Annotated in this window: 59 protein-coding genes, 1 other RNA gene and 3 pseudogenes (1 of these 63 only partly in view); 45 read left to right on the forward strand and 18 right to left on the reverse strand. The window is 45.7% G+C overall.

All coding sequences use genetic code 11. From position 1 onward, the window contains the following. The 3 genes from CBI31_RS09845 to CBI31_RS09855 all read left to right on the forward strand — a co-directional run. A partial coding sequence (locus CBI31_RS09845; RefSeq protein WP_206075503.1) for a protein-export chaperone SecB occupies positions 1 to 170 on the forward strand: 170 nt, incomplete at its 5' end. Positions 171 to 211: 41 nt separating this feature from the next. Further along, entirely contained in the window at positions 212 to 445 is a 234-nt protein-coding gene (locus tag CBI31_RS09850; protein WP_338047339.1) for an FAD-dependent oxidoreductase, read from the forward strand. After that, on the forward strand, positions 442 to 1476 hold the full coding sequence (locus CBI31_RS09855; RefSeq protein ID WP_088526236.1) for a phytoene/squalene synthase family protein: 1035 nt from the start codon (positions 442 to 444) through the stop codon (positions 1474 to 1476). The genes CBI31_RS09850 and CBI31_RS09855 overlap by 4 nt, the downstream gene beginning before the upstream one ends. 10 nt (positions 1477 to 1486) lie before the next feature. Here CBI31_RS09855 and CBI31_RS09860 read toward each other — a convergent pair whose 3' ends face one another. From CBI31_RS09860 to CBI31_RS09880, 5 genes are all read right to left on the reverse strand, one after another. Next, a complete protein-coding gene (locus CBI31_RS09860) occupies positions 1487 to 2200 on the reverse strand; it encodes a carotenoid 1,2-hydratase (RefSeq protein ID WP_240553934.1) in 714 nt (237 codons plus the stop codon). A gap of 158 nt (positions 2201 to 2358) precedes the next feature. After that, entirely contained in the window at positions 2359 to 3954 is a 1596-nt protein-coding gene (gene crtD / locus CBI31_RS09865) for a 1-hydroxycarotenoid 3,4-desaturase CrtD (RefSeq protein WP_088526237.1), read from the reverse strand. Next, a complete protein-coding gene (locus tag CBI31_RS09870) occupies positions 3917 to 4603 on the reverse strand; it encodes a spheroidene monooxygenase (protein ID WP_088526238.1) in 687 nt (228 codons plus the stop codon). Before CBI31_RS09870 ends, crtD begins: the two co-directional genes overlap by 38 nt. A 10-nt stretch (positions 4604 to 4613) precedes the next feature. Continuing rightward, positions 4614 to 6026 carry a transcriptional regulator PpsR gene (ppsR, locus tag CBI31_RS09875; RefSeq protein ID WP_088526239.1) on the reverse strand — a complete coding sequence of 471 codons (1413 nt, stop codon included), beginning with the start codon at positions 6024 to 6026 and terminating at the stop codon, positions 4614 to 4616. Between the two features lies 1 nt (position 6027). Continuing rightward, positions 6028 to 6807 carry a cobalamin B12-binding domain-containing protein gene (locus tag CBI31_RS09880; RefSeq protein WP_133062495.1) on the reverse strand — a complete coding sequence of 260 codons (780 nt, stop codon included), beginning with the start codon at positions 6805 to 6807 and terminating at the stop codon, positions 6028 to 6030. A gap of 357 nt (positions 6808 to 7164) precedes the next feature. On the opposite strand from CBI31_RS09880, the gene bchF reads away from it, so the two are divergent. Genes bchF through CBI31_RS10605 form a run of 12 tightly spaced genes read left to right on the forward strand, consistent with a single transcriptional unit; the run spans position 7165 to position 17423 of the window. After that, positions 7165 to 7680, forward strand: a complete 516-nt coding sequence (bchF, locus tag CBI31_RS09885) for a 2-vinyl bacteriochlorophyllide hydratase (protein WP_088526241.1) — start codon at positions 7165 to 7167, stop codon at positions 7678 to 7680. Between the two features lie 23 nt (positions 7681 to 7703). Next, positions 7704 to 8429, forward strand: a complete 726-nt coding sequence (gene bchM / locus CBI31_RS09890; RefSeq protein WP_088526242.1) for a magnesium protoporphyrin IX methyltransferase — start codon at positions 7704 to 7706, stop codon at positions 8427 to 8429. Positions 8430 to 8431: 2 nt separating this feature from the next. Then, complete coding sequence (locus CBI31_RS09895) at positions 8432 to 9880, forward strand: BCD family MFS transporter (RefSeq protein ID WP_276207136.1); 1449 nt, start codon at positions 8432 to 8434, stop codon at positions 9878 to 9880. Positions 9881 to 9937: 57 nt separating this feature from the next. Then, the gene (gene puhA, locus CBI31_RS09900) at positions 9938 to 10708 is read left to right on the forward strand and encodes a photosynthetic reaction center subunit H (protein ID WP_088526243.1); all 771 of its coding nucleotides are present in this window, start codon (positions 9938 to 9940) and stop codon (positions 10706 to 10708) included. A 33-nt stretch (positions 10709 to 10741) separates the two neighbouring features. Beyond that, on the forward strand, positions 10742 to 11401 hold the full coding sequence (gene puhB / locus CBI31_RS09905) for a photosynthetic complex putative assembly protein PuhB (protein ID WP_088526244.1): 660 nt from the start codon (positions 10742 to 10744) through the stop codon (positions 11399 to 11401). After that, positions 11398 to 11862, forward strand: a complete 465-nt coding sequence (gene puhC / locus CBI31_RS09910; protein WP_088526245.1) for a photosynthetic complex assembly protein PuhC — start codon at positions 11398 to 11400, stop codon at positions 11860 to 11862. Before puhB ends, puhC begins: the two co-directional genes overlap by 4 nt. A gap of 19 nt (positions 11863 to 11881) precedes the next feature. Then, positions 11882 to 12976: a magnesium-protoporphyrin IX monomethyl ester (oxidative) cyclase gene (acsF, locus tag CBI31_RS09915; protein WP_240553936.1), complete on the forward strand. Its 1095-nt coding sequence runs from the start codon at positions 11882 to 11884 to the stop codon at positions 12974 to 12976. Further along, complete coding sequence (gene puhE, locus CBI31_RS09920; protein ID WP_088526246.1) at positions 12951 to 13733, forward strand: putative photosynthetic complex assembly protein PuhE; 783 nt, start codon at positions 12951 to 12953, stop codon at positions 13731 to 13733. The genes acsF and puhE overlap by 26 nt, the downstream gene beginning before the upstream one ends. 11 nt (positions 13734 to 13744) lie before the next feature. After that, positions 13745 to 14632, forward strand: coding sequence for a chlorophyll synthase ChlG (chlG, locus tag CBI31_RS09925; RefSeq protein WP_088526247.1), 888 nt, complete (start codon positions 13745 to 13747; stop codon positions 14630 to 14632). Positions 14633 to 14639: 7 nt separating this feature from the next. Further along, positions 14640 to 15992 (forward strand): BCD family MFS transporter, encoded by a 1353-nt coding sequence (locus CBI31_RS09930; protein WP_088526248.1) that lies wholly within the window; start codon positions 14640 to 14642, stop codon positions 15990 to 15992. 50 nt (positions 15993 to 16042) lie between these two features. Further along, entirely contained in the window at positions 16043 to 17245 is a 1203-nt protein-coding gene (locus tag CBI31_RS09935; RefSeq protein WP_088526249.1) for a geranylgeranyl diphosphate reductase, read from the forward strand. 55 nt (positions 17246 to 17300) lie between these two features. Beyond that, positions 17301 to 17423 (forward strand): hypothetical protein, encoded by a 123-nt coding sequence (locus tag CBI31_RS10605; RefSeq protein ID WP_276207137.1) that lies wholly within the window; start codon positions 17301 to 17303, stop codon positions 17421 to 17423. On the opposite strand, the gene CBI31_RS09940 is transcribed toward CBI31_RS10605, so the two are convergent. The 4 genes from CBI31_RS09940 to CBI31_RS09955 are packed head-to-tail and all read right to left on the reverse strand — an operon-like array spanning position 17420 to position 20197. Then, on the reverse strand, positions 17420 to 18001 hold the full coding sequence (locus CBI31_RS09940) for a lipocalin family protein (protein WP_240553938.1): 582 nt from the start codon (positions 17999 to 18001) through the stop codon (positions 17420 to 17422). The two genes, CBI31_RS10605 and CBI31_RS09940, sit on opposite strands and share 4 nt — an antisense overlap. Before the next feature lie 10 nt (positions 18002 to 18011). Next, a complete protein-coding gene (locus tag CBI31_RS09945; protein WP_145958376.1) occupies positions 18012 to 18368 on the reverse strand; it encodes a hypothetical protein in 357 nt (118 codons plus the stop codon). Between the two features lie 23 nt (positions 18369 to 18391). Next, on the reverse strand, positions 18392 to 18976 hold the full coding sequence (locus tag CBI31_RS09950; RefSeq protein WP_088526251.1) for an NnrU family protein: 585 nt from the start codon (positions 18974 to 18976) through the stop codon (positions 18392 to 18394). A 24-nt stretch (positions 18977 to 19000) separates the two neighbouring features. Next, positions 19001 to 20197, reverse strand: a complete 1197-nt coding sequence (locus CBI31_RS09955) for a Coenzyme F420 hydrogenase/dehydrogenase, beta subunit C-terminal domain (RefSeq protein ID WP_088526252.1) — start codon at positions 20195 to 20197, stop codon at positions 19001 to 19003. 149 nt (positions 20198 to 20346) lie between these two features. Between CBI31_RS09955 and CBI31_RS09960 the strand changes: the two genes are divergently transcribed. Then, positions 20347 to 20820, forward strand: coding sequence for a glutathione peroxidase (locus tag CBI31_RS09960; protein WP_088526253.1), 474 nt, complete (start codon positions 20347 to 20349; stop codon positions 20818 to 20820). Between the two features lie 22 nt (positions 20821 to 20842). Here the strand turns inward: CBI31_RS09960 and CBI31_RS10380 are convergent, their stop codons facing one another. The 6 genes from CBI31_RS10380 to pufB all read right to left on the reverse strand — a co-directional run bounded on the left by CBI31_RS10380 (position 20843) and on the right by pufB (position 23281). Beyond that, the gene (locus CBI31_RS10380; protein ID WP_161491204.1) at positions 20843 to 20998 is read right to left on the reverse strand and encodes a hypothetical protein; all 156 of its coding nucleotides are present in this window, start codon (positions 20996 to 20998) and stop codon (positions 20843 to 20845) included. After that, positions 20995 to 21177 (reverse strand): hypothetical protein, encoded by a 183-nt coding sequence (locus tag CBI31_RS09965; protein ID WP_088526254.1) that lies wholly within the window; start codon positions 21175 to 21177, stop codon positions 20995 to 20997. The genes CBI31_RS10380 and CBI31_RS09965 overlap by 4 nt, the downstream gene beginning before the upstream one ends. A gap of 2 nt (positions 21178 to 21179) precedes the next feature. Next, positions 21180 to 21416, reverse strand: a complete 237-nt coding sequence (locus CBI31_RS09970) for a hypothetical protein (RefSeq protein ID WP_088526255.1) — start codon at positions 21414 to 21416, stop codon at positions 21180 to 21182. Next, a complete protein-coding gene (locus CBI31_RS09975; RefSeq protein WP_088526256.1) occupies positions 21417 to 22829 on the reverse strand; it encodes a PucC family protein in 1413 nt (470 codons plus the stop codon). An 89-nt stretch (positions 22830 to 22918) separates the two neighbouring features. Further along, positions 22919 to 23122: a light-harvesting protein gene (locus CBI31_RS09980; RefSeq protein ID WP_088526257.1), complete on the reverse strand. Its 204-nt coding sequence runs from the start codon at positions 23120 to 23122 to the stop codon at positions 22919 to 22921. 15 nt (positions 23123 to 23137) lie between these two features. Continuing rightward, the gene (gene pufB / locus CBI31_RS09985; RefSeq protein WP_088526258.1) at positions 23138 to 23281 is read right to left on the reverse strand and encodes a light-harvesting antenna LH1, beta subunit; all 144 of its coding nucleotides are present in this window, start codon (positions 23279 to 23281) and stop codon (positions 23138 to 23140) included. A 247-nt stretch (positions 23282 to 23528) separates the two neighbouring features. Here pufB and CBI31_RS09990 point away from each other — a divergent pair, with 247 nt between their 5' ends. The 5 genes from CBI31_RS09990 (at position 23529) to CBI31_RS10010 (ending at position 28033) form a co-directional block, all read left to right on the forward strand. Next, the gene (locus tag CBI31_RS09990; RefSeq protein ID WP_088526259.1) at positions 23529 to 23741 is read left to right on the forward strand and encodes a hypothetical protein; all 213 of its coding nucleotides are present in this window, start codon (positions 23529 to 23531) and stop codon (positions 23739 to 23741) included. Positions 23742 to 23777: 36 nt separating this feature from the next. Beyond that, positions 23778 to 24014 carry a hypothetical protein gene (locus tag CBI31_RS09995; RefSeq protein ID WP_088526260.1) on the forward strand — a complete coding sequence of 79 codons (237 nt, stop codon included), beginning with the start codon at positions 23778 to 23780 and terminating at the stop codon, positions 24012 to 24014. 139 nt (positions 24015 to 24153) lie between these two features. After that, on the forward strand, positions 24154 to 25455 hold the full coding sequence (gene hemA, locus CBI31_RS10000; RefSeq protein ID WP_088526261.1) for a glutamyl-tRNA reductase: 1302 nt from the start codon (positions 24154 to 24156) through the stop codon (positions 25453 to 25455). Between the two features lie 14 nt (positions 25456 to 25469). After that, a complete protein-coding gene (gene dxs, locus CBI31_RS10005; RefSeq protein ID WP_088526262.1) occupies positions 25470 to 27356 on the forward strand; it encodes a 1-deoxy-D-xylulose-5-phosphate synthase in 1887 nt (628 codons plus the stop codon). Positions 27357 to 27559: 203 nt separating this feature from the next. Further along, positions 27560 to 28033 (forward strand): TspO/MBR family protein, encoded by a 474-nt coding sequence (locus CBI31_RS10010; RefSeq protein ID WP_088526263.1) that lies wholly within the window; start codon positions 27560 to 27562, stop codon positions 28031 to 28033. 15 nt (positions 28034 to 28048) lie between these two features. On the opposite strand, the gene CBI31_RS10015 is transcribed toward CBI31_RS10010, so the two are convergent. After that, a complete protein-coding gene (locus tag CBI31_RS10015) occupies positions 28049 to 28228 on the reverse strand; it encodes a hypothetical protein (protein WP_133062497.1) in 180 nt (59 codons plus the stop codon). A 248-nt stretch (positions 28229 to 28476) separates the two neighbouring features. Beyond that, positions 28477 to 28575, reverse strand: an RNA gene (ffs, locus tag CBI31_RS10020) — signal recognition particle sRNA small type. 32 nt (positions 28576 to 28607) lie between these two features. On the opposite strand from ffs, the pseudogene dnaX reads away from it, so the two are divergent. The 13 genes and pseudogenes from dnaX to rlmD all read left to right on the forward strand — a co-directional run bounded on the left by dnaX (position 28608) and on the right by rlmD (position 44565). Continuing rightward, positions 28608 to 30258: pseudogene (gene dnaX, locus CBI31_RS10025) on the forward strand (DNA polymerase III subunit gamma/tau). Positions 30259 to 30298: 40 nt separating this feature from the next. Beyond that, positions 30299 to 30622 (forward strand): YbaB/EbfC family nucleoid-associated protein, encoded by a 324-nt coding sequence (locus CBI31_RS10030; protein ID WP_088526265.1) that lies wholly within the window; start codon positions 30299 to 30301, stop codon positions 30620 to 30622. 10 nt (positions 30623 to 30632) lie between these two features. Further along, entirely contained in the window at positions 30633 to 31247 is a 615-nt protein-coding gene (recR, locus tag CBI31_RS10035; protein ID WP_088526266.1) for a recombination mediator RecR, read from the forward strand. Positions 31248 to 31383: 136 nt separating this feature from the next. Further along, on the forward strand, positions 31384 to 32367 hold the full coding sequence (locus CBI31_RS10040; protein WP_088526267.1) for a DUF6282 family protein: 984 nt from the start codon (positions 31384 to 31386) through the stop codon (positions 32365 to 32367). A gap of 190 nt (positions 32368 to 32557) precedes the next feature. Beyond that, positions 32558 to 33973, forward strand: a complete 1416-nt coding sequence (locus CBI31_RS10045; protein WP_088526268.1) for a carbohydrate porin — start codon at positions 32558 to 32560, stop codon at positions 33971 to 33973. Between the two features lie 186 nt (positions 33974 to 34159). Continuing rightward, complete coding sequence (locus CBI31_RS10050; RefSeq protein WP_088526269.1) at positions 34160 to 35677, forward strand: TolC family protein; 1518 nt, start codon at positions 34160 to 34162, stop codon at positions 35675 to 35677. A gap of 9 nt (positions 35678 to 35686) precedes the next feature. Next, the gene (locus CBI31_RS10055; protein WP_088526270.1) at positions 35687 to 36958 is read left to right on the forward strand and encodes an efflux RND transporter periplasmic adaptor subunit; all 1272 of its coding nucleotides are present in this window, start codon (positions 35687 to 35689) and stop codon (positions 36956 to 36958) included. Further along, the gene (locus CBI31_RS10060) at positions 36959 to 40036 is read left to right on the forward strand and encodes an efflux RND transporter permease subunit (protein WP_088526271.1); all 3078 of its coding nucleotides are present in this window, start codon (positions 36959 to 36961) and stop codon (positions 40034 to 40036) included. It abuts the gene before it with no gap. 22 nt (positions 40037 to 40058) lie between these two features. Next, entirely contained in the window at positions 40059 to 40847 is a 789-nt protein-coding gene (gene surE / locus CBI31_RS10065) for a 5'/3'-nucleotidase SurE (RefSeq protein ID WP_088526272.1), read from the forward strand. 29 nt (positions 40848 to 40876) lie between these two features. After that, positions 40877 to 41500: pseudogene (locus tag CBI31_RS10070) on the forward strand (protein-L-isoaspartate(D-aspartate) O-methyltransferase); the annotation flags it as partial. Further along, positions 41497 to 42300 carry a peptidoglycan DD-metalloendopeptidase family protein gene (locus tag CBI31_RS10075; RefSeq protein ID WP_206075502.1) on the forward strand — a complete coding sequence of 268 codons (804 nt, stop codon included), beginning with the start codon at positions 41497 to 41499 and terminating at the stop codon, positions 42298 to 42300. The pseudogene CBI31_RS10070 and the gene CBI31_RS10075, both read left to right, overlap by 4 nt. A 14-nt stretch (positions 42301 to 42314) precedes the next feature. Further along, positions 42315 to 43136, forward strand: coding sequence for a 3'-5' exonuclease (locus CBI31_RS10080; protein ID WP_088526274.1), 822 nt, complete (start codon positions 42315 to 42317; stop codon positions 43134 to 43136). Beyond that, entirely contained in the window at positions 43129 to 44565 is a 1437-nt protein-coding gene (gene rlmD / locus CBI31_RS10085) for a 23S rRNA (uracil(1939)-C(5))-methyltransferase RlmD (protein WP_088526275.1), read from the forward strand. The genes CBI31_RS10080 and rlmD overlap by 8 nt, the downstream gene beginning before the upstream one ends. Before the next feature lie 299 nt (positions 44566 to 44864). Here rlmD and CBI31_RS10090 read toward each other — a convergent pair whose 3' ends face one another. Then, complete coding sequence (locus tag CBI31_RS10090; RefSeq protein WP_088526276.1) at positions 44865 to 45566, reverse strand: Bax inhibitor-1 family protein; 702 nt, start codon at positions 45564 to 45566, stop codon at positions 44865 to 44867. Between the two features lie 269 nt (positions 45567 to 45835). Here CBI31_RS10090 and ndk point away from each other — a divergent pair, with 269 nt between their 5' ends. The 11 genes and pseudogenes from ndk to hflC all read left to right on the forward strand — a co-directional run. Continuing rightward, on the forward strand, positions 45836 to 46261 hold the full coding sequence (ndk, locus tag CBI31_RS10095; RefSeq protein WP_088526277.1) for a nucleoside-diphosphate kinase: 426 nt from the start codon (positions 45836 to 45838) through the stop codon (positions 46259 to 46261). Positions 46262 to 46337: 76 nt separating this feature from the next. Further along, positions 46338 to 47481, forward strand: a pseudogene (gene rlmN / locus CBI31_RS10100) (dual-specificity RNA methyltransferase RlmN). Between the two features lie 12 nt (positions 47482 to 47493). Beyond that, entirely contained in the window at positions 47494 to 48774 is a 1281-nt protein-coding gene (gene ispG, locus CBI31_RS10105; RefSeq protein ID WP_088526278.1) for a flavodoxin-dependent (E)-4-hydroxy-3-methylbut-2-enyl-diphosphate synthase, read from the forward strand. A 30-nt stretch (positions 48775 to 48804) separates the two neighbouring features. After that, positions 48805 to 50124: a histidine--tRNA ligase gene (gene hisS, locus CBI31_RS10110; RefSeq protein ID WP_088526279.1), complete on the forward strand. Its 1320-nt coding sequence runs from the start codon at positions 48805 to 48807 to the stop codon at positions 50122 to 50124. A 60-nt stretch (positions 50125 to 50184) separates the two neighbouring features. Further along, positions 50185 to 50844 carry a YfgM family protein gene (locus tag CBI31_RS10115; protein ID WP_088526280.1) on the forward strand — a complete coding sequence of 220 codons (660 nt, stop codon included), beginning with the start codon at positions 50185 to 50187 and terminating at the stop codon, positions 50842 to 50844. Beyond that, on the forward strand, positions 50841 to 51986 hold the full coding sequence (gene bamB, locus CBI31_RS10120; RefSeq protein ID WP_240553941.1) for an outer membrane protein assembly factor BamB: 1146 nt from the start codon (positions 50841 to 50843) through the stop codon (positions 51984 to 51986). Before CBI31_RS10115 ends, bamB begins: the two co-directional genes overlap by 4 nt. Then, positions 51983 to 53347, forward strand: coding sequence for a ribosome biogenesis GTPase Der (der, locus tag CBI31_RS10125; RefSeq protein ID WP_088526282.1), 1365 nt, complete (start codon positions 51983 to 51985; stop codon positions 53345 to 53347). Before bamB ends, der begins: the two co-directional genes overlap by 4 nt. 122 nt (positions 53348 to 53469) lie before the next feature. Next, complete coding sequence (hfq, locus tag CBI31_RS10130) at positions 53470 to 53712, forward strand: RNA chaperone Hfq (RefSeq protein ID WP_088526283.1); 243 nt, start codon at positions 53470 to 53472, stop codon at positions 53710 to 53712. Beyond that, entirely contained in the window at positions 53705 to 54946 is a 1242-nt protein-coding gene (hflX, locus tag CBI31_RS10135; RefSeq protein ID WP_169709872.1) for a GTPase HflX, read from the forward strand. The genes hfq and hflX overlap by 8 nt, the downstream gene beginning before the upstream one ends. Further along, on the forward strand, positions 54936 to 56438 hold the full coding sequence (gene hflK, locus CBI31_RS10140; RefSeq protein ID WP_088526285.1) for an FtsH protease activity modulator HflK: 1503 nt from the start codon (positions 54936 to 54938) through the stop codon (positions 56436 to 56438). Before hflX ends, hflK begins: the two co-directional genes overlap by 11 nt. Next, positions 56438 to 56556 carry the beginning of a protease modulator HflC gene (gene hflC, locus CBI31_RS10145; protein WP_088526286.1) on the forward strand. Its footprint extends 751 nt past the window's final position, so only the first 119 of its 870 coding nucleotides appear in the window; its start codon is at positions 56438 to 56440; its stop codon lies beyond the right edge, outside the window. Before hflK ends, hflC begins: the two co-directional genes overlap by 1 nt.

Raw genomic sequence — 56556 nt, forward strand, 5'->3', positions numbered from 1 at the left:
ATCTTCGTTCAAATATTGCCGACATTATTAGTCGCGCAGGCTTCCAGCCGATTCATCTAAATGAAATCAATTTCCAAGGTATGTATGAGCACCGCCTCATGCAAGCTCAACAGGCAGCTGGCGAAGAAAGCGAAGCTACTGATGAGAGCAAAATAATTCTTCCTCATTAGACCTAAACAGCGAGCACACAGATCATGAAAGATCCTTTCTCATGACTCCTCAAGATTTTCAGGATCGTCTTTTGTCAGTCAAAGGTGCCGCCTTTGGTTTTGAACCGCTCTTGCTTCAAAGTGCTTGGTTTAGACCGCACAATCGTAGTGAGGATATTCAAGGGCTTTATATGGTGGGGGCTGGAACCCACCCAGGTGCAGGCATCCCCGGTGTTTTATCTTCAGCAAAAGCGTTGATGTCAGTAGTAGCCGAACCTAAAAAAGTCTTAGCATGACCCAAAGTATGAAAGACCTTCAAGAGTGCGTCGCAACCATGCGAGATGGCTCAAAGTCTTTCTTTGCTGCCTCCAGAATTTTGCCGCAGAGAGTGAGAGACCCAGCAACTGCGCTTTATGCATTCTGTCGAATTACCGATGATGTCGCTGATGCAGTAGACGCAGAACCAGATGCGATACCAAAATTGCGTGAACGGCTTGACCGAATCTACCAAGGTACGCCAGATGATATTGCTGCTGATCGGGCTTTATCGATTGTGGTTAAAGAGTTTGATTTACCTATCAGCTTGCCGCTCGCACTGATAGAGGGTTACGAGTGGGATACCCAGTTTAAAACTTACGATAGCTTAGAAGACCTACTAGATTACTGTGCACGCGTTGCGGGTACAGTGGGCGCCATGATGTGTGTGATCATGGATCGCAGAGAGTCTGAGACTTTAGCAAGAGCTTGCGAGCTTGGTCTTGCAATGCAACTCACCAACATTGCGCGCGATGTGGGTGAGGATGCTGCAAATGGCAGGATCTATTTACCCCTTAATTGGCTTAGAGAGGCAGGACTCGATCCACAAGTCTGGTTACAAAAACCCGAGTTCAATGATCAAGTTGCTAGTGTGATTGCACGCCTTTTAAAGCATGCTGATACTTTGTATTCTCGTGCAGAGGATGGTATTTCGGATTTACCGTGGGATTGCCGTCCAGCCATTCAGGCGGCGAGGCTGATCTATGCTGAGATTGGTCGAGAAGTTGAAAAGTTGAATCTAGATTCAATCTCTACAAGAGCGTATGTGCCTTCAAAGAGAAAAGTAGTTCTTTTGGCAGAAGCCTTTACAGCGATCTCTAAAATATTTTCTAAGCAGCATCAGGTTGATGCTGATAAAGCGATTCAGTATTTAGTAGATGCTGTGATTGAGATTCCCCATGACAAGCGGTTTGATGGAACAACACACGATCATTTGCTCTGGTTCGTTGATCTGATGGAGCGACAAGAGCGACGCCGCAATACTCCTACTCATGGCAGAGCCCTACAGTAACTAGAGCTAGTCACCACGTAATACGCGGCATTCTCCAGGGCAGCATGAATTGGGTCGCAGTTGATGTGAGTTTGGGCACATTTAAGGTCTCATGAAAAGAGACGACTTTCTCGCCTAAGAGTTCTGAATTCAAAACAGAGCGCGTATAAAAAGGTGTATTTTCTAGCATCTGAATGACTTTTAAGCCCTCAGAGCCTTGATTGCGCATATGCCCTTGAATACCCCAGATGGTTTTTGGGAGAGCTTGTCTTGGCGGCGCTTCAAAATGATCAATCGTGCCATTCGGATTAAAGGTCAGTGCTAAGATTTTTTCTTGAGCATTCTTTTCGCGCACATCATAAATAACCGAAGTTCTGCCACCACTCATTTCCGCTCTAGACCAGTCCCATTCATGAAAAGATTTGCTGATAGGTTCATCACCTTCATTGGAATCTAAATAGGCATTCCCTTCCCATTTTAAATCGGGAGAATTTAAGTTCACTTTGACGCGTGCTGAAGGAGCAAGCGGGCCCCAGCGGTGTTTGCCTGCGGCATCTAAGGGCGTACTAAAGTTAAAGAGGGTATTGGGATAAAGTTCAACCGTGCCTGAAACCTTTTGCCCAAAGGGCACGGCGCGCTCCTCAATATTGACAATTAACTTATTGCCATCCCAGCGTAGATTACTTGGACCAATCACAAATTCAGTAGAACTGCGGGAGACTTGCTTTTCACCACGCTCGGTCATCGCCCAGCGATTTTTGCCTTTGCTATAAATAGCAACGTTGAGTGAGCAATGATTTTCAGGGTTAACAGAGGCTCCACCTCTTCTAGCCCAGGCATAGTAGGGTGAAAATACGCTACCAACAAAGGCGATTAAGACAACGCCATGTTGCCCATCATCACTTAGAGCGTCGATGTACCACCAGAGATAAGCGTTCTTCCCGACAGCTTGGTCAAACCGAGGTGTCCCATCAGGGTTGCGGCCGCCATGCGTCCCGATAGGGCTGCCATTGGAACTCCCGGTCCCGGATGCACGCTGCCCCCCGTCAGAAGTAGTCCCGGAATTGGACTCTGCGCTGAAGCTCGCCCAAAAGTTTCCATCCATCCATGGTTGGCTTGGCCATAGAGGGCTCCGCCCGTCGCCGGAAAGAGCTGGTTGAAAATAGCGGGTGTCGTACGGTGACATATTGCGCTGTCCAAATCGATGTTCAAACCACATTGTTGCAGAAGACCAAAGGTTTCGTGTTCGCATTGTTCGATTTCCTGGGCATTAAATTCAGATTGATCGCCTTTGGCCGGGGCATTCACCAGACAGAGGAGTCTTTGTAAGTCAGGTTTAGCTTGGTAGCTATCCCCTTGATCTTGGGCGCAGACATAGACGGTGGGTTTACGGGGGAGGCGACCCCGATTAAAGATGTCATCAAACTCAGCTTGATAGTCTTGATTAAAGAACACATTGTGACGCACCAGTGGAAAGCCATCTGCTTTGGCATTGATTGACCAAGTAATCGCAGAAAGCGATCTCTTGGCAGGTGAGGGCGGAGCCATCTTTGTATTGAATGCTTTGATTCCCTCTGCATTGAGGAGGCCAGTTTGTAGCGCCGCAAGATCACCATTGAAAATAACGTGCTCTGAATAAAGCAGAGTGCCATCTGCTAATCGAACGCCACTGACCTTACCATTTTTGAGCAGAATTTCTTCACAAGCTTTACCAGTCAAAAATTGCACACCTTGATCTTGCGCTAACTTACGAATGGCCGCAACGAGGCTATACATGCCGCCTTCGAGCGCCCATACTCCTTGGGTCTCAACATCGGCAATCAGCATCAGGGTAGCAGGGGCTTCGTATGGGGATGAGCCACAGTAGGTAGCGTAACGACCAAACAATTGATGCAATCTAGGATCATGGAAATAATTGCCTAAGGATTTCCAGAGAGTATTAAATAAGCCAATGTCATATAAGACCTTGGAGCCAGCAATTCCTAAGTCGGCAATCATGCCGCTAAAGTTTGGCTTGGCTGAAAGCATATAAGGCTTTTCAAGCGCCTTATAAAGATCTCGACATTGGGCAGAAAATTGGAGAAACCGTTTTGCCTCTGCAGGAGAAGAAAACTCTGCAATCGCTTGCGCTGATTGATCTATATCTGAAAATAAATCCAATCTCTCATCTTTACTCCAGGCGTGTCTCGCGAGGATATTGAGTTTCTCTAACCTTAACTCTGACTCTAAAGTGGTGCCAGCCTTTTCAAAGAGCGCATCAAAGACCCAGCGCATCGTAAAGACGGTAGGGCCAGAGTCAATGGGCGCAGGGGCTAGAGGATCATCAGAGCAATTGATTTGACGAATCTTGCCACCAAGCTGAGCTTCTTTTTCGACCAGGATGACTTCAACTCCAGAGGAGGCCAGATCGAGTGCGCAAGTAAGTCCAGCAATGCCGCCACCAATAATAATGACGGGAGCTTTAGCCAAGAGTGCGACCCTTCCAGCTACCGAACGCATCAAAAGGTTGGTAACGTGAGAACATCGATTCAGAAAAGTAACTGCCGTTCATCGATGCACGGATGGCTTCTTGATGCGCGCCTTGCCTTGCATATTGATCCATTGCTGCTTGAGATTCCCAGATTGTAAAAGTAGCCTGGCGGAAAAAAGGTGCTTCTCCAATACCAGCAGCAATAATGCAGCCAGCAGTTTTCTCTAGCGAGATTTCTGCAGCCGGCTCTTTACTCCAGAATTCTAGACAATTGAGCGGTTTAATTGAGGCTCTGGTAATTGAAACGATCGGACCTGATGTCGGTGTATCAGCAGTAATTTGTGGAATAAACCCTGACCACTGACCTTTGATTGAATAGGTCTTGAGCTTTACTGAAAAAAATTCATTAGCATGTGCTCTGTACCACTGGATCAGTTTTGAGGATGCACAAAATTTTTCAGCGCTACTGAGATCTTTAAAGATGCAATAAAGGGCTTGATGGGTGCCACTGGGGCGGAATGAGAATCCACCATTTTTTCCTGAGCCCATATGTTTGAAGAACTCAAGACCGGGCGTGGACCAAAGCCATAGCCTTGCAAACATGAGCCTTAAAATGCCACTGATTTTTGCTGATGACTGGATATCTACAAGGACCATCAGTGCAACTTGACTGCTCATCACTGACTTTCTAATCAATATCCTTATTGAGGTCTACGAGACCATACTTTCTGAGTTTGATGTACAGACTTTGTCTAGATAGCCCCAAGATTTCTGAAGCAGAAACGCGATTATCTTGAGTCAGGTCTAAGGCAGCTTTGATGCAGAGCTGCTCAATTAAGTCAGTTGTTTCAGCGAGGATATCTTTTAAGGGGACTTTTCCAACCAACATTGAAAGCTCTTGGGAGCTGCGCACGAGTTTTTTGTCGATGCGCGCACCTTTATTTTGTCTCGAATCTACTTGGCGAAAGATCATGCCAATACACGCGCGTGGTTGGGCTACGGATACTGCGGAAATATCGACTAACTTAATGCTACTCGTGGCGTTAGTGATCGAAGAGACACAAGATTGTGAGCTAGCCTTGCCTTGTAAGGATTGCATCATTTGATCAAAATCGGTTCTCTCTGGCCCTAAATAATTTCGTATATTGGTACCAATGAGTTCTTGCTCACCCTTGGTGGCGCTGAGTTTATTGAAGGCTTTATTTGCCTTCAGAATCAGACCTTCTGGGGTACAAACGACAAAACCGTAGGCATTATTTTCAATCGCCTTAACGGTTAACGAGTCAGCATCTAATAGGCTAGATGCTTTCGCCAAATCCTGCGGCTTCAGATTCAGCAGTAAGTAGGTAACCCCACTGTTATTAAAGGAAGATGCGCTAATTTGAGTTGCTTCACCATTGCTCAATACTGTTATTAGGACGCTAGGCTCATCTGTATCTTGAACGCCTTTCAGAAAATGCGTAGCCTTGCTTAGCTCGCCAGCCGGGAAGAGGGACAGAAGTGATTTTCCAATGCAATTATTTTTAGCAAGAAGCAGTTGCTTTATGGCATTTCTGTTCATCTCGATGATCGGGTATGCATCATCTGCTTTAACGATGACGATAGACTCTGTGCCAATTTCAAAGATAGATTGAAACCGCTCTTCCAGCTGACTTATTTGTAGATAATTTTGACTAATCTCTTTTTGGGCCGACACTAAATTTTGCTGCAAGCGAGAGACCTCTGTGATGTCTCGGCCGATAACGATAATCTTTTGATTCGACGATGTTTTGATGGAAGCGCACATCATTGGCAACGCCACGTTTCGCTCATTGCCAATCATATTAATTTGTCTAAACTTAGAAATAGTGTCTGAGCTAGCATCATCTAGTAAGCTCTGCACTTTTTTTCTGCTATCAGGCTCTACTACTTCTGACCATTTTTTCCCAATCAGATCTTCTGAAATTTGCTTGGCTAAATTTTTATTATCAGAGTAGATGCTTTGTATCGATCCTAAGTCATCCAAAACAAAAGAAATATCTGCAGATGCTCGCGCTATCTGGCTGAGCTCTTTCCCGCTTAATTCTGAAAAGAGTTTGTCTGGATGATGTGAGATGGACATATTAATTTAAGGCGGATTTTTGTGCTATTAAGTCTGCAACTTTTTTAATGGCATCTTCGGCAGTGAGCTCGCAAACATCTGCAGAACACTCTTGAATGAGTTCCGGTTTGAAATCAAATAACGGGCCACCCGCCATTGTCAGTATTCCTTTGTTTTTTGAGTTCTTTTTTACTTCATTAAGCAATGTTTCCATGGTACTCCATTGATCCTCGCAGGAGATAGAAATTGCCAATAAATCATATGCTTGTAAACGAATGCGTTCCTTGAGATCGGCGCTAGTCGTTTCAATTTCAACCGTTGCATTCCAGCCGTTTAATTTGAAAAATTCACCCATGATCAGGATGCCTAAGGTGTGTTGGGATCCTGGAGCATTGATCAGCAGGGCATTTCCCTGGAACTCAGAGAGTTTGGCTTGGCTCATAAAGGCAGGACTTAGCTGATGGATCAGGTTCTGGGCTCTACCCAGGGCCAAAGTCACCTCTGTAAAGCTATTTTCGTCGGTTTCCCAGAGCTGTTGCAAGCGCCTAGTCGATGCTGGAATCAGATTCATATAGAGCGAGACCAGACTGTGCCCCGATTTTTGCATGTGATCGATAAAGGTGAAGCAGTCTGCTATGGGGCCATCGAGCAAAGTCTGACAAAAATCGATAATTTCTGTCTGTTTTACCTCGATATTGCTACTTTGGGCGTCAGCTATATTGTTGGCTGATTCCAGCTTATGCCCCATCAGTAAGCGGGGGATGATTTCTGACTCTATTGTTTTATTGAGCCATTGCATCATTTCAGCATTATCTAATTCGCCTAAACTGGATTGGAATGTTTTTTTCAGCGAGTCCGACAAAGCCAATCTCCTAGTGATGCATTAATCGAGACAAATTAGGGGCGCTAAACTTAATGCGGTCATAAAAATGCTGCACCGCAAAAAATTAATCACCTTTTCCCCCAAAAAGGGGCTATTTGCTTACAAACCCATTTGGCATTCTTTTTGCATAAATAGCCATAGGGAAACTACCAGTAATAGGGTTAGCCCGAGGGGTATATTTTACTAAATAACGTAAACTTTGATTGACACTTTTAGACTTTAAAAGTTTAGCTACGATTGTTTTAATGATGTTTTAGAAAAACTAGCAGACTGTAAATGGAAAAAACCTATAGACCACTTTATACCCCAGAAGAGAGGGTAAGAAGAGATGAGACTAAATGGACTCTGGTTCAGGGAATTTTAGCGCCTATTCAGTTTGTGGTTTTCCTAGTGAGTCTGTATCTCGTGCTGCGTTTTTTGTTCACTGGAGAGGGTGAGAGTGCAGCGAATGTTTCAGTAGTAGTTAAAACACTCACGCTTTACACCATCATGATTACCGGATGCATTTGGGAAAAAGTTGTTTTCAATTGCTACTTATTTGCCCCAGCATTTTTCTGGGAAGACGTATTCAGTATGTTGGTATTGCTATTGCATACCTTGTATCTGGTGGCACTAGGAACGGGATATTTAGATCAAACCGAACTGATGTTGCTCGCTTTAGCTGCTTATGCAACCTATGTTGTGAATGCAGGCCAATTTATTTGGAAGTTGCGGATGGCGCGTTTGGATGAGGCTAAAAAAAAGTTGGCAACTACCACTCTCAATCCCTCAATGGCAAGCCCCCATGGTTGAAATAATTAATAGGCGATGATTTGATGCTTGAAAATTCTTACACCCAAAAGCGCAGTCAGCTGCAAGAGTATTTCGATCGTACTGCGGTAGACGCTTGGGCTAAGCTCACCTCCACTGCCAAGGTAAGCGGTATACGTGCCAAGGTTCGTGCTGGGCGCGAAGAGATGCGCCATGTGTTACTCAGTTATTTACCGAGTGATTTGACTGGTCAGCGTATTTTAGATGCTGGTTGTGGAACGGGAGTCTTGGCAGCTGATCTAGCAAAGCGGGGGGCTAATGTGGTCGCGATTGATCTATCGCCAACTTTAGTCGATTTAGCGCGCGAAAGAATTGGTAATGATGTCGGCTCTGGCTCGATTGAGTTTCGCTCTGGCGATATGTTAGATCCATCCCTTGGTGAGTTTGATCACGTGGTTTGTATGGATTCGATGATTCACTATCACCATTTAGATATTGCGGATGCAATGGCTAAGCTTGCTGATCGGACTAGGGCCAATATTGCCTTTACCTTTGCGCCTAACAATGCGGCATTGAGTACTTTATTGACCATCGGTAGCTTATTTCCGAGAAGCGATCGATCACCCTTTATTCAACCGATTTCGATTGACTCCCTTACGAGGACCTTTAGCAAGCATGATGGTTTAGTAGATTGGGCACCAGTGAGTACACAAAAAGTGCAACGCGCATTTTATTTTTCACAGGCTATGCGTTTAAGCAAAAAGCCATCTGATCAGAATAAAGCGCAATAACCATGAAAATGTTTACTCTGACCTGGCGTGGCAAAGAGCTTTTTGAAAATTGGAAGAGAGTGAGTCCAAGGTTCTTACCTTTTGCCGATATCGCCACCAAAGAGTTGCCATTAAGTCGTCTCTTAAGGCTGTCACTATTTCAGGTCTCTGTCGGTATGGCGATGGTGATGCTAATTGGTACTCTCAATCGAGTCATGATTGTTGAGTTGCAAGTGAGCGCTGCTTTAGTTTCCATTATGGTGGCCTTGCCGCTGCTTTTTGCTCCCTTTAGAGCATTGATTGGATTTAAGAGTGATAGTCATAAGTCATTTCTAGGATGGCGCAGAGTCCCCTACATCTGGATTGGCTCTTGGTTGCAATTTGGTGGCTTTGCAATCATGCCTTTTGCACTCATTCTCCTATCCGGTGATACCACTTGGCCCGCTTGGTTTGCACAAGCTGCAACTGGACTTGCCTTCTTATTGGTAGGTGCTGGCATGCAGACTACTCAAACCGCTGGCCTCGCTTTAGCATCGGACTTAGCCCAGCCAGAGGCTAGACCAAGAGTAGTTGCGATGATGTACATGATGCTCTTAGTTGGCATGGCAGTCAGTAGCGCCATCTTTGGCTATTTGCTGATTGATATCACACCGATTCTGTTGATACGGGTAGTGCAGGGCGTTGCAGCAACGACCTTGATACTGAATTTAATTGCCGCCTGGAAGCAAGAACCTCGTCAACCTCATTTAACAGCGCACTCCATTCCAACGCCAAGCTTTAAAGCAACTTGGGCCACTTTTTCCCAGCAGGGCAAAGTGATGCGTTTCTTGCTAGCCTTAGGTTTAGGTACTGCCGCATTTAGTATGCAAGACATTATTTTGGAGCCTTATGGTGCTGAAGTATTAGGCCTATCAGTCAGCGCTACGACAGTATTAACCAGCCTGACTTCCTTAGGTGCGCTGCTGGCATTTGCGGTGGCTGCGCGTTATTTAAATCGCACCATTGATCCCTATCGTCTTGCCTCCATTGGTGCCTTGTTTGGCATTGTGGCATTTAGCTGCGTGATTTTTTCCGAACCACTACTCTCTCCTTTGCTATTTCGTTGTGGCGCATTTTTAATTGGCTTTGGAGGTGGATTATTTGCTGTCAGTACATTAACTGCCGCAATGAGTTTTGAGTCAGGCGGAATGAATGGTTTAGTCCTGGGTGCTTGGGGCGCCGTACACGCTACTGCATCTGGTGTTGCGATTGCAGCTGGTGGAGTGATACGGGATGTGATTTCTGGTCTAGCGACTAGCGGTCTCTTAGGAGATGGCCTGATTTCTACTGCTACAGGTTATAGCTTTGTGTATCACATTGAATTTTATTTACTGTTTGCTACATTGATTGCCATTGGGCCTTTAGTGGTGATAAATAAGCACGCGGTAATGAATGTTTCGAAGAAGTTTGGTTTAGATGAATTACCAAGTTAACTAGTAGTAAAGTATGTTTTTTTCTCAATAAGCGTTTTTGTTAAAAGGGAGAGCAAGATGGCAACCGGAGCAATTACAGAATATATAGATATTGCGCAATTGGTTCTATATGCATTTTGGGTATTTTTTTTCGGTCTAGTGTATTACCTCACCTTAGAGGGTAAGCGTGAAGGTTTTCCGCTAGAGTACGACATTCGTGGAGAAACGCGACGAGCGATCGGAATAATCGGAATGCCGGCACCAAAGACTTTTCATACGGAGTATTTTGGTGATGTGACCCAGCCAAAAGATGAGCCCCTTGAAAAAGTGGCTGCCAGGCCCTCAAGCTATTTAAATGGCGCCCCCTTAGTGCCAACAGGCAATCCCATGCTTGATGGAGTGGGGCCAGGTGCCTTTACGAAGCGCGCAGATATTCCTGATATGACATCAGAAGGTCAAAAGCGCATTCTGCCAGGGCGTTTACTCGGTCAATTTAGTGTCGCCAAACAAGATCGAAATCCGATTGGTATGCAGGTCATGGGTGACGATGGTGTGGTAGCTGGCACCGTGAAAGAGCTCTGGATTGATCAGGCTGAAGTGGTGATTCGCTATTTTGAAATTGAAACCTTGACAGAGTTTGGCGGTAGAAGAGTATTGCTACCGATCAATTTTTCTAGAGTTGGCAAAGAGGCTATCAAGGTGAAATCAATTCTGGGTAATCAATTTGCTTCGGTACCAGGTTTAAAGAGTCAAGATCAAATCACCCTGTTAGAAGAAGAGAAGATCATGGCTTACTACGGCGGAGGCACTTTGTATGCAACCCCTGAGCGTCAAGAACCTTTAATTTAAATCGCTGTAAATTGAAAGTAGAAAGTATTTTTTGTGAGTCAACAACCTTATCAATCAGCAGAGTATGAGTTTGAAGCGGCCTTAGGGTTGCCCGAACCATTGCCACAAGATGAAATCATCTTGTGGCAGGGAGCTCCCAATTGGATCTCCATGGCAAAGCATGTATTTCGTTTGCAATGGCTCGGCTTGTACTTTGCTGTAATTGTGATTTGGCAAATGATTACTGTAGCCGGTAGTGAGGGTGGCTTAGCCGCTGGATGGAGTAGCGTAGCACTTGCCTTTGCTCTAGCTATAATCGGGTTGATATTGGTTGGTCTAATGGCTTATTGGTCTGCCACTGAAGCTCTGTACACCCTAACGAACCGTCGTATCGTGATGCGAGTCGGTATTGTTTTGACTGTGACATTTAATCTCCCGTATAAAACCCTGGGCAGTGCTGGTCTCAAGTTATACAAAGACGGCACAGGTGACATTCCAATGCAAATTGCCACCGAGGATAAGATTGCCTACTTTCATTTATGGCCTCATGCACGTCCATGGCGCTTAGCCACCCCAGAGCCAATGATGCGTTGTGTTCCAGAGGCAAAAAAAGTAGCAGCCATCCTGACAGAAGCCTGGGCTGCATCAACTGGCTTGAGCAAAAAAGTAGCACAAGAAATTCAAGTTGAGCAAGCGGGAGTTCAGACGGTATGAGCATTCCAGAAAACAAAGATTTTTTATCGCCTGTGGCCAAGATACTGGTGGCTGCTGGCATTAGCATTGTGCTGCTATTGGTATTTATTAATAGTCGCGACCTGAGTACAGTGCGTGAGCCCGACGCATCCCCAGTAAAAGTGTTACAGCTGAGTTTTGAGGATCGTCCTGATGGGTCGATTGCAGTCATTGATTACAAAACAGGCAAGCAAATTGATACCGTGCAAGGTGAAGCAGGCTTTGTAAGAGGTACCTTGCGTGGTCTTGCGCAAGAAAGAAAACGCAGAGGCTTAGATGGTGGGCCTCCATTTGAGCTCATTTATCGTGCCGATGGCCGCTTAACCCTATCAGACACTGCAACCGGTCGTCTGGTGGATTTGGAGTCTTTTGGACCCACCAATGCGAGTACATTTTTTAAGTTATTGAATGAGTCAAAAGTAGTGGCAGTTAGTAAGTCATAAATCTTTATTGGAGCTGGAAATGAATTTAGATAGCGCAGAAACCATGTTGCAAAGTCAGATCCCTGCAAAGGGTTCAATTAATGAGTCCACCAAGATGGCATTAGAAGATGCGGTATTAAGCCCGCGCTTTTATACGACCGATTTTAAAGAGATGGATCGCATTAGTATTGATTCCTTGCGTCCAGAATGGGATGCATTGATGGCAGAGTATGAGGGCGACAATAATGCGGATCACTTCCAGCGACCTGCGGATATGGACAAGAATTATTCCAACCTCCATCCCGCCTTATATGATGAGTTCGTTGAATTCTTAATTAGTTCGATTACCTCCGAGTTTTCGGGTTGCATTTTGTATGCTGAGATTAAGCGCAAGGTCACCAATCCCGATATGCGTAACTTGTTCGGCTACATGGCTAGAGATGAAAGTCGACATGCTGGCTTTATTAACCAGTGGCTCAAGGACTTTAATATTGGTATTGATTTAGGCTTTTTAGCGAAAGCCAAGAAATACACTTACTTCAAGCCAAAGTTTATTTTTTACGCTACCTATCTCTCCGAGAAGATTGGCTATGCGCGTTACATCACCATCTTTAGGGAACTTGAAAGTCGCCCTGAAACACGCTTTCATCCGATCTTCTTGTGGTTTGAGCGCTGGTGCAATGACGAGTTCCGCCATGGCGAATCCTTTGCGTTAATCATGCGTGCTAATCCGAAGTTACTCCAAGGTGTCAATAAGTTATGGATTCGCTTCTTTATTCTTGCGGTATACGCCACGATGTATGTTCGTGACCATACTCGGATTGAGCTTTACAAAGCGATGCAGATTTCTCCAACGGATTACGACAAGAAAGTATTGTTCATCACCAACGAAATTATTAAGCAGGTATTCCCAATTTCTGTGAATTTGGATGACTCCCGTTTCTATCGCTATCTTGAAGAGATGAGGGCGCTGTTTGAGAAGATGGATGCCTATAAGAAAGAGGGTGGTCTGACCAATAAAGTGAAGTCTGCTGTTTTGGGTGCTCGTGCTGGTTTAGTGTTCGTAAAACTGTACTTCCTACCAGTCCAAGACAACACTTTGCCTGCCAATGTTCGTATGGTTCCTACCTGGTAATGTGATGAGCATTGTTTGGCCTATCCTCTACGCGATTTTTATATGGTGGTTTAGCACCGGGATCATTCTTTTGCTAAACCAGCGTGATCCTTCGACCTATAAAAATACCTTTTGGGTGAGTGGTATGGTTTTGGCTTTAGCTTTAGTGGGATTAAAAACGAGCGCCAACTTAAGTACAGTAGCGGGTGCTTATTGTGGTTTCACCTGCGCTATTTTAGTTTGGGGTTGGCAAGAAATCGGCTTCTTGTTTGGCTATGTGACTGGTCCTCGTCGAGAGCCATGCCCAGAAAACTGCCGGGGTATGCAGAAGATGTACTTTGCATTTCAGACGATTCAGCATCATGAGATTGCTTTAGTTGTGTTGGCATTGGCAGTAACAGTCATGACTTGGGGTGGCTCAAATCAAACAGGCTTTTGGACTTTTATCATCCTCTGGTTAATGCGTCAGAGCGCTAAGCTCAACGTCTTCTTGGGTGTTGCAAATCTCAATGAGCGTTTCCTGCCAAATCATCTCAAGTACATGTTTACTTATTTCACTTGTAAGCCAATGAATCCTTTGCTGCCGCTATCGGTTATTGGTGGTGTTCTCTGCGCAGTTCCTTTGTGGTTAGCCGCAGTCAACCCTAGTTCAAATGATTTTCAGGTTGCTTCAATGTCATTGACTGGCGCTATTTTGTCGCTAGCAGTCTTAGAGCATATTTTGATGGTGTTACCTTTCTCTAGCGAGCGCCTTTGGAAGTGGGGAATGCGATCATAAATACACTCACTATGCGCCGCTTCCCCGCGCCATCCGCCATCCTAGAATTACTTAAGCCCATTACTTGGTTTCCGCCAATGTGGGCTTTTGCCTGCGGGGTGATTGCTACTGGCGTTTCCTTTGAAGGACGTTGGCACTTGTTAGTTGCGGGTGTGATTCTGGCAGGCCCCATGGTGTGCGCTGCCAGTCAGGCAGTCAATGATTGGTTTGATCGCGAGGTAGATGCGATTAACGAACCACAACGTCCCATTCCTTCGGGCCGTATGCCAGGTACTTGGGGTCTGTATGTTGCCTGTATCTGGACTGGCCTCTCACTCTTATTGGGCTGGTTGATTAGTCCTTGGGCATTTGCAGCAACTTTGTTAGGGCTCTTACTAGCTTGGCTTTACAGCATGCCGCCACTCCGCTTTAAACAAAACGGCTGGTACGGTAATGCTGCTTGCGGAATTTCTTATGAAGGATTGGCTTGGTTTACAGGATCAGCAGTGATGATGGGGGACTTGCTTCCTTCTACTCCATCGATTCTTCTAGCGATTCTGTATAGCATTGGCGCACACGGCATCATGACCTTAAATGATTTCAAGGCAATTGAAGGCGATCGCAAGATGGGCGTACTCTCTTTGCCAGTCCAGCTCGGTATCGCAGGTGCCGCCCAGAATGCATGCCTCATGATGTTAGCGCCTCAGTTTGGCGTTATTGGGCTCTTATTGGTATGGGGCGCTTATTGGCAAGCGCTCGTGATTTTGCTGCTCATCGCCGGTCAAATCAAAATGATGCATTATTTTTTACAGGATCCAGTCAAGCGCGCATTATTTTTGAGTGGCTTTGGAGTGCCATTATTTGTTGCAGGAATGATGGTCAGTGCATTTGCAGTGGCAGGACGTTTCTCGGTAAATTAATAAAACTATGAGCGCACCTGAAACCACCTATCTCACTTGGCCCCAAATTGCCAGACTAGGTTTAGTCCAGGCATCTTTAGGATCGATTGTGGTGTTAACGACCTCACTCTTAAATCGAGTGATGGTGATTGAGTTAGCTCTGCCAGCAATTTTGCCCGGCGCATTAGTAGCAATACATTATTTTATTCAGTTAATCCGCCCCCGCATGGGTTTTGGTTCCGATCAAACGCGCAGAGCCAGCCCATGGATACGTGGAGGAATATTGGTATTAGCTAGTGGCGGCGTATTAGCGGCCGCCTCCACAATCCTGTTAAGTCACTCGGTTGTTTTAGGCATTGCACTGGCAACCGTTGCCTTTTTAATGATTGGCATTGGCGTGAGTTCTAGTGGCACTGCATTACTGGTGCTGCTAGCAAAACGAGTAGAGCCTAAAAAGAAGGCTGCAGCAGCTACTTGCGTTTGGTTGATGATGATTTTTGGGTTTGCTTTTACAGCTAGTGTTAGTGGCAAGTTCCTCACCCCATTTTCATTTGAGCGTTTACTCATGGTTTCATCGACCGTATCGGTGATTGCAGTGATAGTCACATTCTTGGCGATCTGGGGCATGGAAGCGCCAGTTACTAAAAACCAGCAGCTAGCAACTAAGGCAGATGGAGTCGAATCAGAGGGTCCAAGCAAAGCCAGTTTTCGTGAAGCCTTTGCTGAGGTCTGGAAAGAAAGTAGGGTGCGTTCGTTTACCTGGTTTGTCTTTGTATCGATGTTGGCTTATAGCTCACAAGATTTGATCTTAGAACCTTTTGCTGCCGTTGCCTTTGGGTTCTCACCCGCAGAGACAACCACTTTATCTGGCTTGCAAAACGGTGGCGTACTCATTGGAATGCTCTTTTTAGCCTTTATTACGAGCAAGGCTAAATCTCAGACATTAACGTCATTGAGTACTTGGACGATTGGCGGATGCCTGGCTTCAGCCTTAGCGATGTTAGGTCTGGTTTTATCAGGTCCGATTGCCAATGTGATTTTCTTTCAAGTAGCTGTTTTCCTATTGGGCATCTTTAATGGCGCATTTTCGATTGCTGCTGTCGGCTCGATGATGCAATTTGCGAGTATCGGTAGTGCGCGGCGTGAGGGTGTTCGTATGGGAATTTGGGGTGCATCGCAAGCGATGGCCTTTGGTTTAGGTGGAATTATTGGAACGGGTTTAAGCGATATTGCCAGAATCATTTTGGGTGACCCCGCTTCTGCCTATGCCTTTGTCTTTTTATTAGAAGCTGTTTTATTTGTGGTGGCTGCGTACTTGTCTTATCAGACCAGAACGCAAAAACAAACAAGCAAGATGTCGAGTCATTTAGTGGGTGTGTAGTAAATCAATCAATTAACTGAATCATTTAACTGAGTATGATGGAGATGAACATGAGTGCCCTAGAAACTTTTGAAGTCGTTGTGGTTGGCGGTGGCCCTACTGGAGCTACAGCTGCAAGTGATCTCGCAAAGAAAGGTCGAAAAGTCCTCTTACTAGATCGCATGGGCCGTATTAAGCCTTGCGGTGGCGCTATACCTCCTCGCTTAATTAAAGATTTTGAAATCCCCGATGAGCTTCTAGTAGCCAAGGCCAATTGCGCCAGAATGATTGCCCCTTCAGATAAGGCAGTCGATATGCATATTGAGGGCGGCTTTGTAGGCATGGTCGATCGCGATAAGTTTGATGAATTCTTGCGTGTTCGTGCTGCCAATGATGGTGCCGAAAGAAGAACTGGCGTCTTTGAAAAACTCACTAGAGATTCAGATGGAGTCTCAGTTGTGCATTATGTCGTGCGAGGTAAGCATGGTGCACCTGATGAAACCGTAGCCGTTCGCGCCAAGGCAGTGATTGGTGCTGATGGCGCAAAATCAGGAGTGGGCCGTCAGGCGATTCCAGGGGCTAAAGATGTGGAGTATGTCTTCGCCTATCACGAGATCGTTAAGGTTCCTGAAAACCCACCAGAGGGTTTTGATGGCTCACGCTGCGATGTGTTTTATCAGGGCGCTTTATCCCCAGACTTTTATGGCTGGATATTCCCTCATGGCACCACCATGAGTATCGGCACAGGCACTGCTGATAAAGGCTTTTCTTTAAGAAGTGCAGTAGAAACTCTCAAAAAACAAACTGGCCTAGAGAATGCTGAAATGCTCAGGCATGAGGGCGCACCGCTACCCATGAAGCCATTAAAGAAATGGGATAACGGTAGAGATGTGGTGTTGGCTGGTGATGCTGCTGGTGTGGTGGCGCCTGCTTCCGGTGAGGGAATTTACTACGGTATGTATGGTGGCCGTGTGGCTGCAGAAGCGGTAGAAGAGCTCCTAGTGACCGGCAAGGGTAAGTCCTTGGCAAAAGCCCGTAAAAAGTTTATGAAAGAACATGGCACGGTATTTTTGGTACTTGGAATCATGCAGCGTTTTTGGTACACCAACGATAAACGTCGTGAGCGCTTTGTCAAAATGTGTGAAGATAAAGACGTTCAGCGCTTAACATTTGAATCGTATATGAATAAGAAACTCGTTCGCCGTGACCCTCTGGCGCACTTGAAGATTTTCTTAAAAGATACCGCCCATTTATTGGGTTTTGCGAAAGTTTAAGAGTTAGTCAATCAACAGCTTTAAATTAGTCCTAAAACTGAAGGGAAGTGGAATCATGAAAGATAACAGCGCAGCAACCTTGAAGAACAAAACTGGCAAGATGTACCTGATTGGAATCATTGCATTCTCAGGCTTGATTATCGGAATTACCTTTATTAAATTCTTATTCTCAGTTTAATTTTGTGGTGTCAGGCTCAGCTGCTCAAGACTGAAGCCATTATTATTTACTAGGCGACCCAGTAGCGCCTGGTATTTGCTGGGCTCTACTGCCTTAGAGCGGGAGAGTATCCAGAGATATTTTCTGCCGGGGTCGCTCACTGCAGCCAATTGGTATTCGGGATCGATATCGATTACCCAGTAATCACCCCAGACCATCGGTAGAAAAGCCAGCCAATCTGGCGCAAAGCGTACCTCCAGAATTGGGGAAGTTGAAGCACCAATTTGCCTTGCGGTACCCATGGCTTCGCCTTTACCCCCACCCTCAAATGTGCAGCGATTCGTGACGCTCACATTGCCATCTTCTTTGATCTTGTAGGTGGCATTGGTATCGGCAATGCATTTTCTCTGAAACCAATTGGGAAACTTCGCAATCTCATACCAAGTGCCCTGATAGCGGGCAACATCTAATGAGGCAATCGTCTTGATAGGCGCTACTGGCTTTGGATCTGCCTGAGTCCCTTGTGCCGATTGAGCCATGGCCCAATTTTGTGAGCAGCAGAAAAGAAGCAAGCCAATAATGTAGTGATTTTTTCTCATGATGTTTGTCCTATGATTTTTTTAATTCTGCCACACAAGTAGCGACTTGTTCATTGCCAGCTTTGACTTGAGTCAACTCATTACCCATCTTATTCATTTTGAGTTGCCCAATTTGTGGGTCAAAGCGCATCAATATCTGATAAAAATCTTTTACTTCTAAGAGATTCACCTTAATCTCTTTGCCCTCATAAAGTACGCTTGCGTCGAGAGAGCCCTTAGTAATGAATATCTGAATGGGACTGCCGTTGAGAGAGCATGACAATGTCTTGCTTTGACTATCTATAGCTTCCACTTTGGGGGCTTGAGCATCGCATCCCCATAAAGCTAGCGTCAAGAGGAGGCTGACTAAGGCCCCCTGAGTACGCATACTGGCTGATTTCAAAAGAGTGCTCAAGACAACTGGGCGAGAGGAGAAACTCCAATGAGGTATTGGTGTAATCCAAATATAAAGACTACCCAAAGGATGACGCCAGCAGCAATCGTAATCACTGTTGCTTTAGTACTGACTTGAGCCTGTTCAGGGAGATGAACAGGACGCTTTCTGGCTGAACGAAAATCTAATACAGCCCAGATTAAAAAGGCACCAAAGAGGATCAGATTGACTAAAGTGCCATTAGAAAGAAGATGCGCTAGTGCCCATACTTTGACGCCCAAAATCATTGGGTGCTTCAGTTTGAGGCGAATCGCATTGTTCGATGGCGAACTTCCTGCAAGGAAGATAAAGGCCACTAGATTTAAGACTAGGGCAATATAGATGAGAGCAATATTGGGTTGCCACAACACCACTGTACTTTGCCTTGCTTGACCATAGCCAATCACCATGATGACAAATCCAATTAAGGAAACGATGGTGTACAAACCTTTCCATTTCACTTCACCGATACGATCAATCATCTGGTTGCGCCATGACTCAGCAAAGATGCGACACGAGTGGCTAGCAAGAAAAATAATAAGACCAATCAGAAATAAAGCCATGGAATACTCCAAAGGAAAATAGGTTTAGGGTTTATGAATTTCTTGTTCGCTAGGCTTGATGCCATAGGGCTCTACTAGAGGCCAGATATGGTTCGGAACCATGGAAGCCATTTTTGCAGGCTGCTCTCTGCGCAGGTGAAGTACTGTTTCAATCGCTTTCATCTCAACGCGAGTACGAGCAAATTCCAGACCACGAGGGCCTACCTTGGGCATTAGCCAACCCACAATGGGTCTTAACCAGTTCGGCATTTTTCTCAAGGGGAGGCCCCCAGCAGCGCGCTCCACGTTTTTCATAAAGCCAACAACGGCTGAGTGACGTTTACCAGCAGTTCCCGGTGCCGAGGCGCGAACTTCATCGCCCAAAAGATTTAATAACTCTTCACCACGTTCATTGCGAATAATGAGCCATTGCTCGCCTTGTCCGCCCATATAACCAACCGTGATGTCTGATAGCACATTGGTGTAATCAACACAGGTACGGCAGGTTAGTGGAAAGAAGTCATTGGGCAAAGTGGAGAGTGGTAATTGAAGAAACGGAATCTCTTTCTTTTTCCCATTCTTAAAGCGGACCTCTACGTGGTAATCCGCTCTAAATTCAAGATAGTTAATCTCATCAGGCTCTGAGCTAACCAGCGACAGGAAATGATGAAAATTCTCGGTAGTAGTATTGTCAGAGCATGGCGTACCAATGACATAAAGTTTTTCTAGGCCAAGCTCTTTCTCTAGAGCCCTTAAGGCATATACCTGGCAGGGTATGCCGATGACAGCCATCCTTTTGTACCCTTTAGCAATCGCTGGCTCCAAGAGGGAGAGAAGCGGGGCGTAGCCCATTCTCATGCCACGACACTTGGCCATATCAGATGCTTTATCAATAATGATCGGCAAAGGCTTCCAGCGATCATTGGGATCCTCAGTCATGGTCAAAATCGCATCGACCGCACCAGTTTCTAAGAGACGCTCACCAATCCGAGTGGTAATTCCGGTCCACTGTGCACCGGTACTCGGATTTTTAAGTCCTGCTCTGAGCATTTTGATAAAGGGGCCAAAATGCAATTCGTCAGGACGACTCAGATCTCTTGCCCTGCCGTGAACCTGAGTTTCTAACTCTGGGTACTTGGGCTTGATAAATTGACAAGCCTCACCGCAGCGTTTTGGGTTATCAGTTCGAGAAATTCCGCAGTCGGTGCATAAGCTCCGATAGGGTGCATCAGCAGTATTCATCAGCAGTATTCATTAGCAGGATTTACTCAGTCCTTTAGACATGATGATTTATGGGGTAGCGGAGCAAAAAGCAAAGTAAACATAATCCATTTATTATGGCCTGAATACGAAATATTTGCAGACCAATTTTATGAATATGGAGAGTAAACATGTTGCCCAATATCCCCCTCAAAAGACTTAATGGATCCTCAGAAAACTTGCAGGATTATGCGGGCAAGACACTCTTAATCGTGAATGTCGCAAGTAACTGCGGCTTTACTTCTCAATATCGTGACTTACAGAATCTGTACACTGCAAATCAAGCTAAGGGCCTAGAGATATTAGGATTCCCATGTAATCAATTTGGCGCTCAAGAGCCCGGCTCTGCAGAGCAAATTCAAAACTTTTGCAGTACTAACTATGGCGTGACTTTTCCAATGTTTGAAAAAATTGATGTGAATGGGGATAGTACTCATCCCTTGTATATCTATTTAAAGGATCAAGCGCCTGGCATCTTAGGAACCACCGGCATTAAGTGGAACTTCACTAAATTTGTCGTGAGTAAAGATGGCCAATCCATCACACGGCTTGCATCAGCAGATGGCGCAAGCAAGATGGCAGAGGCGATTAGTAAGCTGCTCTAGATTACGAGCAGTTCATCACTAATTACTTCTTTTTCTTCTTATCTGAATCTAGCCACTCATTGACATCAGGGAAGGCATCTTGCACTTCTCCCATAAATTCGCGAACCATGAAATATAGGCCAGCAATTAAGAGGGAAAAAACAAAGACCGATAGAAGGAGTAATGTTGTATTACTCATTTTTTACGATTCAATAATGCAGCGAGTTTGAAATAAATCCCAAAGCAAAATATGGAGGGTACCCATAGCGCTGTAAAGATGGATTGCTCTTTGTCCTGAACTACAAACCATAAATAGGCAGAGGTAAAGAAAGAAATCACCACTGCCATGAGAATGAAGTAATCTGATCTTTTAAACATTTTCACTCCTTCGCTTCGTTATTAAAATAATCTCCAATGCCATAGCCAACAGCGCTCAAAAGGCATCCCATGATAGCGCAGCTGCCCAATACGCGAATACCTGAAGAAAGACCAAAAGAAAACAGATCTGCAGAGATGAAGTCCCACAGACTCAAGGTAATTAATATAAAACTAATTGAGCTAATGAAGAAGCCAAAAATAATGAGCGTCTTTTCGGCAAACTGGGAGATAGTAGTCATTTAAGCAGCAGATTCTACAGGCTTTGTTGGCCATATGAAGTTGGTCATTGCGGCGATGGTAATCAAGAGCAGAATGATTTCTAGTAGATAGACACCACAGTAACCCGTTGCTGGATTATTGAGGTCGGCGCCGAAATAATTTCTGGAGGCCATACCAGCCAAAATATCCCGAAATATTCCTCCGACACCAATGGCAATGCCTGCAGCAGTCGCTTGTACTGCTCCCCATGCACCTAAGGCTAAACCACTTTGATTTTCTGGGGCGTATTTCATGGTGGCAGTTAAAGTCCCATGACTAAATAGCCCATTACCAAATCCAATTAACACGACGCCCACAATAAAAATAAGTGTGCTGTTCAAAGGTGCCGCAATGATGACTAGCATGAATGCCGGAATACCAATTTTGGCACCATTGCTAGCCATCTTAAAGGGGTCGTAACCAGCACTTAATACTTTGGACGCAATGCTAAAGCCAAATAAACAACCAATGGCTAAAGTAGCCGTTAATACCGTGGTGGCGCTTACGCTCATGTTTAATAATTCACCGCCATAGGGTTCTAGCAAAACATCATTCATGCTAAAGGCCATGGTGCCAAAACCGACTGCAACTAAGCGGCGAATTGCTTGGCCACCTGCTTTAAAAGTTTCCCAAGATTGTTTAAAGTTTTGTTCTCTGGCTACTAATGCTCGCGCGCGGGCTTCTTCACGACTTTCCTGCTTCCAAAGTGCAATGGCATTTAAAACGAGCGTGACTACAGCGCAACCTTGAATCACTTGTATTAAGCGACCTGGACTGTACTCTTCTAATAACTGGCCAAAAATGAGGGCGCTACCAATCATGCCGATTAATAGCATCACATACATCAGGCCAACAATATTCGCTTGGGATTTAGGCGGCGCAAGATCACAAGCCAAGGCAAGACCAACTGTTTGTGTCGTGTGAATACCAGCACCCACAAATAAAAATGCCAGTGCTGCAGCTGCTAATCCAATCCATGCTGGCGCTTCACTGGCATTGCCTGCACCAGCTAAGACGAGTAAAGCAAAAGGCATGATGGCAAGCCCGCCAAACTGAACCATGGTTCCCATCCAAATATACGGAACACGACGCCAGCCTAAAGCAGATTTATGAGTATCTGAGCGAAAGCCAATCAAAGCTCTAATGGGAGCAAAAATAATCGGCAAAGAAACCATGATCGATACCAGTGATGCGGGTACTTGTAGCTCAACAATCATCACTCGATTTAAGGTGCCCACTAGTAGCACTAGGGCCATGCCAACCGATACTTGAAATAAGGATAGTCTGAGTAATCTACCGAGGGGTAATTCAGCAGAAGCAGCGTCTGCAAAAGGCAAGAAGCGAGGGCCTAAATTAGCCCAAGTACTGATTATTTTTTGACCAAAACGATTCATGTAAAGCTTAGTTTAAGTGATACATGCGTAAACCAAAAAACATAAGACCTAGATGTTTAGATCTAGGTCTTATATGGGAAAGATAAAACTTATTTTTTTGCTGCTGGTGCCGCGGGTGCCATTGAGGTAGCGGCAGACTTTGTAGATTGACCACCCTCTAAAAAGGCTTTCACCCAAGTTGTATTGTTTAGTAATGCTAAATGCACTGAAAAAGAACCAACTGCTACAGCGCCCAAAAACAGGGGAATGCCAACTGTTGGTCTAACCACTGTCCACATTTTTCCGTAGATCATCTCAATCTCCTTTAATTATTTCAACCAAGGTGAATAGATATAGGCAAGTAAGTGGGCGAGTGCTGCAATCATCCCAAAAAATTGCGTACCTTGAATGAGGTTGCGATGTAACTCTTCCGCTTCCTCAACACTCAGACCTGTAAGAGTGTCATTTGTCATAGCTTTTTTCCTCTCAAATCTAACTGCGTCGTGCTAACCCACACGAGGGTACTGAATTAACCTTCTAACCACAGGGTTAATTTAGTACGAATGTGTAAATAAATCTATACACTTTTCTTAGGAATTTCCCTTATACGTCAAGATGTTGCGTTGCAAAATAACTCATCCGTAACAGTCATTACTTGAGATGCTTTAGGCTATATGGCATATAGAATGAACTCTATCTAATGTCTATTTTGGATATCAATTGAGTAAAACTAGCCAGCGCTTTAGCACCATCAAACTGCTCTTTGAGATAGCCTGCGCTGCAGGTGGCTTTGGTATGGGGCTACTATTTGCCAAGCAGTTGGATTTAGGCGTCGTTCCTGGGGTGTTTATGGGTCTGATGGGGGCGATCTTCACCTTTATCCTTGCCCAGGGCATGACAGCCTTCATTTTTCGTATACTGAGGCGAGATTAATCAGAGGCTCCGCCTCTTCAGTCCTAAGGATAGGTAATGAATAAGCAAGTTGAATCGACCCCAGTAGATCCCAAAGTTAAAAGAACCATGCTGTGGCTCAAATTTGCCATTGTGGTGTTCCCAATAGCCTTAGTTGGTCAGGTCTGGATTCTGTATCAGGATTACTCATTGACCAATCTATTCTTCGTGCTGATCACGGCCTTTGCCCTGTATTCCACGATCAATTCGTATAAAAAATTTAAAGCCTACGAGGCTGCGGCTAAGAATCAGTAATCAGCGAGCATGTGGGTTTTCCCTAGGTAGGGAGGCTTAAATAGGTGTCAATCTTGATTGACAGATTGCCAATCAAGAGGAAGAATCATTCTCATGATTTTTCTAGATCCACACAAAGCTATTTTTAATAGCCCATAGCATGCAACTACTCAATCTTGGTGTGAATCATCACACGGCTCCAATTGATATTCGAGAGAGCGTTGCTATTTCTCCAGCAGATTTACAGGACTCCTTATTAGATCTTCGTAATTATTTAAAAGGCAGCCATTCTGAATTAATGCCAGAGGTTGCGATTTTATCTACGTGTAACCGTATGGAGATTTATTGTGCTGCCAATGATGTTTCTAATCCTGCACATCATCTAGAAGAGCGTGCTTTTGATTGGCTGACCTCTCAAAAGCGTTTGCAGGGCGATGCATTAAAGCCATATATCTATTCCGCGAAAGAGACGGATGCGGTCAAGCATGTGTTTAGAGTCAGCTGTGGAATGGACTCAATGGTATTGGGTGAGACTCAAATACTGGGTCAAATGAAAAAAGCGGTTGAATTCGCTGACCAAGCTGGCACATTAGGAACATACCTCAAGCCTTTATTCAATAAAACTTTTTCAGTTGCAAAAGCGGTCCGAGCAACAACAGATATTGGTACGCATTCAGTCTCCATGGCAGGGGCCTCAGTACGTTTAGCTGAAAGAATCTTTGGCGATCTTAAAGACTCCAAAATTTTGTTCATTGGTGCAGGTGAAATGATTCAATTGTGCGCCTCTCACTTTGCTGGTCGAAAGCCAAAACAGATTGCAATCAGTAATCGTACGGTTGATCGTGGCGATGAGATGGCAAAAGTATTTGCCGAAAAGGGTCTGCAAACAGATTCCTTTCCTTTGCAATCCTTGCCAACGCGCTTGCATGATTTTGACGTGATCGTTTCCTGTACAGCAAGTTCATTGCCCATCATTGGTATGGGCATGATTAAAACTGCCCTGAAGGCCAGAAATAGCAGACCGATTGTGTTGATTGATTTGGCCGTACCGCGGGATATAGAGCCAGAGGTTCGATCTCTGAAAGATGCTTATCTTTATTCCGTCGATGATTTGGGAAGTGTTGTGAATGAGGGTCGTAATATTCGTGAACTTTCGATGGCTGACGCTGAAACTATTATTGATAAAGGCGTGGGTGAATTTTTCCAGACACTGCAAAAAAGAACGCTAGTGCCAATTATTCAATCGCTCCAAAATACCGCAGAGCGACTCAAAGAAATTGAATTAGAAAAAGCGGTGCGGCGCATTAAGCGGGGAGAAGATCCGGTTAAGGTCCTATCGATCATGGCTGAAGCCCTGGCTAATAAATTTATGCATGCACCGATCAATGCCTTGCAAAAATCACCCAATAACGAGATTGAAGATTTCAAGCGAATTCTATCTAGTATTTATTCTCCAAAATAAATTCGGCGTTAACTATGCTCCAGGCAACTAAAGTACTTCACACCATTAACTCCTCACAGGATTTAAAACAGCTTGAGCAATCTGAGCTTGCCCAACTATCGGATGAATTGCGTGAATTCATTTTGCAGTCTGTTGCTAGCACTGGTGGTCACTTATCATCCAATCTAGGTACTGTTGAGCTCTCAATTGCGCTGCATTATGTTTTTGATACGCCAGAAGATCGGATTGTCTGGGATGTAGGACATCAAAGTTACGCCCATAAAATTTTGACAGGGCGCAGAGAAATGATGCCAAGCTTGCGTCAGTTTGGTGGCTTATCTGGATTTCCAAAGCGCGCAGAAAGCCAATACGACGCTTTTGGTACAGCCCATTCCTCTACTAGTATTTCAGCCGCTCTTGGGATGGCAGTAGCTAGCAAGGTGAAGGGCGAAAAGCGCAATGTCATCGCAGTCATTGGCGATGGCTCTATGAGCGCTGGTATGGCCTATGAAGGTTTAAATAATGCAGGGGTTGATAAATCCATTCCCTTAATCGTGATTTTGAACGATAACGAAATGTCGATTTCTCCTGCGGTTGGAGCTCTGAATCGATATCTAGCTAAGCTGATTAGCGGTTCACTCTATGGAGCTACTAAAAAAGGTTTGGATAAGATGCTTTCTTACACCCCTCCCTTAAGAGAGTTTGCGAAGAGACTGGAAGGTCATGCAAAAGGGATGATTGGTCCAGCTACTATTTTCGAAGAATTTGGTTTTGACTACTATGGCCCAATCGATGGTCATAATCTTGAGGATCTCATTATTACTCTTGAGAACCTGAAAAAGATTGCTCAGACTGATGGCCCACAATTTTTGCATATCGTTACAAAAAAAGGCAAAGGCTATGAGAGGGCAGAGTTAAATCCCATTTCTTATCATGGGCCTGGAAAATTTAATCCTAGCGAAGGCCTGAAACCTTCTGCACCAGGTAAAAAAACCTATACCGAAGTCTTTGGCGAATGGCTTTGCGATATGGCCAAAGCAGATCAACGTCTTATTGGTATTACGCCAGCAATGCGTGAGGGCTCTGGCCTAGTTCAGTTTGAAGCTCAGTACCCCGATCGTTACTTTGATGTAGGTATCGCAGAGCAACATGCAGTGACTTTTGCGGCGGGTATTGCTTGTGAGGGTCTCAAGCCAGTAGTAGCGATCTACTCCACTTTTTTACAAAGGGGCTACGATCAACTCATACACGATGTGACCTTGCAGAATTTACCGATTGTCTTCGCTATCGACCGAGCTGGTATGGTTGGTGCAGATGGGCCAACCCATGCAGGTGTATTTGATGTTGCCTTTCTGAGATGCTTGCCGAATGTCGTCTTAATGACGCCATCGAATCAAGAAGACTGCAGAAATATGCTCACGACGGCTTTTAGTTTGAATGGTCCTGCTGTGGTGCGCTACCCCCGCGGTTCTGGAGTAGGCCCAGAGGCATCTCAAAAACTAGAGACCATCCCAGTTGGCAAAGGCGTGATTGTTCGCAAAGTAAAAAATGCACAAGCCCAAGGTAAAAAGATTGCGTTTGTTTGTTTTGGTCCATTGGTCTATAACGCACTAGAGGTCGCAGAGGAGCTTGATGCTACTGTTGCTGATATGCGCTTTGTAAAACCATTAGATGAGCAATTGCTATTAGATCTTGCCAATACTCATGATGCTTTGGTCTTTATTGAAGACAGCGCAACTCAAGGAGGGGCGGGTAGTGCCTGCCTGGAAGCGCTATCAACGCACAAGATTCAGATACCGACTCTGCAGATTGGTTTGCCTGATGAGTATGTAGAGCATGGTGATATCAATGTGCTCTTAGATTTATATGGACTGTCTCCCAAGAAAATCCTAGCCAAAGTGCGGGATCATTTTCAGATATAGGCACCTCATTTATGTTTAAGAAAGAAAAAAATCAGACGCAACTACTGTCAAAAGAGGCAAAGTGGCAATATATCGGTAAACCAGTTCTGATCATCTTTGGCACTCTGAACATATTCATTCTCATTTTTTTCTTTATCTACTATTACATTTAAACGCTCAATTTTCAGAACCCTATACGGCACCGCTACCTTTGAAGGAAATTGATGTTGAATAAAAAAATGGCCATGCCATTAGCCTGGGGTTTAACAGTAGCGATTCTGGGTGGCTTGGCAACGGATTTGGGACCTTGGTATCAAGCCCTAAAAGAACCTTTTTGGAAACCGCCTGACGCAGCATTTGGCCCAATCTGGTCCATCATTTTTATTTTGTCTGGTATGGCTTGGGTGGCCGTAAAGCACTTGGCCTCTAATGCCGCATTTCTTCGTCGTCTAACATTTTTATTTTGGCTTAATGCTTTTCTGAACTTGCTATGGAGTATTTTGTATTTCCGCTTTCAAAGGCCAGACTGGTCTTTGTACGAGGCAGTGCTTTTATGGCTTTCAGTTCTCGCAATCTTTTTGACAATACGCAAAGTTTCTACTAAATATAGTCTTTACATCCTGCCATATCTCATCTGGGTCAGTATTGCGATTGTCTTGAATTGGGATACTGTGCGACTCAATGGGCCCTTCGGATAAAAGGCTCACACGCCCTTAATACTGCTTCCAAATGGCAAAGATAGCGGCAATCAAAATAAGCCCATACAAGCAGGCATAAATTTTGAAATCTTTCAGAATGACTGCAGGGGCTAATTTTTTATATTTCCAGAGGTAGTAGTGAAAAACGATTGGTGAAATCAAAATCACACCAAATTCAACTATCAGCTCGAGCATGACACCTGTCATTTATTGGATGAATTTATTCTTAGAAAATACCAATACGGCTACGCTGACTATGCCTATGAAAAACAAAAGAAGTGCTCCCGTTTTGACAAAAACGATGAATCCCAAGAGTGCAAGACCAAATGCAATTAATCCTAATTTATCTCTAGACATTTATTTCCCTTGATTTAAACAAGCCCTCTGCTAAATAGGGGGTCATCTGTATAAAACTATACCAATGTTTGACTCTGTATTGGGGGGTGGATGAGCCAAACCCCCGGCACTGGCAGAAATTGGGTTTGGCTGCTTCGTTCCCGACCTGACCAGGTTATCCAACCCACCATGCGGGGAGGCCCATCCACTTCCATTTTAGCTTGTTAGAATGTAAGACATGACAGCATTGGCATTAGCCCGTTCGTGGCGCCCTAAAACATTCTCTGAGCTAGTAGGACAGGACCATGTGGTTAAGGCTTTAACCCATGCCTTGGATCAGGGTCGCCTGCATCATGCCTGGCTCTTTACAGGTACTCGTGGGGTAGGTAAGACCACCATTGCACGCATTATGGCCAAAGCCCTCAATTGCACAGGTGCAGATGGTTCAGGCAAGATGACTTCAGAGCCTTGCGGAAAATGCCCAGCCTGCATGGAAATTGATGCTGGTCGTTTTGTTGACTATATAGAGATGGATGCAGCAAGTAATCGCGGGGTTGACGATATTGCTGCTCTATTAGAGAAAGCAGCCTACGCACCAAGCAATGCTCGTTACAAGGTCTACATGATTGACGAGGTGCATATGCTCACCAATCATGCCTTTAATGCCATGCTCAAAACTCTGGAAGAACCTCCAGAACACGTCAAATTTATTCTAGCCACTACTGACCCACAAAAGATCCCCGTCACGATTTTGTCTCGTTGCTTGCAGTTCAACCTCAAGCAAATGCCTGTACCTCTGATCGTTGAGCATTTAGAAAAAGTGCTTGCAGCAGAAAAGGTGGCTTACGAAGTCAACGCATTGCGTGTCTTGGCTAAAGCAGCTCAAGGTTCCATGCGTGATGCTCTGTCATTAACTGATCAAGCGATTGCTTATGCGGCAGGCAAAGTGACTGAAGAATCGATACGCAACATGCTTGGCACATTAGACGATGCTTATCTCATTCGTATTTTAGATTGCTTAATTGCAAAAGACGGCGCCAGCCTGTTAGCAGTTGCAAACGAAATGGGTGAGCGCAGCATGTCTTTCTCATTAGCATTGCAAGATCTCTCTAGTCTGCTACAAAAGATTGCAGCAGCCCAAGTGGTTCCAGAGTCCGTACTAGAGGATTGGCCAGAGGCAAGTGAGATTCGTCGCTTAGCTACCCAACTCACCAAAGAAGAGGCGCAACTCTTCTACCAAATCACCATTACTAGCCGTCCCGATCTATCACTTGCACCGGATGAGCAAACTGGCTTTGCCATGACGCTCTTGCGGATGTTGGCATTTCGTCCAGGGAGCAGTGGGGGTAGTGGGGGGGCAAGCTCCAGCGCCATCAGCCCCACCAGTCGCTGGTGCGCCACGCCCAGCTCCAGCAGCAAAAACAGTAGTGCCCACAGCAGCAGCTGTAGCAACACCAATGGCAACAAAGCCAATTACTGCAGCATCTCCTATAGGTGATGCTGCAAATCCTCCAGACTGGCATAGCTTAATGCGCCAATTGCCCGTGAAGGGCATGGTTCAACAGTTAGCATTTCAGACCGAGCTACAGAACTGGAAAGATTCTGCAGCAGGTGTAAAAGCAACGATCGTGACACCAATGCCACAGCTAGCTTCAGAAGCTTCTGTTGCAAGATTGGCCGATGCACTGACGGCTCACTTTGGTAAGAGTGTCAAGATCGTGATTGAAAAAGGTGAAGTAGAGGGCAAGACTGTTGCTAAGGTTGATGCCCAGATTCATCAAGAGAAAAGAATGAATGCCGAGCAAATGATTGCGGCCGATCCTTTTATTCAGCAATTAGAAAAAGAGTTTGGCGCCAAAGTGGTTGGTGGCTCTGTGAAACCCCATTAATTTAAATTCACTAATAAATAAGCATTAAGGAAAAGAAGCGATGATGAAAGGTGGACTTGCTGGCCTCATGAAACAGGCCCAGCAGATGCAAGAGAAGATGAAGCTAGCGCAAGAGCAGTTGGCTGCGCTAGAGGTCACTGGCCAAGCAGCTGGTGGCCTAGTTAAAGTTACCATCTCTGGCAAATACGAACTCAAGCGTGTGCAAATTGATCCAGGTGCAATGGACGACCGTGAAATGTTGGAGGACTTGGTTGTAACTGCTTACACAGAAGCATTCAAACAAGTAGAAGCAGCCAGCGCACAAATGATGTCTGGTGCTACCGCTGGAATGCCAATGCCTCCAGGCTTTAAGCTTCCTTTCTAAATCATCATTCATGGCACGCATAGAAGCACCTGCTGATGCACTTGGTCGTTTGATCGAGGCATTGCGTGTGCTCCCCGGAGTGGGCCCCAAGTCTGCTCAGCGGATGGCATTCTATCTTTTGCAGCATGATCGCAATGGTGCTGCAGTACTTGCTCAGTCCCTGGGTGAGGCAGTGCAAACGGTGGGGCACTGCGCTCGTTGTAATACTTTTTCTGAAACTCAAATCTGCATCACTTGTGGAGATGAGCGCCGCGATCCATCCTTGTTATGCATCGTAGAAACACCCGCTGATCAAGTGATGGTAGAGCAGACCTTAAGTTTCAAAGGCAATTACTTTGTATTGATGGGCCGTCTTTCGCCACTCGATGGCATGGGCCCCAATGAAATTCATTTTGATCGCTTACTGGCTCGTATTGAGAATCCAGATACTAACGTGCCCATTCGGGAAGTAGTGCTAGCGACAAACTTCACTAGTGAAGGTGAGGCTACTGCCCATTACATCGGCGAAGTACTCAAAGCCAAAGGCATTAAAGTCACACGCATTGCTAGAGGTATTCCAGTAGGCGGGGAGTTAGAGTACGTTGATGCAGGCACGTTAGCTAGAGCCTTGATGGATCGCCGCTAGTCCACACAAGTTCGAAGCTTTAAGCTCTCTCTGCCCCATTTCCTCCACTTATAGGGGAACTACTTAATTACCTGCTGGAATAGATAGGATAGAGTGAACCCATTATAAGAAAGTAGTTCAATCAGGGAGATGGATCATGGGTAAATTTCAATCAAGCAAAATTTTGGTAGCTGGCCTAATGAGTGCTGGCTTAATATTGACTTCCAATATTACCCAGGCACAAGTAGGTTTTCCGCCACCACCTCCTAAAGTGAGTCCTGCAGCTGGCGTGATTGATATGCATGTGCATCCCGATCCAGATGTCTTTGGCCGATCCTTAACGGATTATGAATTAGCCACTATTGCTCGTCGTAAAGGGATGCGCGGTATTGTGATTAAGAATCATGTGGTCACAACGAATGCTCGAGCTGCATTAGTAATGCAACAGGTTCCTGGCATTGAAGTATGGGGAGGAATTGTTCTTAACAAGTCTGTAGGTGGTGTAAATCCTGCAGCTGTAGAGTGGATGCATCGTATGTCTGGCGGTCGCGGAAAAGTAGTTTGGTTGCCGACTTTTGATTCGGATATGCATGTCAAGACTTTGGTAGATAAAAATCAATCAGGAATTGTGGTTGCGCCAAATGGCCAAGTCACACCAGAGTTGGAGCAGGTGCTAAAGATCATTGCTCGCGAAGATTTGATCCTAGCTACCGGCCATATTTCTGCGGATGAAGTAGTTACGGTCGTCAAGCGCGCAAAAGAATTGGGCGTGAAGAATATTTTGATCACGCATGGATTGACTAACATACCAGGCTTATCTTTCGAGCAAGCCAAGCAAGTTACTGCAATGGGCGCATATATTGAAATTTGCTATTTACAATTTATGACTGGTCCTTCAGCGCAGTACAAATGGATGACCCATTGGGAAAAAGTGGATGCAACCGTGGTTGCTAAAGCTGTTAAGGAAATTGGCGCAGACCATTTAGTGCTTTCAACCGATTTAGGTCAACAAGGCATGATGACTCCACCAGATGGTGTTGAGAATCAAATCGCAGCAGTTAAGGCGGCAGGTGTATCGCAAGCTGATATCGATAAGATGATGAAAAAGAACCCAGCCAAATTGTTGGGTCTAAAAGACTAAGGCGCATTTCTTCCCCGAATCATTGCGTTTTTGTCATGTCTACGACATAAAGACTAGGTAAATTCCCCCTTTTTGGGGATAATTTGGGCCTGCACCACCCTTGGGCTTCAATCTCAAGCTGTGTTTGCCTAGTTTTTCCTATCGGCATGTTGCTATTGCATTGCACTGGCATCCCAATTAGAAATTGTGAATGACCCGCAAGTTTTATACCCTCTTCCTGTTAAGCATTGTTTGCACTTTTCTGGGCGCTTCTGCAGTTGCGCAGAAGGCAGGGTCTGGCTCCGATCAAATTGCTAGCTTTGCATCACCAATTCAAGATTTACCAACAGAGGGTGAGTTCTTGGGTTTACCGGTGAACATACACGGTCAGACCACATACATTAACCAGCGCTATAACAATTTCACATCAAGCTACTCAGGCAAGAATAGTCTAGCTGCTCAGAACTCGATGAGTTATACCTGGTCAGGAACATTATTTTTTGGTGCTCGTGTTGCGCCAAATACGGATGTGTATTTCAATCCAGAAGTGGTTTCTGGTGTGCCATTTTCAGGCTTGGTTGGCTTGGGCGGCTTTACCAATGGCGAGGCAACAAAAGCCGGTGGCTTAAACGCTAAATTTTACTCTGCCAGAGCATTTATGCGACACACGATTAATCAAGAGGGCGATAAAGTTGTTCTTGAGAATGAGGCTAATCAAATTACGCAAACGGTGAGTAGTAATCGCGTCGTGGTGACTGCTGGCCAGTTTTCTACTTTAGATATTTTCGATGACAGCCGTTATGCAAAAGACCCCCGCGTCCAGTTCATGAACTGGGGCAATATGACTTATCTAGCTTATGACTACGCTGCCGACGCACGTGGCTACAGCACTGGATTAGCAGGCGAGTGGTACCTCGACCATTGGGTATTGAGAGCTTCTCGTATGCTGGCCCCAAAGAACCCCAATGGCCGTGATCTCAATTGGCAAATTTTTAATACTTATGGCGATCAATTTGAGGTTGAGCGCCAACATCATATCGGCAAACTTCCTGGCAAGGTGAGCGTGCTTGCTTATCGCAACAAAATGATCTTGGCGAGATTTAGTGATGCAACTAATTATGTGCTCACCAATAATGCACAAGGCACACAAGCAATTAATAATGTCCGTACTAATTATCAATACAAAACAGGTGTGGGTGTTCATGGGGAGCAGGCCTTAACTGATGACCTCGGTATCTATGCTCGTGCATTTACCTCCGATGGTCGCACTGAAACCATGTCTTTCACAGAGGCAGATAACTCAGTCTCTGTTGGTATGGGCATGAATGGCACAAGTTGGGCGCGTCCACACGACAGCATTGGCATTTCAATGATGCAAAACGGCCTATCCAGTTATCGCCGCTCATACTTACAAGCTGGAGGGGTGTCTTACTTTATTGGTGACTATGCTGGCCCTGGCCAGACAATTTCTTATCGTCCTGAACGGGTAGGCGAGGTGTATTACAACGCTAACGTTGTTAAGAATGTCCTGGCGGGCTTGAACTTTCAGCACATCAATAATCCCGCTTACAACGCAGCCCGTGGCCCAGTAAACATCATCTCTTTTAGGATTCATGCTGAGTTTTAAAGGCTCTAGTGGTCTAGTTTTTCATTATTATCTTTAGAATCAATAAGATAGAGATTGTCAATAATTAGACTTTTGGCTTTTGTCACCTATAATCGATAAAACCCCCTGAAATGGGTATTTGTAAGATCTCAATCTGCTTCAGGGGCTATAAAAACAGCATTTTATTGATTTAGAGGGCAGCTGAATTTGTTGATTCACGGCAAACGTAAATGGGGCGTAGTCAGTCTCCTCAAAAGCATTGCACCATATGCAATGGCTACTATTGCTATTTCGGCGTTTGCACAAGGATCTGGTAGCAGCACTCCTGCAAGTGTCACAGTGCAATCAGGCAACTCTTCCTTAGCATCGCCACCATCGATTGGTGCGCAGCTGAGCTCTCAAGACCAAAGCCCAAAAGCAGCTGAATTATTTGCTCCTGTCACTAAGGCAAATACTCCCAAGATCTACGTCAAAAGTGCGCCATCAGGCCCAACAGAGATGGATTTGCGCCAGCTTTGGAATGAGCTCAAGACCAATAACCCGCAATTATCTTCATTGCGTGAGTCCTATCTCTCAGCCAAGGCAACCGTTCCACAAATTGCAGCACCCGCAAATCCTCAAGTAGGTTTAGTGTGGTCTGGCATGCCAGTGAATTCACCATTTGCCTTAGGCAGTGCCAACACGCCATCAGCAGCCAACCCTAATGGCATTAGTAGTAATAACTCGATTTCTGTAGCGCAACCGTTTCAGTTCCCTGGCAAGAAAAGCTTGGCTGCAGACATTGCTGATACCAATGCAGAAGCGCTCTTAGCCAGTTCTGAATCCACCTATTTACAATTAGGTGCGCAGCTCTCAACCCTGTATTACGGTGCACTGGCTGCTCAGAAGCAGTTGCAGGTTTTAAAAGAGACAGTCGTACGCTTAGAGATGGTGAAGAATGTTGCTAAAGCACGTTACTCCAATAATGCTGCAGCTTATGTTGAGTTTCTGAATGCGCAAGTCGCACAAAGCGCTGCCCAAGCCGACCAATTCAATGTCGAGCGTCAACTCCAAGTCGCACTCAACAACATCAACACTTTGGTGGGCCGTCACTCTCGCGAAAAATTAGTATTGCGTGGAGATGTGCGCCGTGCAATGAGTGCTGTACCAACCTTGCTTGAGTTAGAGGATTACGCAGAGTCCAGCCATCCCGCTTTAAAGAGTTCAGTTTTGCAATTAGATGCTGCACGTAAGGGCGTAACTCTTGCTAAAAAAGCATACCTACCGGATTTTCAGGTTATTGGTTCTTCTTACACGCCGCGCGGACCGTTTTCATCAAACAATGGCACGATGTTTTATCAGTTTGAGTTGGATCTCATTATTCCGCTGTATTTCTTTACCAAGGAAAAGTACGGGGTAGAGCAGGCACAACGCAATCAAGCTGCTGCTGAAGCCGGCAATATTTCAAATCGCCAGCAAATTGTATTGGCAGTAAATACCGCTTATGCCAATTATGAGCAAGCCAAGACCCAAGCCCAGTTTCTGAGGGATCGCCAAGTCCCACAAGCTGATGCCGCCTATAAGGTGGGTCTGACCCAGTACTCAAATAATGGCCAAGGGTTTAATGATTTATTGACTGCGCAAACTCAATTGCGTAACTTAGAGATTGCTTTGGCACAAGCAGAGAGTAATCTATTGCAAGCGCAAGCAGTATTAATGGTTTCTGCAGGCAAAGAGCCTTTTTAAGGAGTAGTTTTGATCGATAAATTGATTTCGTTTCTAAAGCGTTTGTCTGAAAAGACAAAGCCAATTTTGAATAAGGGTGCTGATCATGGCGCGCATCATGCAAAAGCTGCTGCTGCTGGCTTAGCGGGCTTATATTGGAATCTCTCCCCGACAAATCGCTACCGTGTGCGCTTAGCTGCTTTTGCATTCGCAATTTTATCCTTGGGTATTGTGGTGGGTCGTATTACCAATGTAGATCGCGCTGTCAAAATTGAAAGCTCTGGAAAGGATCTTAAAGTTGAGACCAGTGGTATCTTGGAGTTGAAGTTACCTGGCGTCAAACTTAATCCTGAGATTTATACGTTTCAGTTGGCAGAAAAAATTCCAGTACCAGTGAATATTAAAGTGCCAGGCCGTTTAGCATTCAATGCAGAAAAATCAAAAGTACTCTCAGCGCGTGCTCCAGGTAGAGTAGAGCGCATTTATGCTTTTGATGGCGCCCAAGTAGATATTGGTTCTCCAATCGTAGAGCTTTATAGCCCAGATTTTCTGTCTGCTCAGCAAGAATATTTACTCTCTTCTAAAACCGCAAAGGTATTGGAAGGCAATAAAACGATCAGTGATTTACTCGGTGATGCACTCATTACTCAACAAGCTGCCGCTAATCGCATGAGAAACTTAGGCGCAAGCGAAGGCGACATTAAGAGTATTGAAACTACTGGTAAGACCACTACTAATTTAGTGATGCGTTCACCCTTGAAGGGTGTCGTAGTGAAGCGCAATGTTGAGCCTGGAACTGCAGTGAGCGCTGGTGATGTGATTACTACCTTGGCAGATCCCAAGCATCTCTGGTTTTTAGGTAACGTATTTGAGCAAGACTTTAGGATGATTAAGCAGGGCCAGAAAATGGCTTTACGTCTTGAGGCATACCCTGAGAAAGAGTTTGTCGCTTATGCCAATTACATTGCGCCAACGGTTGACCCACAAACGCGCGCTTTACTCATTCGTGCTGATGTAGAAAACATCGATGGTTTATTGCGCCCCGATATGTATGCTTCGGGCTTGCTCACTACAGGCATGGCAGACGCAGTTGTAGTGCCTCAGACAGCCATTGTCCGGATTCGTGAGAACCGCTTTGCCATTATTAAAGTCGGTGACGAGACGTTCCGGCGTGTACCAGTGAAAGGTTACGATCTCAATAGCAAGGCCTTTGCGATTACCGAGGGCGTTGAGCCCGGATGGAAAGTGCTAACAGAAGGCGCTGTCTTATTAAATGATCGCTTTGCTAAGCAGGAGGACTAATTGAGTATTTTTACCTCCTTTATTCGAGGAGTAATCGAGAAGCGTGTATTAGTCATCTTTGCTTCTATCGCATTGCTTGGGTTAGGTATGCTCAGTTTGAGCAAATTACCAATTCAGCCCTACCCAGGCGTTGCACCACTAACGATTCAGGCTATCTCTCAATGGCCTGGTAGAAGTACTACTGAGGTCGAACAACAGGTCACCATTCCAGTTGAGAATGCTTTAGCTGGTATTCCAGGCTTACAAGCATTCCGCTCTGTATCTTTGTTTGGCTTATCTGTAGTAACACTCAAATTTAATGACACTACTGACCCATTTAAAGCGCGTCAGGTGTTTATTAGCAATTTATCGAATGTGAGTTTTCCGCCAGGCGTAACATCTAGTGTTAGCCCTGACTCCGATGCTACCGGCGAGATCATGCGCTATGAAGTTCGTTCAGAGTACGCAACCTCAACGTTGCTGAAAACATTACAGAACTATGAAATCTATAAAGAGTTGAAGCAAACACCGGGTGTTGCCGATGTTTCTTCATTTGGCGGTAAGGTTCGCCAGTATCAGGTGATTGTGAGCCCTGAGGGTTTGCAGGCCAAAGGGGTTTCAGTTAATCAATTGATCTTGGCGCTCACAAACGCTAACAGTAATATCGGTGGCGGCTTATTACCGAGTGGTGAACAGCAGTTCGTTGTTCGCGGCGTAGGTCTACTGAAGAATATCGACGACATCAAGCAGGTAGTCATTACTATCAATAACGGCGTGCCCATTCGGATTGGGGATGTTGCTAAAGTAGAAATTGGTAATGCGCCACGCCTAGGCATGTTCCAGTTTAATGAAAATCCAGATTCTGTTGAGGGTATTGTTTATTTACGTCGTGGCGAGAATGCTACTGAGGTCTTAGCGCGAGTGCGTAGCACAGTAGATAACATTAACAAGCATGTATTACCGCCTGGTATTGAGGTGAAGCCCTTCTATGACCGCCAAGTACTTTTAGATATTACTATTGGCACGGTTAAACATACCCTGTTCTTTGGTATCTCATTAGTGTTGGCAGTGTTGTTCTTCTTCTTAGGCAACATTCGTGCTGCTGCGGTTGTGGCTGCTGTAATCCCACTTGCTTTGTGTGTCTCGTTTATTCAGATGCATTTATGGAGCGTACCCGCTAACTTGATTTCTTTGGGTGCGATTGACTTTGGTGTGATCGTTGATTCTGCGGTGATTCTGACTGAAAACGTAATGCGTCACCTAGAGCAGGGGGGCAAGCGTTTAAATCAAAGCATCATTTTGGCAACGAGTGAAGTGCAGCGAGCGATGATTTACTCGACTGGCATCATCATCGTTGCTTACTCACCATTGTTCTTTATGGGCGGAGTTGAAGGCATCATCTTTAAGCCGATGGCATTCACGATGGGCTTTGCCTTGATTGCAGCAATGGTGTTGAGTCTCACCTTCTTGCCAGCAATGATTTCTTTAGTCTTTGGCGAGAATCTGCATCACACGCCCCCCTCATTTATGACCAAGATTCTCAATGGCTATAAGCCGTTACTGAGAAGGTGGATGGATCGCCCACTAACAGTTTTCTCGGTAGCAGTTTTTGTATTGGGATTAACGCTGCTCAGTATGACTCGCTTAGGCACTGCATTCTTGCCAACTTTGGAAGAGAATAATATTTGGTTGCGTGTTACCTTGCCAAATACGGTAGATCTTGATTACTCAGTCAAAGTTGCCAATCAATTACGCGAAACCTTTATCGGGCAACCAGAGATTGACAAAGTTGCTGCACAAATTGGTCGTCCTGATGATGGTACTGACTCTACTGGCGTATTTAATCAAGAGTACGGGCTATATTTGAAGAGTCCCGATAAGATGCCGGCAGGTTCTTCTAAGAAAGACCTCATCGCCAATCTAGAGAAGGAGTTAAACCGGATTCCGGGTATCACCTATAGCTTCTCTCAATATATTCAAGATAACGTTAATGAAGCTTTATCTGGCGTGAAGGGTGAGAACTCAGTCAAAATTTACGGCACCGATCTCGAGGTTCTGGATCAAAAGGCCCATGAAGTTATCGATCAACTGAAAAAAGTGCGTGGCGTAGCGGATGAGGGCATCTTGAAAGAGCTTGGTCAGCCTACTTTGAATATTCAGATTGATCGTGAGCGTGCTGCGCGTTACAACATCAATGTAAATGATATTCAGACGGTTGTAGCTAATGCAATCGGTGGCGCTGCTGTAACAAACTTGCTTGAAGATGAAAAAACTTTCGGTATTGCGATTCGCTTAAACGAGGGAAGTCGTAATGACGTAGCTGATATTAGTCATTTATTAGTAGAGTCTCCTGATGGCCCGAAGATACCCCTCTCAATGGTGGCCACTGTGAAATTAACTGATGGACCATTCTTTATTTATCGTGAAGCGGGTAAGCGCTATATCGCCATTAAATTTAGCGTACGTAACCGTGACTTAGGTAGCGCTGTTGAAGATGCACAGTATTTAGTTGAGCAGAACATCACATTACCGCCAAATTATTCTATTAGCTGGGATGGTCAGTTCAATCAAATGAAGCAAGCGCAGAAAAAATTGATGTTGATTGTGCCTTTGGCGCTGATGGGCATTTTCTTATTGCTAGTGAGTGCTTTTGGCAACTTCCGCGATGCTACTATTGTGATGATTAATGTACCTTTTGCTGCCATTGGTGGTGTGCTTGCCTTGCATCTTGCTGGTGAGACACTAAGCATCTCGGCGCTCTTTGGATTCCTATCTCTCTTTGGGATTGCAATTCAGGATGGCGTAATCTTGATCTCGTTTATCAATAAGACAGTTGCAGCTGAGCATGGGCAGATGAAAGATGCCATGGTTGAAGGTGCTTCATTGCGCGTTCGTCCAGTGTTAATGACAGCTATGCTGTCTGGATTAGGCTTGCTACCTGCTGCGCTATCCCATTCAATTGGCTCTGAAGCACAGCGTCCACTAGCCTTAGTGATTGTCGGCGGCATGGTGACAACTACTATATTGACACTGTTAGTACTTCCAGTGATTTATGGCTGGTTCAGAGGCCGTGCATTGACACCTGCCAATAGTATTTAAGTAAAGAAAGCATTTCAGAGCTATGAGCGAACGTCAACCCCATATCTTGGTCTCCAATGACGATGGTTACCTCGCTCCTGGTCTATTGGCCTTGGTAAATGCAGTTCGTTCACTAGGGCGTATTACTGTAATTGCACCTGAGCAAAATCACAGTGGAGCGTCTAACTCTCTGACATTGTCTCGACCACTCTCAATTCATCGAGTTGCTGGTGGTGAGCGTGATGGTTTCTTCTTTATTAACGGTACACCAACAGATTGTGTGCACGTTGCCATGACTGGCTTCTTAGATGAAAAGCCTGATCTTGTGATTTCTGGTATTAATCAGGGTGAGAACATGGGAGAAGACGTACTTTATTCTGGTACGGTTGCCGCAGCAGTTGAAGGGGTAATGTTCGGTGTTCCGGGGATTGCTTTCTCGCAAATTGATCGCGGTTGGAATCGAATTGAGGATGCGGCTAAAGCAGCCCACGACGTTGTAGCGCAAATGCTAGTCTCAACACTTGCCAGAACTGAAGGCACAGCAACTTTACTGAATGTGAATATTCCTAATCGCCCTTATGCCGATTTATATCGCTGGCGCGTGACCCGTTTAGGTAACCGTCATCACTCGCAGCCTGTAGTTGTCCAGGATAGCCCGCGGGGTGACAAGATCTATTGGATCGGTGCTGCAGGAGACGTTAAAGAAGGCTCTGAAGGCACTGATTTTCATGCTATCAATGAAGGCTGTATTTCTATTACGCCAATGCAATTAGATTTAAGTCATCACGCCCGCTTAGCAGCGATGCGTTCTAACGGCTGGGATCGCGGTTGAAGGCTCCCACCGAAAGATTCGCCGCATATCGTCAAGCTCTAGCAGCCAAGGTACATGCTGGTGGTGTGAAACACGGTAAAACCTTAGAAGCAATTGCTACTGTGCCACGCCATGCATTTATTGATGCTGGTTTACATGCCCAAGCTTACGAAGATACAGCGCTTCCGATTGGGCAAGAGCAAACTATTTCTAAGCCTTCAGTAGTGGCGCGCATGATTGAGCTACTTCATAAACCAAGGCATAAGCTTGGTAAGGTTTTGGAGATTGGAACAGGCTGTGGCTATCAAGCGGCAGTGCTCAGTCTACTAGCTGATGAAGTCTATTCCATAGAGCGTATTCGTCCCTTACATGATTTGGCTAGAGCGAAGCTGCGTCCATTTCGGATTAATAATCTGCGCTTAATCTATGGCGACGGTATCTTGGGCTTACCTCAGGCCGCACCCTTTGATGGAATTATTCTAGCCGCTGCGGGTTTGGGTATTCCAGATGCCTTATTAGACCAACTGGCCATTGGAGGGCGCTTAGTTGCCCCAGTCGCCAAAAATGAAAAAGAGCAGCAGCTCATCATGGTCGAAAGAATGAGTTCCCAGCGCTATCAAAGAACTGTGCTGGACGAGGTCTTTTTTGTCCCCTTACAATCAGGGGTAGTATGAGATCTCACCAGAATTTATTATCAATTATGCCTATTAGCTTATCCAAGATACTCCTGATTACACTCATGTCTGCATCCCTGATGTTGACAGTCGGTTGTTCTACGCCGCGCACCAAGCCTGCTAGCGTTACTGATCGAACCAGCGCATCACCCGAATCTACACCTCCTGGCTACTATCGCGTGAAGAAAGGCGACACCTTAGCGCGTATCGCCTTGGATAATGGACAGGCACCACGTGATGTCGCGCAGTGGAATATTGCAGCTAATCCAAGCTTCAACCCAAATGTGATTGAGGTAGGTGATTTAATTTTAATTAGAGCACCTACAGGATTAAAGTCTGCGAAAGTAGCTGACAAAAAACCAGCAGTCGATAAAGCTGATGTTCCAGCCCAAGCCCCGGCAGTAGCACCAGAGGTATCAAAGCCTGAAGTGGTTGCAGAGCCCGGTATTCGTTTGTCTTCTCCTGCTAAGGGAAAGATTACCCAAGAATTTAACGAGACCAATAAAGGTATTGATATCGCTGGCAAGGTTGGCGAACCAGTATTAGCAGCCTCTGAAGGTAAGGTGGTATATGCCGGCAACAGCTTACGCGGTTACGGTAACTTAGTCATTATTAAGCATGACAACACCTATCTCACTGCTTACGCGCACAACAGCAAACTCTTAGTCAAAGAGGGTGATGCAGTTCGTAAAGGACAGAAGATCGCTGAGATGGGTGATACCGATACCACTTCTCCTAAGCTCCATTTTGAATTACGCGTAAACGGTAAGCCAGTTAATCCAATACCGTATCTGCAGTAATAGCCGGGAAACGCATGGCTACTGTTCTTGTCTTTGATATCGAAACGATTCCGGATGTAGCTGGCCTGCGTCGCCTGGAAGACTTGCCTAATTCCATGAGCGATGCTGAAGTAGCAGCTAAAGCCATGGCTGACAAAGCGGCTAAAACGGGGAGTGAGTTTTTGCCACTCTTTTTGCAAAAGATTGTTGCCATTTCTTGTGTGATTCGTAGAAGCACGAAAGAAGGTGCGCCACAAATTAAAGTCGGAACTCTGGGCACTCCACAAGATGATGAGAAGGTTTTGATTCAGGCCTTCTTTGATTTGATTGAGAAGTACACGCCGCAACTAGTATCCTGGAATGGCAGCGGCTTTGATCTGCCAGTGCTGCATTACCGTGCGCTCGCTAGTCACATTCAGGCACCACGTTATTGGGAAATGGGTGAGAGCCAAGAAGCTGATAGCCGAGACTTTAAGTGGAATAACTACATCAGCCGCTACCACATGCGTCATCTCGATATGATGGATCTCTTGGCCAAATTCAATGGCAGAGCTAATGCGCCCCTGGATGGTTTAGCAAAGCTCTGTGGCTTCCCTGGCAAGATGGGCATGGATGGTAGTCAAGTTTGGCCCGCCTATCAGGACGGCAAGATTGATGATATTCGTCGCTATTGCGAGACGGATGTTGTGAATACATATCTGATGTATTGCCGCTTTCAATTGCTGCGTGGCGGTTTTTCCTTGCCTGAATACCAAGAAGAAATTGCGTTTGTAAAAGCCTACCTAGAAAAAGAAGCTAAAGAGCCTAATGGCGCGCAGTGGCATGAGTATCTCCAGGGTTTCGCCCCGGATGCGTAGAGGTGCTAAGCCAGTCAATATTGAAGTGACTGAGCCAGTAAAAGTTGAAGCACTCGATTTAGATGCCCAAGGCATTGCCCGTTTAGCTCCTAATGAAGAAGAGCAAGCTCTTGGCCAAAGTGGCAAGGTGATTTTCATCAAAGGGGCATTGCCAACTGAGTTGGTCGCTTACACCATCACCAGTGATAAGGCTCGCTTTAGTAAAGCGAAGGTACGTGAGATCTTAAAACCAGCCGTATTTCGAGTAGAGCCTCAGTGTGCAGCATTTGGTGTCTGTGGTGGCTGCACCATGCAGCACTTAGATATTCAGGCGCAAGTTGCGATGAAGCAGCGAGTGCTTGAAGATGACTTACAGCATATCGCTAAAGTAAGGCCAGAAGAAATTCTGCGACCGATGGGCGGACCCACCTGGGAGTACCGTCATCGCGCACGCTTAAGTGCAGTCAATCGCTCCATTAAGAAGGGTACGGTTCTCATTGGTTTTCATGAAGGCAAGAGCGGCTATGTGGCCGATATGCTTGCCTGTGAGATTTTGCCAAAGCACGTCTCCAATTTATTGCCAGAGATGCGCAAATTGGTTATGGGCCTATCGATTGTTGATCGCATGCCACAAATTGAAATTGCCGTTGGTGAGCCAGAGGAGCCCCATTCGGATGATCCCCAAAAGAATAGGCCCGTCACGGCATTGGTATTTCGCAACCTCATGCCTTTAACGGCAACTGACGAAAAACTATTGCGAGGATTTGCAGATCAACATCAAGTCTGGATCTGGTTGCAGCCAAAGGGTATTGAGACCGTCGCCCCGTTTTACCCAGAGACTGGCAAGCTTTGCTACCGGCTCCCCGAGTTTGAAATCGAGATGCCATTTAAGCCAACTGATTTCACGCAGGTCAATCATCTGATGAACCGTGCACTCGTGAGTAGGGCAATTCGTTTGCTAGAAGTAAAAGAAACGGATTGCGTACTCGATTTGTTTTGTGGGCTTGGTAATTTCACATTGCCGCTTGCTAGAAAAGCAAAACAAGTCTTGGGCATAGAGGGCCTAGAAACTCTAACAACACGCGCAAAAGAAAATGCAATGCATAACGGCCTTGAAGGTAAGGCCAGCTTCATGAAAAGCGATTTATTTGAAGTGACTCCAGAAACAATCGCATCTTGGAACAAAGCTGAGCGCTGGCTCATGGATCCTCCACGCGAGGGCGCCATGGAAATCTGTAAAGCGCTTGCAGACTTGCATACTCAAAAAAGCGATTTACTGCCGGAGCGCATTGTGTATGTCTCTTGCAATCCTAAAACATTGGCTAGGGATGTGGAGATCTTGTGTCATCACGCAGGCTATACCCTTTCTAGTGCAGGGATTGTTAATATGTTCCCGCATACCTCTCACGTGGAGTCTATGGCGGTCTTTAATCGCTTAAAGCCTCTCTAAATCACCGCTTTAGTGCATTACGCATTTTTGCGGTGCAATCCACCCAAGAGACCATCCCCTTAGAAGAGTAGATTGAAGTTGTGCAGTGAACCATGACTGCTAACAATTTCATCAAACACCGGGAGTGTGTCATGAAAGCCTCAGATAGTTTTGCGATCATCTTAATTCTGATTGCACTGTCTTATGCGGTCAGTATGTTTGTAGCGAGCTAGTAGCTCACTTACAAAAAGCAAAGACAAAACTAAAGGCGCCCGCAGGCGCCTTTAGAGAACATCTCACTAAAAAGTCTTTAGACTCCATTAGTCCTTATTGCCACCAACAATACCTAATAGTGCCAGTAAGTTGGTAAAGACGTTATACACATCTAAGTAGATGGCAAGAGTAGCCATGATGTAGTTGGTTTCTCCGCCATTGATGACGCGTTGTACGTCAACCAGGATGAAAGCTGAGAAGATTGCGATAGCCAAAACCATTACAGTCAACATCAAGGCGGGCAACTCTAGCCAGATGTTTGCCAACGAAGCAACGATCAAGAGCAGTACGCCGACCATTAACCATTTGCCCATGCCAGCAAAATCAGTTTTGCTTACAGTGGCAATCGTAGCCATCGTAGCGAAGATAGCTGCTGTGCCACCAAAAGACAACATGATGAGCGTAGCGCCATTACTGTAGCTATTGAGCGTAAAGCCAATCAAGCGGGACATCATGATGCCCATGAAGAAGGTGAAACCTAAGAGCAGCAGAACGCCTATACCAGTCTCTTTGTTCTTTTCAATAGCCCAGAAGAAGCCAAAGGCAACCGCCATGAAAACAATGAAACCAATGAATGGACTACCAGCAAAAAGGGTAAAGCCCATCGCAACACCAAGCCAGGCGCCAATGACTGTTGGAACCATTGACAGCGCCAGGAGGGCATAGGTATTACGTAGTACGCGGTTACGTACCTGAAGATTGCTAATTGAACCGGTTTGACCAAAGCCGTAAGAGTTAAGATCACTCATAAGGACTCCTTTTTTCAAAGTGATTACATGAGCCCATGAAGGGCTGTTGACAGTAAGTATAGACAAAACAGCCTGATTTCAAGTCCCCAGAGAAAAGACCTACAAAATGAGGGTTTATGCCCTGTAAATTCAATAGCTTAGCCCTACTCATATAGGGGTAAATACCCTCAGGCAATGTATAATTTGGGGGTCGTTGAGCTTGGGCGGGCTTTTTAACCCGTTTTCACCTTAGCCAACAAATATCTATGAAATAACTATTGGAGTCTTGCATGGCAATTGAACGCACCCTTTCTATCATCAAACCTGATGCTGTCGCTAAAAACGTCATCGGCAAAATCTATGACCGTTTTGAATCCGCTGGTTTGAAGATTATTGCTTCCAGAATGGCGCACCTTTCACAAGTTGAGGCTGAGCAGTTCTATGGCGTTCACAAAGATCGTCCTTTCTTTAAAGATTTAGTGAGCTTCATGATTTCTGGCCCAGTGATGATTCAAGTATTGCAAGGCGAAGGCGCAATTGCTAAGAATCGCGATTTGATGGGCGCTACAGATCCTAAGAAGGCAGACAAAGGCACAATCCGTGCTGACTTTGCTGACAGCATTGATGCAAATGCTGTTCATGGTTCTGATGCTCCTGAAACAGCTGCTGTGGAAGTTGCTTTCTTCTTCCCTGGCATCAATGTTTTCAATCGTTAATCAGTAACTTATTTATTTATAAGTAGGCGCATTGACCTCCCCGCGCGTAAATCTCTTAGATTTTGACGCTGACCAAATGGCGGCGTATGTCGCGGGGTTGAATGAAAAGCCCTTTAGGGCCAAGCAGCTCATGCAATGGATACACCAACGCGGTGTATCTGATATTAATGACATGAGTGATTTAGCAAAAAGCTTCAGAGCAACATTGCTAGATAAAGTAGAAGTCCTTTCTCTACCCGTGATTAAAGACGAGCACGCTTCAGACGGTACCCGTAAGTGGTTGCTAGACGTGGGTGCTGGTAATGCGGTTGAGTCTGTTTTTATTCCAGAGGATGATCGAGGTACCTTGTGCATCTCTTCTCAGGCGGGTTGTGCAGTCAATTGCCGCTTTTGCTCTACCGGCCGCCAAGGTTTTTCACGCAATCTCACCTCCGGTGAAATCATCGGGCAATTGTGGTTTGCTGAGCATCTTTTGCGTAATGACCCAGAGGCGATTCGCAGGATCGAAAAATATCCAACTCCGGGCTGGGAGCACACAGGTCGAGTGATTTCGAATGTGGTGATGATGGGTATGGGCGAGCCATTACTAAATTACGATAACGTAGTCTCTGCATTGCGTTTGATGCTTGACGATAGAGCTTATGGCTTGTCGCGTCGTCGTGTCACAGTGTCGACATCCGGTGTAGTGCCGATGATTGATCGCCTGGCACAAGATTGCCCAGTTGCCTTAGCGGTGTCATTACACGCAGCAAATGATGCCTTGCGTGACCAACTCGTGCCACTCAATCAAAAATATCCTTTACGTGAATTACTCGATGCGTGTGAGCGTTACCTGCCATTTGCACCGAGAGATTTCTTGACCTTTGAATACTGCATGCTAGATGGTGTCAATGACTCAGACATCCAGGCAAAAGAATTAGTACGTTTGCTCAGAAATATTAAGTGCAAAATCAACCTCATCCCATTTAATCCATTTCCAGAGTCAGGCTTAAAGCGTTCATCAGATCAGCGCATACATGCTTTTTTTTGGCATCCTCTTAGATGCAGGCATGGTGGCTACGGTACGTAAGACCCGTGGCGATGATATTGCGGCTGCTTGTGGTCAACTGGCAGGTGATGTTGTAGATCGCACCCGAGTTCGTGAACGTGCTGTGCACGATGCCCAAATTGTTACAGAATCACAAGAGCAGCCCATTGAGTGGCTCAAAAAGTTAAATTAAATTTAGGTCCATATGAGCTCTAATCATTCCTCATCACCCAAGTTACCGAATTTACCTTTGGGACCATCCCCGAAGCGTGAGACCCGCCAAGCAACCGTTGCCTGGAAAACGAACATCATCACGGTGGGTGGCGATGCGCCTGTGCGCGTGCAGTCCATGACCAATACTGATACTGCTGATGCAGTGGGTACGGCAATCCAAATTAAAGAGTTGGCACGAGCTGGTTCTGAGATGGTTCGTATAACTGTTAATACGCCAGAAGCTGCAGCTGCAGTGCCATATATTCGTGAGCAGTTGGACAAGATGGATGTTTTAGTCCCATTGATTGGCGACTTTCATTACAACGGCCATACTTTATTAAACGATTACCCTGAATGCGCTAAAGCACTCTCCAAATATCGCATCAATCCAGGCAATGTCGGTAAGGGTGCTAAACGCGATCCACAATTTGCACAAATGATTGAAGCAGCCTGCAAGTATGACAAGCCTATTCGCATTGGTGTGAACTGGGGAAGCCTAGATCAAGAGCTCTTGGCATCCATTATGGATAGCAATGCGGCTTTAGCAGACCCAAAGACTGCACAAGAGGTGATGATTGAAGCGCTGATTCAGTCTGCATTGCAATCTGCAGAAAAGGCAGTGGAGTTGGGCATGAACCCCAATCAAATTTTGCTATCTTGTAAAGTCAGTAATGTGCAAGACTTGGTAGCAGTCTACCGTGACCTTGCGCGCCGTTCTGACTATCCTCTGCATTTAGGATTAACTGAGGCAGGTATGGGTAGTAAAGGAATTGTTTCTTCTACTGCTGCAATGGGCATTTTGTTGCAAGAGGGTATTGGCGATACGATTCGGGTTTCTTTAACACCGGATCCTGGTGCACCTCGTGAGAATGAAGTGATCGTTGCGCAAGAAATTTTGCAAACCATGGGCTTACGTAATTTCACACCAATGGTCATTGCCTGTCCTGGTTGTGGCAGAACGACTAGCACTACTTTCCAAGAGCTCGCAGCCGATATTCAATCGTATTTGCGCCAACAAATGCCGATTTGGAAGAAAACCCATCCTGGCGTGGAGAATATGAATGTGGCAGTGATGGGATGTATTGTGAATGGCCCAGGTGAAAGTAAGCACGCTAATATTGGGATCTCATTACCAGGAACCGGTGAAACTCCAGCAGCCCCCGTATTTGTAGATGGCCTTAAGGTGAAAACTTTGCGAGGTGAGAAAATTGCCCAAGAGTTTCAGGTCATCGTCGATGAATACGTGAAAAAGAATTACGCGGCAAAAGCGTAATAGAGCTTAATTAGTAGAACAAGAATAAAAATGACTGATCAGCACAATAAAACTAAAGCGCAGAAGATTAATGGTGTGCGCGGCATGAATGACTTGCTGCCAGCCGACGCTGCGCAGTGGGCTCACCTGGATCATGTCTTGCGGGATTTAACCCGTGCCTATGGTTATGAGTTTTTGAGAACCCCGATTGTCGAAGCAACCGCAGTATTTCAACGGGGTATTGGTGAAGTCACCGACATCGTTGAAAAAGAAATGTATTCCTTCGAGGATCGCTTGAATGGCGAACAGCTTACTTTGCGTCCGGAAGGTACTGCTGCATTAGTACGATCGGTGATTGAAAATAATTTACTCTACGAAGGTCCTAAGCGTCTTTGGTATACCGGACCGATGTTTCGCCATGAGCGCCCACAACGTGGTCGCTATCGTCAGTTTCACCAATTTGGCATCGAGGCTTTAGGTTTTGCCGGCCCCGATATTGATGCTGAAATCATTCTAATGGGCCAACGTCTATGGGACGAGCTTGGCCTCATTGGAGTTCGCCTTGAGATTAATTCTTTAGGGCAGGCTAATGAGCGTGCTGAGCATCGTGCCGCCTTAGTCGCTTACTTTGAGAAAAACAAGGCACAGCTTGATGAAGATTCGCAGCGACGCCTGATTACTAATCCCTTGCGCATCCTCGATTCCAAGAATCCAGAGATGCAGGCATTCATTGAAGGCGCGCCAAAGTTATTAGATTTCTTGGGAGAAGAATCCCTTGCGCACTTCAATGCTGTCCAAGCTTTACTAAAAGCAAACAACATTCCTTGCAAGATCAATCCCCGTTTAGTCCGTGGTTTGGATTACTACAACCTCACTGTATTTGAGTGGGTTACTGATGAGTTGGGGGCGCAGGGAACGATTGCTGGTGGTGGTCGTTACGATCCATTGATCGAGCGCATGGGCGGTAAAGCCGCGCCTGCTTGTGGCTGGGCCATGGGGATGGAGCGTGTGCTCGAGTTGATGAAGGTCTCTGGATCATTACCCGAAGCTCAATCCCAGTGCGACATCTTTGTATTGCATCAAGGTGGCGAGACGTTGAGCACTGCCATGATCATTGCCGAGCGTTTACGTAGCGCCGGTATTGACACCATTCTTTTCTGTCCACCAGACGGACAATTGGCCAGCTTTAAGTCACAAATGAAGAAGGCGGATGCCAGTGGGGCAGCCTTTGCAGTCATTATTGGCCCAGATGAATTGGCTAAGAATGAGCCTCAGATCAAAGACTTGCGGGCTAGCGGCGAGCAAAAGGCCGTGCCATTGGATGGGGTACTTGAAGCTGTAATTGAAGCCTTAGTAGGCGCCTCCGAATAGAATGAGTCTATTGTTTATCTTTAATAGCAATAAACCCCTTATTAATGAGTTTGGATTCACATGCCTTTAGATCTAGAAGAACAAGAACAGTTAGACCAACTTAAAGCGTTTTGGCAAAAGTACCGTAATCTGATTACCGGGGTCTTGACCGCCGTTTTATTTGCATATGCCGCATATAGCGGTTATGGATGGTGGCGCAATAGTCAAGCTTTGGAAGCATCCAAGCTCTATGAAACGATGGTGAGCGCTATTGTGAAGGGTGATCAAGCTCAAAGCCTACGTGCTGCCGATGACTTGCAAAAAGATTTTGCGCGAACACCATACGCAGCGATGGCCAGCTTGATCGCTGCGCGTCTTGCTGCTGATACTGGAAATGTCGCTAAGGCGATTGATTATCTCCGTTGGACCGCTAAGAATGCATCCAATGATGGCTACTTGGCTTTGGCCAAATTACGCTTAGTGACTCAGTTAATTGAGCAGGGCGGTGAAAAAGATTTCGCCGAGGCAGATCAAATACTGAAAGAAACGCCGATTGCTGGCTTTGAGGCATTGTGGCTAGAGCGTCGTGGTGATTGGTATTTGGTACAAAAGAAAAATACTGAAGCCAAAAAAAGCTATGAAGATGCATGGAAAAAATTAGACCAAGCGAAAGAATTTCCTGAGGAGGCACGTCGCCTCTTGAAGGTGAAATTAGATGCAGTAGGAGGGGTAGCACAGTGAGGCGCTTAGTAAGACCCCTTGGCACCACTATTTTGATGGGTGTAGTTGCCCTAGCGTTAGTTGCCTGTTCTGGTAGCTCTCGTGTTCGCAAGCCCTCCGATTTAGTAACCGTAAGCAATCAGTTTGAAATGCAGACGGTATGGTCAACTAGCGTCGGCTCTTCTGAAGGCTTTAACTTTCATCCAGTCGTTGCAGGCGATGCTGTGTATGCAGCCTCCCATCGCGGTAATTTGGTCAAGATTGATTTGGCCACTGGTAAAAAAGTTTGGGAAGCTTCTGTTCCTGAGCGCCTCTCTATTGGTCCTGGATCTGATGGTCGCACCACAGTTGCTGTGAGTACCAAAGGTAACGTCTATGCATATGACGATACTGGTAAGCAGATGTGGAAAGTCAATGTCAGTAGTGAAGTATTGAGCGAGCCCATTGTTGCCGGTGGAATTGTGATTGTGCGAGCACTCGACAATCGTTTTATTGGCTTAGATGCACAAACAGGCGTTCGTAAGTGGATTTATCAACGTCAACAATCCGCCTTGTCATTGCGTGTTGGTTACGGCATGCTGGCTATCGGCAATGAAGTGATTGTGACTGGCTTTTCTGGCGGACGTTTTGGCATGATTGCGATTGCTAATGGTGGCCTGGTTTGGGAAACGCCGGTGTCATTTCCAAAAGGCTTTTCAGAGATTGAGCGCTTAAACGATGTGACGGCTAAACCGAGTATGGAGGGCGATATCATCTGCGCAGTTTCCTATCAGGGTAGAGTTGGTTGTGGACAGGCGCGAACCGGAAATTTACTGTGGTTCAAAGATTACTCAAGCTATACCGGTACCGCACAAAGTGCAGATCTCGTTTTTTCATCTAATGAAAAATCTTATGTGACAGCATTTGCTACTAAGGATGGTGCTCAGGTTTGGGAAAATACCCAGCTGACTCATCGTGATGTAGGCGAATCATTAGCGGTTGGCAAGGTTCTGCTTTTAGGGGATGCCCAAGGTTATGTGCATGCACTGGCACAGGCGAATGGAGAGATGATTGCTCGTATTCGTCACGATAGCAATCCAATCTCTGCTGCACCTATTGCAGTGGGTGGGCTCATCTTGATTCAATCTCAGGGTGGGAAAATCTCGGCCTACAGTCCTAAATGAATCCAGTCATCACTATCGTCGGCCGTCCCAATGTTGGGAAGTCGACACTCTTTAATCGCCTGACTCGTTCGCGCGATGCATTGGTGGCAGATTTTTCTGGCTTAACAAGAGACCGTCACTACGGCAAAGGCCGCATTGGCGAACGTGCCTTTATATGTGTAGATACCGGTGGCTTTGAGCCTGTCGCTAAAACTGGCATCGTTGCAGAGATGGCAAAGCAGACCAAGCAAGCGGTAGCTGAGTCTGACATTGTGATTTTCTTGGTGGATGGCCGCTTAGGTATGGCACCGCAGGATCGCGTGATTGCAGACTTTTTACGCAAGACGGGTCGTCCGACCATTTTGGCAGTCAATAAAACAGAAGGCATGCAAGCGGGTATTGTTACTGCCGATTTTCATGAGCTGGGTTTAGGGGAGCCATTCCCCATTTCTTCTGCGCACGGCGATGGTGTTCGTGGACTGATCGATGACGCCTTAGATTCATTAGGAATTGCAGAGCCTGACGAAGAAGAGTTGGCAAATGATCCAAATCGCCCAATGAAAATTGCGGTGGTAGGTCGTCCAAACGTAGGTAAGTCCACTCTAATCAATAAATTAATCGGCGAAGAGCGGGTGATTGCATTTGATATGCCCGGCACTACCCGTGATGCGATTGAAGTTCCATTTGAGCGCAATGGTAAGCCATACATCCTAGTTGATACAGCAGGTTTGCGTCGTCGAGGAAAAGTATTTGAGGCAATTGAGAAATTCTCGGTAGTGAAGACATTGCAAGCCATTGCTGACTGTAATGTGGTGATCTTGATGCTCGATGCGCAGCAAGATATCTCCGAGCAAGATGCGCACATTGCAGGATTTATTGTTGAGGCAGGTCGTGCACTGGTTGTTGCTGTAAATAAGTGGGATGGCCTTGACACTTACGTTAAAGAACGCGCTCGTTTAGAGATTGCACAAAAATTGCGCTTTCTAGATTTTGCAAACGTGCACCCCATTTCTGCTAAAAAAGGTACTGGCCTCAAAGAGTTGTTCAAAGATGTGGATTCTGCTTATGCAGCTGCCATGGCGAAATTGCCAACCCCACGCTTAACTCGGATTTTGCAAGAGGCTATCGAGCATCAACAACCAAAACGCGTTGGCATGGGGCGTCCGAAATTACGGTATGCACACCAAGGGGGCATGAACCCCCCAATCGTAGTGATTCATGGAACATCATTGAGCGGTGTCACCGATAGCTATAAGCGTTACCTAGAAGGACGCTTTAGGGATGTCTTCAAATTACGGGGCACCCCCTTAAGAATCCAGATGAACACTGCCAAAAACCCTTACGTGGATGCGGATAAAGGAAAAAAAGGTAAGAAGAGGTAATTTTGGACTTGATTTTTTTATAATTGAGCCCAATATAGAAGGTTTGGTAGCAGTCATTTTTAAAGGTTTTTGTTTCATTAAAAAAGCAAGACTCCCTAAGTACAAAAGATATAAGGAGCAGTATGAGCGCCAATAAAATTCAGTTACTGCAGGATCCATTTCTCAATGCCTTGCGCAAAGAGCATATTCCTGTTTCGATCTATCTCGTGAATGGTATTAAATTGCAAGGCAATATTGAATCCTTTGATCAATATGTCGTGCTTTTGCGTAATACCGTAACGCAGATGGTTTACAAGCATGCAATCTCTACGATTGTTCCAGCGCGTGCGATTGACTTTCGTATAGAAGAAGGCGACCCTGTATAAAACTGGAGTAGATGCGGCACGCGCCGTTCTCGTTGGTGTCGATACGGGACGCGAAGATTTTGCAGATAGCATGGCCGAACTCAGTCTCTTGGCTGATAGCGCTGGCTCTATACCCGCAGCTAGCGTAATTGCCCGTAAAGGAAAAACAGACCCCGCCTTGTTTATTGGTTCTGGCAAGGTAAACGAACTCAAGCGCGTGATGGAAGAACAAAACGCTGAGCTCGCGATCTTTAATCATCCGCTTTCGCCAACCCAGCAGCGCAACTTAGAGCGTCACCTCGATCGTCATGTGATGGATCGGACTGGTTTGATATTAGATATCTTTAGTCAAAGAGCACAAAGTCACATTGGTAAGACGCAAGTGGAGTTAGCACAAGTGCGCTATCGCATGTCTCGCTTAGTCAGGGCCTGGAGCCACTTAGAGCGTCAACGCGGTGGTATTGGTGTACGTGGTGGTCCTGGTGAAACCCAGATGGAGTTAGATCGCCGCATGCTAGCGACGAAGGCTAAGCGTTTAGAAAATGAACTCGAGAAACTCCAGCGCCAGCAAAAAACCCAGAGAAGGGCACGTCATCGTCAGGATGTGTTCTCTGTCTCCTTGGTGGGATATACCAATGCTGGCAAATCCACCTTATTTAATTCCCTAACAAAAGCAGGGGCTTATGCGGCTGATCAACTTTTTGCCACTTTGGATACCACCTCCAGAAAAGTCCATTTGGATGGAGTAGGCTCCATTGTGGTTTCCGATACCGTAGGCTTCATCCGAGATCTACCACACCAGTTGGTTGAGGCTTTTAGAGCCACCCTGGATGAGACCATCCATGCGGATCTGATCTTACATGTGATTGATGCCTGTAGCCCCGTAGCTCGGGAGCAAAAGGCCGAAGTTGAGGCTGTTTTGGAGGAAATTGGAGCAGATCAGATCCCTCGAATAGAGGTCATGAACAAAATTGACCAGATGCCTCAAACCTTTACCCGCGGAGCAGTTTTAGAGCGCGATGGGCAGGGTTTTCCTAGCCAGGTTTTCTTGTCCGCCAAGACAGGCTTGGGTCTAGATTTGCTCCGTACAGCCTTGGCTGAATGCTCCCAAATGACTGATAGAATAAGGTTCGAGCACAACCGTGCCAAGAAGCAATTGGCCCCGGACGAGTTTTTAGAACCTTTACCCGAACGACCAGATACCGCTGAATTTAATCCCACTCTCAACCGAAACTATTTTTCTAATGATGCGTAAATTTCTAGACCTCTTTTCGGTCAATGATCCAGGCTGGGGTAATAGCCACAATAGCGGATCCAAGGATGCCAAAGATGGGCAGGGAGGTGATCAAGCTCCCAAAGTCGATCCGGATACCAATAAGCCAACAGAAACTGCGCCAAAGAATTCTCCTAATAAGCCAAGTGGCCCTCCAGATTTAGATGAGCTCTGGCGTGATTTCAATGACAAAATTGCCGGAATTTTTGGTGGCAATAAAAAGCCAGGCGCCTCATCAAGTCAAGCAGGCAATAAACCGAACAGTACTGATATTCCTCCGCCATCTCAGCGCGGAGGCAGCGGTGGCGGTGGTGGCATGAGTGCACCAAACTTTAATTTCACCAACCCCTTTGGTTCGAAGGCTAGCATCCTCATCAGTGCAGCAGTTGTCTTCTTTATTTGGATTTGTAGTGGTTTTTTCATTATTCAAGAAGGTCAGGCTGGCGTGGTTTTGACCTTTGGTAAATATGCTGATACCGCTAAGCCAGGCATCAACTGGCGCATGCCTTGGCCAATTCAGTCGGATGAAACAGTAAACCTTTCTGGAGTTCGCTCTGTTGAAGTGGGTCGTCCGGTACTGATTAAGGCAACGAATCAAAAAGATTCCTCCATGCTCACTGAGGATGAAAATATTATTGATGTGCGCTTTGCTGTGCAATATCGCTTAAAAGATCCAACGGATTATTTATTCAACAATCGTGATCCAGATGCCGCAGTGATTCAGGCTGCTGAAACTGCTGTTCGTGAAATTGTTGCTCGTAGCAAGATGGATACCGTACTCTATGAAGGGCGCGAAAAGATTGGTATTGATTTAGCAAGCTCTATTCAGAAGATCCTAGATAGCTATAAGACCGGCATTTACGTCACTAGCGTGACGGTGCAAAACGTACAGCCACCTGAGCAAGTACAAGCTGCATTTGATGATGCAGTGAAGGCTGGTCAAGATCAGGAGCGCTTGAAGAGCGAAGGTCAGGCCTACGCCAATGACATCATTCCACGTGCTAAAGGTACTGCGGCCCGCTTGATTCAAGAGGCTGAAGGCTACAAGGCGAGAGTGGTAGCAACGGCAGAAGGTGATGCGACACGCTTTAAGCAAGTATTGGTGGAATACTCCAAGGCGCCACAAGTAACCCGTGATCGGATGTATATCGATAGCATGCGCGAGATGTACAACAATGTGACCAAGATCTTGGTGGATACAACCAAGAGCAATAGTCTTTTATATTTGCCGCTCGATAAGATCGTTGCTCAAGTCAGCGTAGAAAGTGCGCAGGCTGCTAGCTCTCAAGTAAATCAATCTGGCACATCCACTCCAACAGGAAGTGTGACAGTAGGTGGTGCTACTGGAATGAATAATCCAGCCCCCACTAACAGTGGTAGCACAACATATTCAGTACCTGCTGCAAACAATACCAACGATCGCTCTTTAGATAAGCGCGATGGCTTTCGCAGCCGTGATAGGGACCCCAGATAATGAATGCAAATCGCTTAATTGCTGCGGGCATTGCCTTCATTGCGGTGATCTATGTCCTATCGTCCAGTATTTTCATTGTTGATCAACGTAAATTTGCGGTTGTTTTCTCATTCGGCCA

It is taken from the genome of Polynucleobacter campilacus (genome assembly GCF_002206625.1).
GTDB lineage: Bacteria > Pseudomonadota > Gammaproteobacteria > Burkholderiales > Burkholderiaceae > Polynucleobacter > Polynucleobacter campilacus.

Excerpts from the sequence above, each read along its gene's own strand:
- CBI31_RS09850 (WP_338047339.1), top strand. The coding sequence starts at position 212 with ATGACTCCTCAAGATTTTCAGGATCGTCTTTTGTCAGTCAAAGGTGCC.
- CBI31_RS09855 (WP_088526236.1), top strand. The coding sequence starts at position 442 with ATGACCCAAAGTATGAAAGACCTTCAAGAGTGCGTCGCAACCATGCGA.
- CBI31_RS09860 (WP_240553934.1), bottom strand. The coding sequence starts at position 2,200 with ATGACCGAGCGTGGTGAAAAGCAAGTCTCCCGCAGTTCTACTGAATTT.
- crtD (WP_088526237.1), bottom strand. The coding sequence starts at position 3,954 with ATGCGTTCGGTAGCTGGAAGGGTCGCACTCTTGGCTAAAGCTCCCGTC.
- CBI31_RS09870 (WP_088526238.1), bottom strand. The coding sequence starts at position 4,603 with ATGAGCAGTCAAGTTGCACTGATGGTCCTTGTAGATATCCAGTCATCA.
- ppsR (WP_088526239.1), bottom strand. The coding sequence starts at position 6,026 with ATGTCCATCTCACATCATCCAGACAAACTCTTTTCAGAATTAAGCGGG.
- CBI31_RS09880 (WP_133062495.1), bottom strand. The coding sequence starts at position 6,807 with ATGATGCAATGGCTCAATAAAACAATAGAGTCAGAAATCATCCCCCGC.
- bchF (WP_088526241.1), top strand. The coding sequence starts at position 7,165 with ATGGAAAAAACCTATAGACCACTTTATACCCCAGAAGAGAGGGTAAGA.
- bchM (WP_088526242.1), top strand. The coding sequence starts at position 7,704 with ATGCTTGAAAATTCTTACACCCAAAAGCGCAGTCAGCTGCAAGAGTAT.
- CBI31_RS09895 (WP_276207136.1), top strand. The coding sequence starts at position 8,432 with ATGAAAATGTTTACTCTGACCTGGCGTGGCAAAGAGCTTTTTGAAAAT.
- puhA (WP_088526243.1), top strand. The coding sequence starts at position 9,938 with ATGGCAACCGGAGCAATTACAGAATATATAGATATTGCGCAATTGGTT.
- puhC (WP_088526245.1), top strand. The coding sequence starts at position 11,398 with ATGAGCATTCCAGAAAACAAAGATTTTTTATCGCCTGTGGCCAAGATA.
- acsF (WP_240553936.1), top strand. The coding sequence starts at position 11,882 with ATGAATTTAGATAGCGCAGAAACCATGTTGCAAAGTCAGATCCCTGCA.
- puhE (WP_088526246.1), top strand. The coding sequence starts at position 12,951 with ATGTTCGTATGGTTCCTACCTGGTAATGTGATGAGCATTGTTTGGCCT.
- chlG (WP_088526247.1), top strand. The coding sequence starts at position 13,745 with ATGCGCCGCTTCCCCGCGCCATCCGCCATCCTAGAATTACTTAAGCCC.
- CBI31_RS09930 (WP_088526248.1), top strand. The coding sequence starts at position 14,640 with ATGAGCGCACCTGAAACCACCTATCTCACTTGGCCCCAAATTGCCAGA.
- CBI31_RS09935 (WP_088526249.1), top strand. The coding sequence starts at position 16,043 with ATGAGTGCCCTAGAAACTTTTGAAGTCGTTGTGGTTGGCGGTGGCCCT.
- CBI31_RS10605 (WP_276207137.1), top strand. The coding sequence starts at position 17,301 with ATGAAAGATAACAGCGCAGCAACCTTGAAGAACAAAACTGGCAAGATG.
- CBI31_RS09940 (WP_240553938.1), bottom strand. The coding sequence starts at position 18,001 with ATGAGAAAAAATCACTACATTATTGGCTTGCTTCTTTTCTGCTGCTCA.
- CBI31_RS09945 (WP_145958376.1), bottom strand. The coding sequence starts at position 18,368 with ATGCGTACTCAGGGGGCCTTAGTCAGCCTCCTCTTGACGCTAGCTTTA.
- CBI31_RS09950 (WP_088526251.1), bottom strand. The coding sequence starts at position 18,976 with ATGGCTTTATTTCTGATTGGTCTTATTATTTTTCTTGCTAGCCACTCG.
- CBI31_RS09955 (WP_088526252.1), bottom strand. The coding sequence starts at position 20,197 with ATGAATACTGCTGATGCACCCTATCGGAGCTTATGCACCGACTGCGGA.
- CBI31_RS09960 (WP_088526253.1), top strand. The coding sequence starts at position 20,347 with ATGTTGCCCAATATCCCCCTCAAAAGACTTAATGGATCCTCAGAAAAC.
- CBI31_RS10380 (WP_161491204.1), bottom strand. The coding sequence starts at position 20,998 with ATGAGTAATACAACATTACTCCTTCTATCGGTCTTTGTTTTTTCCCTC.
- CBI31_RS09965 (WP_088526254.1), bottom strand. The coding sequence starts at position 21,177 with ATGTTTAAAAGATCAGATTACTTCATTCTCATGGCAGTGGTGATTTCT.
- CBI31_RS09970 (WP_088526255.1), bottom strand. The coding sequence starts at position 21,416 with ATGACTACTATCTCCCAGTTTGCCGAAAAGACGCTCATTATTTTTGGC.
- CBI31_RS09975 (WP_088526256.1), bottom strand. The coding sequence starts at position 22,829 with ATGAATCGTTTTGGTCAAAAAATAATCAGTACTTGGGCTAATTTAGGC.
- CBI31_RS09980 (WP_088526257.1), bottom strand. The coding sequence starts at position 23,122 with ATGATCTACGGAAAAATGTGGACAGTGGTTAGACCAACAGTTGGCATT.
- pufB (WP_088526258.1), bottom strand. The coding sequence starts at position 23,281 with ATGACAAATGACACTCTTACAGGTCTGAGTGTTGAGGAAGCGGAAGAG.
- CBI31_RS09995 (WP_088526260.1), top strand. The coding sequence starts at position 23,778 with ATGAATAAGCAAGTTGAATCGACCCCAGTAGATCCCAAAGTTAAAAGA.
- hemA (WP_088526261.1), top strand. The coding sequence starts at position 24,154 with ATGCAACTACTCAATCTTGGTGTGAATCATCACACGGCTCCAATTGAT.
- dxs (WP_088526262.1), top strand. The coding sequence starts at position 25,470 with ATGCTCCAGGCAACTAAAGTACTTCACACCATTAACTCCTCACAGGAT.
- CBI31_RS10010 (WP_088526263.1), top strand. The coding sequence starts at position 27,560 with ATGTTGAATAAAAAAATGGCCATGCCATTAGCCTGGGGTTTAACAGTA.
- CBI31_RS10015 (WP_133062497.1), bottom strand. The coding sequence starts at position 28,228 with ATGCTCGAGCTGATAGTTGAATTTGGTGTGATTTTGATTTCACCAATC.
- CBI31_RS10030 (WP_088526265.1), top strand. The coding sequence starts at position 30,299 with ATGATGAAAGGTGGACTTGCTGGCCTCATGAAACAGGCCCAGCAGATG.
- recR (WP_088526266.1), top strand. The coding sequence starts at position 30,633 with ATGGCACGCATAGAAGCACCTGCTGATGCACTTGGTCGTTTGATCGAG.
- CBI31_RS10040 (WP_088526267.1), top strand. The coding sequence starts at position 31,384 with ATGGGTAAATTTCAATCAAGCAAAATTTTGGTAGCTGGCCTAATGAGT.
- CBI31_RS10045 (WP_088526268.1), top strand. The coding sequence starts at position 32,558 with ATGACCCGCAAGTTTTATACCCTCTTCCTGTTAAGCATTGTTTGCACT.
- surE (WP_088526272.1), top strand. The coding sequence starts at position 40,059 with ATGAGCGAACGTCAACCCCATATCTTGGTCTCCAATGACGATGGTTAC.
- CBI31_RS10075 (WP_206075502.1), top strand. The coding sequence starts at position 41,497 with ATGAGATCTCACCAGAATTTATTATCAATTATGCCTATTAGCTTATCC.
- CBI31_RS10080 (WP_088526274.1), top strand. The coding sequence starts at position 42,315 with ATGGCTACTGTTCTTGTCTTTGATATCGAAACGATTCCGGATGTAGCT.
- rlmD (WP_088526275.1), top strand. The coding sequence starts at position 43,129 with ATGCGTAGAGGTGCTAAGCCAGTCAATATTGAAGTGACTGAGCCAGTA.
- CBI31_RS10090 (WP_088526276.1), bottom strand. The coding sequence starts at position 45,566 with ATGAGTGATCTTAACTCTTACGGCTTTGGTCAAACCGGTTCAATTAGC.
- ndk (WP_088526277.1), top strand. The coding sequence starts at position 45,836 with ATGGCAATTGAACGCACCCTTTCTATCATCAAACCTGATGCTGTCGCT.
- ispG (WP_088526278.1), top strand. The coding sequence starts at position 47,494 with ATGAGCTCTAATCATTCCTCATCACCCAAGTTACCGAATTTACCTTTG.
- hisS (WP_088526279.1), top strand. The coding sequence starts at position 48,805 with ATGACTGATCAGCACAATAAAACTAAAGCGCAGAAGATTAATGGTGTG.
- CBI31_RS10115 (WP_088526280.1), top strand. The coding sequence starts at position 50,185 with ATGCCTTTAGATCTAGAAGAACAAGAACAGTTAGACCAACTTAAAGCG.
- der (WP_088526282.1), top strand. The coding sequence starts at position 51,983 with ATGAATCCAGTCATCACTATCGTCGGCCGTCCCAATGTTGGGAAGTCG.
- hfq (WP_088526283.1), top strand. The coding sequence starts at position 53,470 with ATGAGCGCCAATAAAATTCAGTTACTGCAGGATCCATTTCTCAATGCC.
- hflK (WP_088526285.1), top strand. The coding sequence starts at position 54,936 with ATGATGCGTAAATTTCTAGACCTCTTTTCGGTCAATGATCCAGGCTGG.